Here is a 55,374-nt window from a genome sequence, read left to right as displayed (position 1 = left end):
TCGGTCAGCGCGATCGGGTCGCTGGTCACGCGTGCGGGAACAGACTGCATTTTCGGCGCGGTGCGCCCGCGGGTCTCGGCATCGATGTCGAAGACATCGTCTTCGGGGAAGAAATCCCAGCCGGGGAATGGCACGACACCGTCGACGGTCTCGAAATCGCTGATGCCGCGCCCGGGCGCCGGGGGAACCGTGTCGACGAACACGACGTGCGCGATGCGGTCGGGCCGCGCATCCGCAGCGCCCCACGCGGCATTGCCGCCGCCCGAGTGCCCGACGAGTGCAACCGGGCCTTCGAGACTGTCGACGAGGTCGGCGAGGTGCGACACCCACTCGGCCATGCCGATCGCGGACTCCGGCTCGCCGACACCCGGCATCGTCAGCGGATGCACGCGGTGACCCGCGGCCTGCAATGAAGGGATCACGTCGTCCCACGCGGAAGCGTCCAGCCAGAGACCCGGTATCAGGATGATGTCCATGCGTCGACGTTAGTGTCCATCTCGGACATTCAGTGCGAGACCCGGTCAGAACCGGGTCAGGGCAGCAGGGGGATGACCTCGGCGAGATCCTGCGGGCCCACGACGATCGCGGCCGCGGCACGCACGGCGGGCTTCGCATTGAAGGCGATGCCGAGACCGGCCGCAGCCATCATCTCCAGATCGTTCGCCCCATCGCCGATCGCGATCGTGGCCCGCGGTGCGACGCCCAGCTCCGCGGCCCATTCGCGCAGCGATGCGGCCTTCGCCGCAGCATCCACGATGGTGCCGTCGACCGTGCCGACCAATGCACCGTCGGCGACGGAGAGACGATTGGCGCGCCAGCGATCCACGCCCAGGCCGGGGGCGACGTCGTCGAGAATCTCATGGAACCCGCCCGAGACGACCCCAACGATGCCACCACGCGAATGCACGGCCGCCGTCAGTTCCTGTACGCCGGGAGTGGGCTCGATCCGCTGCAGCACGCGTGCGAACGCGCTCACCGGCACATCTCTGAGTGCGGCGACTCGCGAGCGCAGACTCTCGGCGAAGTCGACCTCCCCGCGCATGGCGGCCTCGGTCGCGGCCTGAACCTCGGCGCGTCGGCCAGCCTCGTCGGCGATCAGTTCGATCACTTCGTTGCGGATCAGTGTGGAATCGGCGTCGAGGACGACAAGGAAGCGCGCAGCAGTCACGTCTCGAGCGTATCGGTCAGCGCGGGATGTGAATTCCCTTCCCGACCACGGTGATGCCCGAATCGGTGACGGTGAAGCCGCGCTCGATATCCCGTTCACGATCGACGCCGACGGTCGCACCGTCCTCGAGCACGACGTTCTTGTCGAGTACGGCACGATGCACGCGCGCGCCGAGTCCCAACTGCACCTGATCGAGCACGACCGAGTCGGTGATGGTGGAACCACCTGACGCCACTGTTCCGACGCCGATGACGCTGCGCTCCAGGTGTGTGCCGGAGAGCACCGAGCCGACCGAGACGATCGAGTCGATGGCATTGCCGATGCGTCCCACCGCGTCGCGGACGAACTTCGCCGGGGGTGTGTTGACGCTCTGGGTGCGGATCGGCCATGCGGTGTTGTAGAGGTTGAAGATCGGCAGTGTCGAGATGAGATCCATGTGCGCATCGAAGTACGAGTCGATGGTTCCGACGTCGCGCCAGTAGGAGCGGTCGCGCGGCGATGAGCCGGGCACATCGTTCTGCTTCATGTCGTAATAGCCGGCATCGCCGCGGTCGACGAAGTAGGGGATGATGTCGCCGCCCATATCGTGGCCGGAGGTCGCCGACTCGCCGTCGACCTCGACAGCGGCGATGAGCGCATCGGTGTTGAACACGTAGTTGCCCATCGACACGAGGACTTCGTTGGGGGAGTCGGGCAGGCCTTCCGGATCGGCCGGCTTCTCGAGGAATTCGCGGATGCGACCGGAGTCGGGGTCCACATCGATCACGCCGAACTGCGAGGCGAGCGCCAGCGGCTGTCGGATGCCGGCGACGGTCACACCCGCACCGGACTCGATGTGCGCGTCCACCATCTGCTGGAAGTCCATCCGGTAGACGTGGTCGGCACCGATCACGACGACGATGTCGGGCTTCTCATCGAAGATCAGGTTGAGGCTCTGCAGGATCGCGTCCGCAGAACCCGAGAACCAGCGCTTGCCCAATCGCTGCTGCGCGGGAACCGATGTCACATACGAGTCCAGAAGTGCAGACATCCGCCAGTTCTGCGAGACGTGTCTGTCGAGGCTGTGCGACTTGTACTGGGTGAGGACGACGACCTGCCGCAACCCGGAATTGATCAGGTTCGATATCGCGAAATCGATGAGACGGTACTGGCCGCCGAAGGGCACCGCCGGTTTCGCGCGGTCTGCCGTCAGTGGCATGAGTCGCTTGCCCTCGCCGCCGGCGAGGATGATCCCGAATACCTTCTTAGGTGCCGACATGGCTCCACCATAGAGCGCGAAGCGCGTCGTGTACTACCGTGCAGTCATGCGAGTCGACATCATCACCAAGGAGTACCCGCCCGAGATCTACGGCGGTGCGGGCGTGCACGTCGCCGAGTTGGTAGCCGCACTGCGCAGCAGCATCGACGTGCAGGTCAGGGCGTTCGGCGCCGATCGCACTGAGCAGGGCGCCCACTCGTACCGAACACCGGCCGAACTCGCCAGCGCGAACGCGGCCATCCAGACGCTGGGGACCGACCTGACAATGGTGGGAGATGTCGCGGGGGCCGATCTCGTGCACAGTCACACCTGGTACGCGAACTTCGCCGGACATCTGGCCTCTCAGCTGCACGGCATCCCGCATGTGCTCAGCGCGCACAGCCTCGAACCTCTGCGACCGTGGAAGGCCGAGCAGCTGGGCGGCGGTTACGCCGTCTCCAGCGGGATCGAGAAGCTGGCCTATGAGAACGCTGCCGCAATCATCGCGGTCAGCGCAGGCATGCGACAGGACATCCTGCGCAGCTACCCGCAGGTAGATCCGGCACGGGTGCGCGTGATCCACAACGGGATCGATGTCGATCAGTGGCACCCGGTCGAGAACACGGAGTTCCTGAAGAGCATCGGCATGGACGCCGACCGGCCTTCAGTGGTCTTCGTCGGCCGCATCACCCGTCAGAAGGGGCTGCCGTATCTGCTGCGCGCAATGCAGTCGCTTCCGCCCGAAGTGCAGCTGGTGCTGTGTGCGGGCGCGCCGGACACGCCCGAGATCATGGCCGAGGTGCAAGAGCTGGTGCGCGTGCTGCAGCAGACTCGGGAGGGCGTGATCTGGATAGAGCGGATGCTGCCGCGCGACGAGCTCTCGGCGATCCTGACCGCCGCGACGACATTCGTGTGTCCGTCCATCTACGAGCCACTGGGCATCGTGAACCTGGAGGCGATGGCCTGCGGTGCGGCCGTGGTCGGCACCGCCACCGGCGGGATCCCCGAAGTCGTCGAAGACGGCGTCACCGGTCGGCTGGTGGCGATCGAGCAGGTGCAGGACGGCACGGGCACCCCCGTGGACCCTGATCGCTACGTCGCAGATCTCGCCGAGGTGCTCACCGAGGTCACCGATGACAGTGCGCAGGCGGCGAAGTACGGTGCGGCCGGCCGCGAGCGGGCACGCGATCACTTCAGCTGGGGAGCGATTGCCGACACCACGCGCGCCCTGTACGAGGAGCTGACCCGCTGAGCCGATAGGCTGGACACCATGTCGAGCGCTCTGGATTTCACCGATGTCGTCGTGCGCCGTGACGGGCGCAACATCGTCGATCACGTGACCTGGGAGGTCGCGGAAGATCAGCGATGGGTCATCCTCGGACCGAACGGTGCGGGCAAGACGACGCTGCTGCAGCTGGCCGATACGCTGATGCACCCGACCGCAGGCACGGTAACCGTGCTGGGCGAGACGCTGGGACGAACCGACGTGTTCGAACTGCGGCCGCGCATCGGGTTCGCGTCTTCCGCGATGGCACGTCGCATCCCGCGGGACGAGACCGTGCTGAATGCCGTGATGACCGCGGCGTATTCGGTGCTCGGTCGATGGAACGAGAGCTACGAGGGAATCGATGAGCGTCGTGCCCGGCGCGTGCTGGCGGACTGGCGACTCGAGCACCTCGCGGACCGCGTGTTCGGCACGCTCAGCGACGGCGAGCAGAAGCGCGTCCAGATCGCTCGCGCCGTCATGACCGATCCGGAGCTGCTGCTCCTCGATGAGCCGACCGCGAGCCTCGATCTCGGATCGCGCGAGGAGTTGCTGCAGCTGCTCAGCGGCTATGCCGCATCGCCGACGACACCGGCGATGGTGATGGTCACGCACCACGTCGAAGAGATCCCGGTGGGCTTCACGCATGTGATGCTGCTGCGCGAGGGCCGTGTCGTGGCTGCCGGTCCCATCGCCGAGAACCTGACTGCAGACGCGCTCACCGAGGCCTTCGGCATGCCGATCGTGCTCACCTCTGAGGACGGCCGCTTCGCTGCGCGCGCATCATGACCGCTCTCGTCTGATAAGATCGACCCTTGGCGCCTGTGCGCCCTTCGACTTTCCGTAGTACACCCCGTCATCCAAGGAATCAGCAATGAAGACTGACATTCACCCCGACTACCAGGCCGTTGTTTTCCGTGACCTCGGTTCGGGCGAGACCTTCCTCACCCGTTCGACCGTCACCAGCGACAAGACGATCGAGCTCGACGGCGCGGAGTATCCCGTCATCGACGTCGAGATCTCCTCTGCATCGCACCCGTTCTACACGGGCAAGCAGCGCATCATGGACTCGGCCGGCCGCGTCGAGAAGTTCAACCAGCGCTTCAAGGGCTTCGGCGGCTCCAAGTAAGCCGCACGACAGGCCCCGCTTCGGCGGGGCCTTTGTCGTCCCTTGGCGCAACCGTCTCGCGCACCCAGTCACTCGAAGCTCACGCACTCGGGAGCTCAGGCACTCGAGAGCTCAGCCCCGCAGGGGCCAGCTGCCATCCAGCGACTCATCCGGATCCAGCCTGCCCACCTTGATGAAGTACTCGGTCAGGCTCGCCGCCTGATCGCGCGCCCATCCGATCTGCTGCGTGTGCAGCTCGGCTGCGGATTCGGGCAGCAGGAACGCCTTCGCCAGAGCCAGCGCGACGCGCCCGGCGGCGACAGCATCCGCCGAGGCCTCATGCGCGGCATCCAGCGGCACCTCGTAGTGCTCGGCGACCACCGACAGGGTCCGCTTGCCGCGGCGGAAGCGATCGTAGGCCTTGTCCAGCACGAGTGGGTCGATGACCGGGTGCGGAGCTTTCAGCACGGGCTGCCCGTGCCGCACAGCCTCATGCGCGAGCAGCGAGAAGTCATACGACGCGTTGTAGGCGACGATCGGCAGGCCCTGCTGGAACAGGGTCGCGAGAGCGTGTGTGATCTCCGCGATGACCTCGCCGGGCGGTCGGCCGTGCGCTCGCGCGTACTCGGTCGTCACGCCGTGCACAGCGGCGGCGCCATCGGGAATGGGGATGCCGGGATCGGCCAGCCAATCACGTGCGGCCACCTCGCGACCCCGGATGTCGAGCACACCGACGTGCGCGGTGACGATGCGGTCATTCGCGACGTCGACCCCCGTGGTCTCAAGGTCGAACACCCCGACACGCGTGAGCCAGGAGGGAGGAGTTGCGAGCGGGTTCATGCCCCTCACGGTAGAGCAGGGCAGGGACATCACCGGCGATTCCACGCCGGGGCAGGAGCATCCCTACACTGTGCTGGTGACGTGGACGATATGGCTCTCGCTGGTCGCGGCCTGCGTCGTGATCAGCCTCACTCCCGGCGCAGGGGCGATCAACACGATGAGCAACGCTCTCAGCCAGGGATGGCGTCGCTCACTGTGGGGTGTGCTGGGTCAGCAGGCGGCCCTGATTCTGCATATCGCGATCGTGGCGGCCGGTGTCGGACTGCTCGTCTCGCGGTCGCCGATTCTTTTCGAGATCATCCGATACGCGGGAGCCGCCTACCTGGCATACCTCGGTATCCGGCTGATCTTCACCCGGCCGCAGATCGACGACGCCTCCGACCAGACGCGGATTCGTGAACCCGCGTGGTCGATCTTTCGGCGCGGCTTCTGGGTGAATCTGCTCAATCCGAAGGCTATCGTCTTCTTCCTCGCGTTCGTTCCGCAGTTCGTGCGACTCGATCGCGACCCGCTGCCGCAGTACCTGATCCTCGTCGCGACGGTGCTCGTCGTCGATGTGCTCGTGATGTGGCTCTTCTTCGCTGCAGCTGCCAAGCCGTTTCGACGCTTCACGCGTCGAGAGCGCGGTCAGCGCGTGCTCAACAGCGTCTTCGGCGCGCTCTTCATCGTCGTCGCCGGTCTGCTGCTGTTCGTGCGCTGAGAGCGGCTCCGGCATCCGCAGAAGGCGTAGCGTGGAGTCATGGAAACATTTGTGCTCGCCGGCGGCTGCTTCTGGTGCCTGGATGCCGCATATCGCCCCCTTCGCGGTGTTCAGTCGGTCGTGTCCGGCTACACCGGCGGCTCGACGTCAGATCCCACCTACGAACAGGTGTGCACCGGCCGCACCGGCCACGCCGAAGCCGTGGCGGTGACCTTCGATCCCGACGTGATCCCAGCCGATGTCATCCTCGACGCGTTCTTCACGATGCACGACCCCCGGCAGCTGAATCGCCAGGGCAACGACGTGGGCACGCAGTACCGCAGTGCGATGTTCCCCGCTGACGATGCGCAGCGGCAGACATTCGAGACCGCGCGCGCGAGAGCCGCAACGCTCTGGGACGGCGAGCCGGTGACGACGATGGAAGCACTGGGCGCCTTCTACCCGGCCGAAGACGAGCATCAGGACTTCTTTGCCAAGAACCCCACCCAAGGGTACTGCCTGGCCGTCGCCGTTCCGAAGGTGAACAAGGTTCGCGCGCACTTCGCGCAGTATCTGGCCTGATCGCTTCGCTCTGCACATGCAGGGTAGTGCGTGAGTTGTCCACGGAACGCGGAGATCGTCGCGCGGACGTCGGCGGCCAGCATGCACTCTGTAGTCATCCGGGCGATGATCCGGGCTACAGAGGAGCATGGCTATGAGCAATGACACCGTGACGATTCGCGGGAACGTTGGAACAGATCCCGTCAAGAGCAGCACGCCAGGCGGGATGCCTGTCGTCAACTTCCGTGTCGGATCTTCGACCGGCTACTGGGATCGACGCACCGACAACTGGGTGGAGACAGGAACGAACTGGTACGCCGTATCGGCGTTCCGGGTGCTCGCCGACCACGCGAAGGCGTCGCTGCGGCGCGGAGATGCGGTGATCATCACGGGCACTGTGAAGCTGCGCGAATGGGAGAGCAACGGGCGCAAGGGATTCAGCGCCGACCTCGTCGCGGACGCGATCGGGCACGATCTCAGCCGCGGCACCAGCGCCTTCGTGCGGACGCCACGGCCGAATGCTGCCGTGCAGACTCCGCAGCGACCAGCATCGGACGACGTCACTGCGGCCGACATCGCTGCGGCTGCTTCCGAGCAGCCCGACGACTGGTCTCCCGCCGGCCTCACAAACGTCGGGCAGGCAATCGATCCGGATCTCGACCACGAGCCCTCGAATGAGAACGAGGACGAGCCTTCCTACGCCTAGTGCGGCATCTCGCATCCGGGCAGCGCCCCGGCGGCGGTGACAGCTCAGAGGCGGCTCTAGACTACAGAGCGTGTCTCGAGGATCAGCTGTCATCGCCGCCCGCACGCGTCGGCGCTGGAGCGTCGGCACGAGCGCGATCGCTCTGGCGGTCCTGTTGACCTCCTGCGGACTGGTGGGCGAGTCTCCGGCATCCGATCCCCAGCCTTCCGTGCCGCATGCCTCCGCATCGCCGGATCCGTCTTCCTCACCGGATCAGACGGAGCCCGAGCTGATCCCGGACGGCAGCGCGGCGGAGAATCTGCCGCTGTTCGCATCCGTCACCGCCAAGGTCTGGGCATCCGAGAAGCGCTCATCAGGCCGTGCCTACATCGATGCGTTGACGCAGGCTGGTTTCGACCGGACGCGGATGCAGGTCACGCAGGATCAGTCCACCGTGGGGCATGCGGCAGAGAGCCTGCAGTTCTCCGTGGCCTGGGGGGAGAGCGAATGCCTGGTCGGCCAGGTGGGGCCGTCGACGGGTGACCCTGTCACCGAGGTGATGCCGCAGCTGGCGGAAGGTCGGTGTCTGGTCGGTGCGACCAGGTCCATCGATTGGTGAGCGCGAGGCGAAGGCGGCACTGGCGAGGTCTGCGTCGCCGCGGATGCCTCTGACGTCATAACCTACCTGGGTGAACGGCGCGAGCGAGGGCGGGTAGGCTGGAGAGTCGGCTCCCGCAGTGGAGCCTGTTCCGCGTGCCTGCTGACAGAAGGAGACCTGCTTCGTGGCCGAGTACATCTATTCCATGGTGCGAGCCCGCAAGGCGGTGGGTGAGAAGCTCATCCTCGATGACGTCACCATGGCGTTCCTCCCCGGTGCGAAGATCGGCATGGTCGGTCCGAACGGCGCCGGAAAGTCGACGATCTTGAAGATCATGGCGGGCCTCGACACGCCATCGAACGGCGAGGCGAAGCTGAGCCCCGGTTTCAGCGTCGGTATCCTCATGCAGGAGCCGGAGCTCGACGAGACCAAGACTGTCCTGGAGAACATTCAGGAGGGCGTGGCGATCAAGGCCAAGGTCGATCGGTTCAACGAGATCTCCGCACTGATGGCCGACCCGGACGCTGATTTCGACACCCTGCTCGCCGAGATGGGCGTGCTGCAGGAAGAGATCGACGCGGCAGACGGCTGGGACCTCGATTCGCAGCTCGAGCAGGCGATGGACGCGCTGCGCACCCCTCCGGGGGATGCCGAGATCGGCCCGCTCTCGGGCGGCGAGAAGCGCCGCGTGGCGCTGGCGAAGCTGCTGCTGCAGAAACCCGATCTGCTGCTCCTCGATGAGCCGACCAACCACCTCGATGCGGAGAGCGTGCTCTGGCTCGAGCAGCACCTGAAGGACTACAAGGGCGCTGTCATCGCGATCACGCACGACCGGTACTTCCTCGACAACGTCGCGGAGTGGATCGCCGAGGTCGACCGCGGTCGTCTCATCGGCTACGAGGGCAACTATTCGACCTACCTGGAGAAGAAGGCCGAGCGTCTCGACATCCAGGGCAAGAAGGACGCCAAGCTCGCCAAGCGGCTCAAGGACGAACTCGAGTGGGTCCGCTCCAGCGCGAAGGGGCGTCAAACCAAGTCGAAGGCGCGTCTGGCTCGCTACGAGGAGATGGCATCCGAGGCCGAGCGCACTCGCAAACTCGACTTCGAAGAGATCCAGATTCCGGCGGGTCCGCGTCTGGGCAGCGTCGTCATCGAGGCGAAGAAGCTGCAGAAGGGCTTCGGCGATCGGATGCTGATCGACGGCCTGAGCTTCAGCCTGCCGCCGAACGGCATCGTCGGCGTGATCGGCCCGAACGGCGTGGGAAAGACGACGCTCTTCAAGACCATCGTCGGACTGGAAGAGCTCGATGGCGGCGATCTGAAGATCGGCGAGACGGTCAAGATCAGCTACGTCGACCAGTCCCGTGCCAACATCGACCCCGACAAGACGCTGTGGGAGGTCGTCTCGGATGGACTCGACTTCATCACCGTCGGCAAGACCGAGATCCCGTCGCGTGCGTACGTGTCGAAATTCGGCTTCAAGGGACCGGATCAGCAGAAGCGCGCCGGCATCCTCTCCGGTGGTGAGCGCAACCGTCTGAACCTCGCTCTGACGCTCAAGGAAGGCGGCAACCTGCTGCTGCTCGACGAGCCGACGAACGACCTCGACGTCGAGACCCTCAGCTCGCTGGAGAACGCTCTGCTCGAGTTCCCCGGCTGTGCTGTGGTGATCACGCACGACCGGTGGTTCCTGGACCGCATCGCCACCCACATCCTCGCCTACGAGGGCACCGACGAGAACCCGTCACAGTGGCACTGGTTCGAGGGCAACTTCGAGGCTTACGAGGAGAACAAGATCCAGCGCCTCGGGCAGGATGCCGCCCGACCGCACCGCACTGCGCACCGCAAGCTCACGCGCGACTGATCCCATGCGCCTGCATATCCCGATCCATCTGCGCTGGGGCGATCTCGACGCGTTCAATCACGTCAACAACACCTCCATGCTCAAACTTCTCGAAGAGGCGCGCGTGCGCGCCTTCTGGAAGCCGGAACCGGGGGAGCAGGCGCCAGCGACGGCCATTCTCGATTCCGGGATCGAGCAGGGCGTCCTCACACTCATCGCGCGACAGGAGATCGAGTATCTCGCGCCGGTGCCGTATCAGCGACGCCCGCTGGAAGTGCAGATGTGGTTCGGGAAGCTCGGCGGCTCCAGCGTCGAGGTCTGCTACGAGGTGCACAACGATCCCAAGAGCGCAGAGCGGACGCTGTATGCCCGCTCCACAGCGATCATCGTGCTCGTCGATGCCATCACCGGGCGTCCCGTGCGCATCGATCCGGAGATGCGCGAGGCGTGGGAGCCGTACGTCGGCGAGCCCATCGCCTACGCACATCGCTGACCGTCAGCTGTCTGGGTGCGGCACCCGCACCATGACCTCCTGAGCGACGCTGGCCAGCAACTCGCCCTCGCGGTTGTAGATGCGACCCTTGGCGAGCCCGCGACCACCGCGGGCGTTCGGCGATTCCTGCACGTACAGCATCCACTCATCGGCACGTCCGAAACGGTGCCACCACATCGCATGGTCGAGGCTGGCGAGCTTCAGCCCTGGTGTCTGCCAGGTGAGTCCATGCTGGCGCAGGATCGACTCCTGGATCGTCATGTCGCTGAGGTAGGCGAGCGCTGCTCGGTGCAGCCGGGCGTCGTCCGGCATCCGTGCGCGCATCCGCATCCACACGGCTTGGTGCGCGACGCGCTCACCGGATGACTCGAGGAACAGCGGGCCATCGATGTGCCGCACATCCGCGGGTCGGTCGGCGAGCAGCCGGGCAGCAGACGGACCGGCCATGGCGATGAACTCGTCATCCGAGCGGACGTCCTCCGGCGCGGGGATGTTCTGCGGTGCGGGCTCGGCATGATCGACACCGGGATCGTCGTCCTGGAACGAGGCGATCATCGAGAAGATCGGCACGCCGGACTGGAACGCCTGGCAGCGCCGTGTGGAGAAGGAGCGTCCGTCGTGGATGCGGTCGACGGCGAACGTGATTCCATTCTCCGCGTCTCCGGGCCGCAGGAAATAGCCGTGCATGGAATGCACCGTGCGCTCCTCGGGCAGGGTCCGCTCCGCGGCGATGATCGACTGCGCGAGCACCTGTCCGCCGTAGACGCGTCCGGTCGGCATCGAGTGCGAGAGGCCCGTGAAGATGTCCTCAGTGGTGCGCGCACCCGATTCGGCGAGGCTGAGCACCTCCACGAGGCCGTTCACGGATCGGCGGGCGCTTTCCTCAGAGCTCATCAGGCTAGTTTAGAAGGAGTGACCAGACCTCTTGTTCTCGCCGACGCCGACACGGCGCGCGATGTGCTGACTTTCGCCGGTCGGGCGACGCAGGCCGGCGCCGATGGCGTGCGCCTGCAGGCGCACGCTGGCGTGCTCGTGCTCACGGCAGCCGCGCTCGCCCCGCAGGGCCTGTTCGATCAGACGCCGACCGTGCTCGCGATGCGCATCGTGCGGGCCGATCCGCAGCTGCGGTGCGATCTCGTGGTCGACGAACTCACCGAGAGCGAGAACGCCTCCGAACTCACCCTCCCCGACACTGCACGCGCCCCCGCCTGGGCGGGTGTGGCACCGCCGCAAGACGGCTGGCGGGAGATCGCGGCGATCGCGGCGCAGACGCTGGCCGAGCGCGCCCAGTGGGGGATCTCAGCCGTGGCTCACGGCAGCCCGACTGGAGCCGGCGAAGAGGCCGTACGCAGTCTGCGTGCCCGGATCTGGGGCGAGCCAGACGACAACCTTCTGGGCCTGCCGCGCGGGGTGGCCTTCGCCGCCCACGCGTTCGGGTTCATCTCCGGTGCCGAACAGGTGCGAGTGACCGAGTCAGGTCGATGGACTCGTCTGGCGTTCTCTCGCGGCCATGTGCTCACCAGGGGACCGGCGGTAGCCGGGCTGACAGCGGTCCGCGAGACGGGCCGCTGACCGGCGACATCCGTCACATGCCGTGCGCGGCATGCATCACCGAGCCGCTGCGCGGCCAGCCTGGCGTCCGGAGAACAGGCATCCCCCGAGGAAGGTGCCCTCCAGCGCACGGTAGCCGTGCACGCCGCCACCACCGAATCCACTCGCCTCTCCGGCGGCGAAAAGACCGGGAATGGGCTCTCCGGCAGCGTTCAGGGCGCGTCCATCGAGGTCGGTGTGGATGCCGCCCAGCGACTTGCGGGTCAGCACGTGCAGCTTCACCGCGATCATCGGTCCGGCTGATTTGTCCTGCAGCCGGTGCGGAGGCGCGGTGCGGATCAGCTTGTCACCGCGATACGAGCGCATCGATCGCAGCATCGCGATCTGCGCATCCTTGGTGAAGTCATTGTCGATCTCGCGGTCTCGTGCCACCACTTCCCGACGCACATGGTCGATATCGAGGAGCTCACCACCCGGCATCCGCTGCATCTGCGCGAGCAGTGATTCCAGATCATCCTCCACGATGAAATCCGGACCCTCATCGAGAAACGACTGCACGCGGCCGGTCGGGCCTTTTGCAAGCCGCGATTTCAGCAGCAGGCCGACGTCTTTGCCGGTGAGGTCGGGGTTCTGCTCGCTGCCAGAAAGAGCGAACTCCTTCTCGACGATCTTCAGCGACGTGATGAACCAGGAATGGTCATGACCTGTTGAGCGCAGATGCGCGAGCGTGCCGAGGGTATCGAAACCGGGATAGAGCGGCACCGGCAGGCGCGTGCCCGTCGCGTCGAGCCAGAGTGATGACGGCCCGGGGAGGATGCGGATGCCGTGCGACGGCCAGATCGGATCCCAGTTCTCGATGCCCTCGACATAGTGCCACATGCGGTCGCCGTTGATCAGTGCCGCACCCGCCGTGCTGCTGACACCGTGCATGGAGCCGTCGACATACGCCGGAACGCCGGTGAGCATGTGCGCGGGTGGTGTCCCCAGACGCTCCGGCCACGCCGCCCGGACGAGTTCATGATTGCCACCGATCCCGCCGGAGGCGACGATCGTGGCACCCGCCCGCACCTCGAAGTCGCCTGTCCGCTCACGTGTGGTCGGAAAACCCCGCGGAGCATCGGTATCGGCGAGCACATCCCCGCGAGCGCCCACGACCGCTCCTGCCTCGAGGATGAGCTCGGACACGCGGTGCCGGGGGAGTACCGTCACGCGTCCATCCGCTTCGCCCGCTTCGACTGCCGCGATGAACGGGGCGACGATGCCGGGGCCGGTTCCCCAGGTGATGTGGAAACGGGGCACCGAGTTGCCTGGTCCTATCGCGCCGCTTCCACCGCGCTCAGCCCAGCCGACGACGGGGAAGAACCCGACTCCGCGCTCCCGCAGCCAGCTGCGCTTCTCACCGGCGGCGAACTGAAGATACGCCTCGGCCCAGCGCCTGGGCCAGGCATCTTCCGGTCGATCGAACCCGGCATTTCCGAACCAATCCTGCGTGGCCAGCTCCACAGAGTCGCGGATGCCGAGTCTGCGCTGCTCTGGAGAATCGATCAGGAAGAGTCCGCCGAACGACCACCAGGCCTGCCCACCCATGTTGGTTCGCGACTCCTGGTCGATGATGGTGACGCGCTTGCCAGCGGCCAGTGCCTCCGCCGCGGCGACCAGCCCAGCCAGCCCCCATCCGATCACGAGCACGTCCGTGGCGGGGGAACTGGTTCTGGTCATCATGCGGTCTCCGTCGACTCCTGTGCGGCCGTGTGCTCAAGCCTTGTGCGACCATCAGCGCCGGGGCCGATGCCGGAAGGCTCGAATGTGTTCACCATGGCATATGCTGCGCGTTCGAGGTAGTCCCACAGCGTTGCTTCGTGCAGGGGCGACAATTTCACCTCGTCCAGAGCGGTGCGCATGTGCGAAAGCCACCGGTCGCGCGCATCGGGATCTACGTGGAATGCCGCATGCCGCATGCGCAGCCGCGGGTGTCCGCGCTTCTCGCCGTAGGTGGTGGGCCCTCCCCAGTACTGCACCAGGAACCACGTCAGCCGGTCTGCGGCTGGTCCCAGGTCCTCTTCCGGATACATCGGCTTGAGCACCGGGTCAAGCGCCACCTCGCGGTAGAAGACCTTCACGATGCGCTCGAAGGTGTCGTATCCGCCGACCTCGTCATAGAACGTCACTTCTGGTCGCCTTCCTCTTCGTCGGACTTCTTTCGCCGCCAGATGCCGCGATCGGCAACGGGCGAAACACCGGTCACCGGGTTCGGCCGGGTCATCGGCGGGTTGGCTCCGCGAACGCGGCGCGCGCCCTCGATGCCGGTGAGGTTGACTGCGGCCATGCGCGGGATGAGAACATTCTTCTCGAGCAGGGCGGTGCGCAGTCGACGGCGAAGCTCCTGCGAGACGTCGTCCTTGGCATTCGCACGGGTCTTCATCACCACGCGGACGACCAGGGCGTCGCCATCGATGGACTCCAGGCCCCAGACTTCCGGCCTTTCGATGATGCGCGTGCGCCACTTGGAGTCCTTGGCAAGGTTCTGCGCGACATCCATCATCGTGGACTCGACGAGATCGAGATCAGCATCCGGCACGACGCCGAGGTCGACGATCGCGCGGGCCCAGCCCTGCGACATGTTTCCGATGCGGGTCACCTCGCCGTTGCGCACGTACCAGAGCGTGCCGTTCACATCGCGCACCTGGGTGATCCGGACGCTGACGTACTCGACGACGCCGGACGCCAGGCCGAGATCGACGACGTCTCCGATGCCGATCTGGTCCTCGGCGACGAGGAAGAGCCCGTTGAAGACGTCTTTGACGATGTTCTGCGCGCCGAAGCCGAGCCCCGCGCCGATGGCTGCGGTGAGCAGCGTCAGCGAACCGAGAAGATCGTGGTTGAGATGGTTCACGATCAGCACGATCGCGACGACCACCAGGATCACGTTCACGATGTTCTGCAGGATCGTGCCGAGGGTGCGCGTGCGCTGCACGAGACGCATATCTGCCAGAGGCGAGCGCTCCAGCGCCTGAGTGTCTTCGACGTTCGCCTTGGTCTTGGCGCTGTCGACGATGCGCCGGACGACTCGGCGGATCACCACTCGCAGCACGAGCGCGATGAGCACGCAGCTGGCGACGATCACCGCGACGGCGACGATATTCCAGCCGACCTGGATGAGAACGGCAAGCGCTCTCTCCCACCAGGTCAGGTCAGTCGCCGCGGGTGGCGCGGTCTCGGCGGAGAAGTGGATGTTCATCGCCTTGATGCTATCGAGAAGGCCTCAGCGCTGACTGGAAGCGCTGAGGCCTTCTCGGCGTGGCGAGGGTTCAGTCCTCGGCGTCGCGCGATTGCGCGGCGAGCGCGCGCTCGACGTCGGCGAGGTTCTCGTGCACGAGGCGACGCAGCGCGGGAGCCGCATCCTGGTGCTCTGACAGCCAGGCGCGAGTCGCATCGCGCAGCTCGATGCTGGCGAGCGACCGCGGGTACAGTCCGACGATCAGGTAGTCGGCGATCTGGTAGGTGCGTCCTTCCCAGATCGGCAGGAGCATGTCGAAGTATGCCGGAATGAAGTCCTGCAGCACCTCTGCGCCCGAAGGGTGCACGAACCCGAGGGACGCAGCGCGGACGATCGTGTTCGGCAGGTCGTCATTGTCGATCAGCGACGACCACGCAGCGCGCTTCGCCTCCGCTGTCGGCAGGGCCGCGCGGGCCTGTGCGGCGAACTCTCCACCCTTGGCGGTGTTGTCGGCGGCGAGCGCGCGATCAATGGCTCCGGCATCGGTGGCACCTGCCGCTGCCAGGCCGACCAGAAGCTGCCACGAGAGGTCGGTGTCGACCTCCAGACCCGGCAGGGTCTCCTCGCCGGAGCGGAGCCGCCCGATGATGCCGGCGTGCTCGGGGGTCGTCAGCGCGTTGGCGAACGCTGTCACCAGCTGCAGCTGGCTGTCACTGCCGGATGCGGCGTGCTGCGCGAGCGCCCACAGCCCATCGGCGATCTTCTCCCGAGCAGCCGCGCGGGAATCCGGTGCGACATAGCTGTTCGCGGCCAGCTGCAGCTGCGCCAGCGTGGTGCGCACGGTGGTCGACTCGGTCTCGCGTCCGATGTTGCCGAGCACCAGGTCGATGTAGTCGGTCGCGGCGCTCTCCGCGTCGCGGGTCTGATCCCATGCCGCGCCCCATACCAGTGAGCGTGCGAGCGGATCGCTGATGTCGGCGAGGTGTTTGATCGCCGTCTCGAGGGAGCGCTCATCCAGGCGGATCTTCGCATACGCGAGATCGTTGTCGTTCAGCAGCACCATGTCGGGGCGCTGCTGGCCCTGCAGCTCAGGGATCTCCGTGCGGTCGCCGTCGATGTCGACCTCGACGTAGTGCGTGCGCACGAGCGCGCCGCCATCGAGGTTGTAGAAGCCGATGCCGAGGCGGTGCGGACGGATGGTCGGGTAGTCGGCCGGTGCGGTCTGGGTGACGGCGAAGCGCGTGATCGCACCCGACGCGTCTTCGGCGATGACCGGTGCCAGCGTGTTCACGCCGGCTGTCTCGAGCCACTTCTTCGCCCAGCTGGTCAGCTCGCGGCCGCTGGTGGCCTCCAGCTCGACCAGCAGGTCGCTGAGCTCGGTATTGCCCCAGGCGTGCTTCTGGAAGTACTGCGATACGCCAGCGAAGAACGCCTCGATGCCCACCCACGCGGCGAGCTGCTTGAGGACCGAGCCGCCCTTGGCGTAGGTGATGCCGTCGAAGTTGACGAGCACATCCTGCAGGTCGTTGATCTCGGCGACGATCGGGTGGGTGGAGGGCAGCTGATCCTGGCGGTACGCCCAGGTCTTCTCCATCGCGTTGAACGTCGTCCACGCCTCGGTCCACTCGGTGGCTTCGGCTGTGGCGATCGTGGAGGCCCACTCGGCGAACGACTCGTTCAGCCACAGGTCGTTCCACCACTTCATGGTGACGAGGTCGCCGAACCACATGTGCGCCAGCTCGTGCAGGATCGTCACGACGCGGCGCTCCTTCATCGCGTCGGTGACCTTGCTGCGGAACACATAGGACTCGGTGAAGGTGACGGCGCCCGCGTTCTCCATCGCGCCGGCGTTGAACTCCGGAACGAAAAGCTGGTCGTACTTCTCGAACGGATACGGCACGCCGAACTTCGACTCGAAATATGCGAAGCCCTCACGCGTCTTCTCGAAGATGTAGTCCGCGTCGAGGTGCTGCCAGAGGCTCTTGCGTCCGTACACGCCGAGAGGGATCACCCGGCCGGAGGAGCTGGTGAGCTCGGAGAAAGTCTCTTCGTAGGGTCCCGCGACGAGCGCCGTGATGTACGACGACATGCGCGGCGTGGGTTCGAATCCCCACGTGGCTGTCTGCTGCGTCCCGGAATCCGTCGATGCATCGTGCACGATCGGCTCAGGAGTGGGGGAGTTGGAGACGACCTTCCAGGCAGCGGGCGCGGTGACCGTGAACTGGAAGGTGGCCTTCAGATCGGGCTGCTCGAAAACGGCGAAGACGCGACGGGAGTCGGGCACCTCGAACTGCGAGTACAGGTAGACCTCTCCGTCGACGGGGTCGACGAAGCGGTGCAGCCCCTCACCGGTGTTCGTGTAGAGGCAGTCGGCGTCGACGATGAGAACGTTCTCGGCCTGCAGGGAGCCGAGGGCGATCCGCGAGTCGGCGAACGCTTCGCGCGGGTCGATCTGCTCGCCATTGAGCGTGATCTCGCGCACGTCGCGTGCGATCAGGTCGATGAACGTGAAGCTTCCAGGCGTGGCGGTGAAGCGCACGACGCTTCTTGAGCCGAACACCTCCGCACCCTTGGTGAGGTCGAGTGCGACCTCGTAGGACTGCGTGTCGATGACGGCACGGCGCTCTTGCGCTTCGATACGAGTGAGGTTTTCTCCAGGCACAGCTGATTACTCCCATTGGTGGAGGGGATGTCGTCCTGCGTCGACGCTGCTGGCGCCGACGACAACCCTGACAGCCTACGCCAGGACTCTCTCGGCGCTCGTTCATAGACGGCGGTGGAATCATGACCTGCGTGACCACTTCAGATTCGGATGCCGTTCTCCATGCTTCTGCGGCCGCGGCCGGGGGAGCCAGACACGTCGAACAGCCCGTCGCATACGACGGCGTGCTGCTGGCCGGATTCGGCGGGCCGGAAGGCCAGGACGACGTGATCCCCTTCCTGCGCAACGTGACCCGCGGACGCGGCATCCCGGATGAGCGACTCGAAGATGTGTCACACCACTACCGGCATTTCGGCGGCATCAGTCCGATCAATGCGCAGAATCGCGCACTGAAGGCAGCGCTGGAAGCCGAGCTGGCCGCGCGGTCGATCGAGCTGCCGGTGTACTGGGGCAACCGCAACTGGGCTCCGTACTTGGAAGAGGCGGTCGCCGAGGCCGCAGGAAACGACCACACCACTCTGCTGGCGTTCTCCACCAGTGCGTACAGTTCGTTCTCGAGCTGTCGTCAGTATCGCGAGGATTTCGCCCGGGTGCTCGACGGGTCCGAGTTCGACGGCGTGGTCACGATCGACAAGATCCGCCCGTTCTTCGATCACCCCGGCTTCGTGCACTCGTTCGTCGACGGTGTCCAGGATGCGGTGCAGGCTTTCATCGAGGACGGCGTCGACCCGGCCGCGATCCAGGTGCTGTTCTCGACCCACAGCATTCCGATGGCCGACGCCGAGCGCTCCGGGCCCCGCGACCTCGATCTCGGAGTGGGCGGCGCGTACGCCGCACAGCACGAAGCGGTCGCAGCCTGGGTGATGAACAGTGTTGCGCAGCTGCTGCCAGCAGCATCCGCCGTCGCCTGGGAGCTCGTCTACCAATCCCGCTCCGGGCCGCCTTCGCAGCCCTGGCTCGAGCCCGACGTCTGCGACGTGATCGCCGAACTGCCCGCGCGCGGACGGCAGGCGGTCGTCGTCGTTCCGGTCGGGTTCATGAGCGACCACATGGAGGTGCTCTGGGATCTCGACACCGAGGCCAGAGAGGCGGCTGACGACGCCGGGCTGCGCTTCACGCGCACGCCGACCCCCGGGGTCTCTGCGTCGTTCGTCGCCGGCATCGTGGATCTCATCCAGGAGCGGCTGGAGGGCCGACCGGCATCCGAACGCGCGCATGTGACCGACCTGGGTCCGTGGTACGACGTGTGCCGTCCCGGATGCTGCGAGAACATCCGCGCGGGCTTCAAGCCCGCCGCGGCAGGCATCGCACCCTAGCGATACGTCGTACCTGGCAGGATGCCGGGTACGTGTCGCCGAAATAGGATGGGTGTCATGCGCATCCATATCGCCACCGATCACGCCGGGCTCGACTTCTCGAATCGACTGCAGGAGCATCTGCGGTCAGCCGGGCACGACGTCATCGACCACGGTCCGATCGAATACGACGCGCTCGATGATTACCCGGCGTTCTGCATTCGCGCCGCGCAGGGGGTCGTCGCAGACCAGGCCACCGGCGTCGAGGCGCTGGGAGTGGTCTTCGGCGGTTCCGGCAACGGCGAGCAGATGGCAGCGAACAAGGTCGAGGGCATTCGCGCAGCTCTGGTGTGGAATCTGTCGACCGCGCAGCTCGCCCGCGAGCACAACGACGCCAACGTGATCTCCATCGGCGCACGCCAGCACACGTTCGAAGAAGTGACGAGCTTCATCGACGCTTTCATCGGCACCGCCTTCACCGGCGAAGAGCGCCACGTGCGCCGGATCGGCCAGATCGCCGCGTTCGAGAAGGACGGGTCGCTGCTGCCTGACCCGCGCGCCTGACATGCCTGAAGGGCATTCCGTTCATCGCATTGCGCGCCAGTTCACGAGGAACTTCGCTGGGCACCAGGTGCAGGCAAGCAGCCCGCAGGGGCGCTTCGCTGAAGGCGCCGCGGTGCTCGACGGGCGAGAGCTGCAGCAGGCGATGGCGATCGGCAAGCAGATGTTCGTCGAGTTCGAGGACGCAGTGTGGCTGCGTGTGCACCTCGGGCTCTACGGCGCATGGGACTTCGCCGGTGAGATCTTCGCCGATGCGACGATCGCCTCGGCGAATGGCCGGATGGGGCAGACGAATCAACGCGGCACGGACCCCGCGCTCTCAGACGATGTGGTCTTCGACGACGCGGGCGAGAACTCGCTGACGTCGATCGGCGCACCTCGCACGTCGCGGGTGCACGTGCGCATGTCCGAGCAGACGAAGGGCCTGGCCGACGACGGCGAGGAGTGGCCGCCTCCCGTTGTCGGGCAGGTGCGGCTGCGGCTGCTCACCGACCCCACGCCCTCTCCGCCCGCCGCATTCGCGTCGGTCGGAGCTTCGGGGCGCGTGGGCCCGACCTGCGCGGACCTGCGCGGTCCAACCGCCTGTGTGCTGCAGACGACGGATGAGATGCTCGCGACGGCGGCCAGACTCGGACCCGACCCTCTGGTGGGCGATCCCGCCGAGGGCGAAGAGCGTTTCGTGCGCACCGTCAGCCGCAAGCCGACGCCGATCGCGCTGCTGCTCATGGATCAGGCCGTCGTCAGCGGCATCGGCAACGTCTACCGTGCCGAGATGCTGTTCCGTGCGCGCCTGGAACCGCATACACCTGGTCGCGATGTGCCAGAAGAGCTGATCCGCGAGCTCTGGCGGGATTGGGTGCGGCTGCTGTCCATCGGCGTCGAGACCGGACAGATGATGACGATGGACGGCCTCTCGGCGGATGAATACCGCGCGGCCATGGCCAGTCGCGATGACCGGCACTGGGTCTACCACCGGGCCGGCCTGCCGTGCAGGGTCTGCGCCACCGAGATCGCTCTGGAGGAGATCGGCGCGCGCAAGCTGTACTGGTGCCCGTCCTGCCAGCGCTGAATCAGGCGGGCAGGGGGGCGCTGGAGGCATCCGGTCGGTCATAGGCTGAGAGGGTGCGCCAGAACCCCAGTTTCGCCATGACCGACCTCACCGAGTTGCGGCGGGTGATCGAACAGCATCCGTGGGCGACGCTGGTCAGCAATGCTGAAGACGGACTCGTGTCCTCCCAGTACATCGTGCTGCTGGATGAGGAGCGCGATGACCTCACCGTCGTCGGACACGTCGGGCGTCCGGATGACCTCATCCACGGTCTCGGCGAACGTGAGCTGCTGATCGTGATGCAGGGACCGCACGGATACATCTCGCCCGGCTGGTACGGCGACGTCGCTGCGGTGCCGACCTGGAACTACGTGGCCGTGCACCTCTCGGGCGTTCCGGAGATCCTGTCCGCGGAGGAGAACCTGCGGGTCCTCGAGCGGATGGTCGATGTCTTCGAAGGACGGATGCCGAACCCGCGCGGCATGTGGACGCTGCCCAACGACGAGACGTTCGTGAGGCGCCTTGCCGCCGGTACGACAGGCTTCCGCCTGACGCCGACGAAGGTGGTCGCCAAGCGGAAACTGAGCCAGAACAAGCCGATAGCGACGGTGGAGAACATCCTGGAACAGCTGGAGGGCACCGGTCCGTACGCGAACGCCGAGTTGGCGGCAGAGATGCGCCGGGCGCACGAAGTGCGCAAGGAACGACTGCCGTGACGTCACGCGGAGCACAGATCGCTCTGATCCGGGCGGTGCGCCCGCTCGGCGCCATCAGCGTGCCATTCGGCGGTGAGCCCGTCGACCTGGTCGTCGCCGACGGCCGCATCGCCGACGTCGCCCCGACCGGTGTGCTGCGTCCGGCTGGCCAAGTGCTCGAAGGCGACGGATGCCGTGTGGTGCCCGGTCTGTGGGATCACCACGTGCACACGGTGCAGTGGGCGCTGAACACCGAGCGGACGGCGCTGGATGCCGCGGAGAGCGCGTCGGAGGCCGCGCGCATCATGGGGGCGGCCGAGCCACTGGCCGATGGTCGCCGCATAGGCGCCGGCATGCGCGATGCGTTCTGGCCGGACCTGCCGTCGCTGCGCGTGCTGGATGCCGCAACGGGCGAGTGCCCGACTTACCTGATCAACGCCGACGTGCACAGCGTGTGGCTGAATTCCGCTGCGTTCCGTCGTGAAGGCTTCGCGCCCACGGCCGATGGGATGCTGCGTGAAGAAGAGGCATTCGAGATCTCCCGTCGGCTCAACACCTCCGATGATGCTTCTGCGGATAGGGCGGTGATCCGGGCTGCGGCGCGCGCTGCCGCCCGTGGTATCACCGGTCTGGTGGACTTCGACATGGCCTGGAATGCGAGCGCCTGGCAGCGCCGGGTCGCATCCGGCTTCGACGCGCACCGTGTCGAGTTCGCTTTCTACGCGGCGAATTTCGCCCGGGCGATCGAGGCCGGGCTCCGCACGGGGGAGGAGCTTCCCGGAACCGGGGGCCTTGCGCATGTCGGCCCGCTGAAGCTCATCACCGACGGCTCGCTCGGCACCCGCACCGCCGCCTGCACACACGCGTACGACGATGATTCGTCGAATGTCGGAGTGCTGAACATCCAACCCGACGAGCTGCGCGAGCTGCTGACTGTGGCCACGGGGTCTGGCATCGAAGTGGCCGTGCACGCGATCGGCGACCTCGCTGTGGCATCCGCTCTCGACGCCTTCACCTACACCCAGGCGCGCGGCACGATCGAGCACGCGCAACTCGTGCGGCATGCCGACATCGCCCGATTCGCCCATCTCGGCGTGATCGCCAGCGTGCAGCCGGGGCATGCGCTCGATGATCGCGACCTGGCGGCCAACCTGTGGCGCGGCCAGCAGGCCATCGGCTATCCGCTCGCATCGCTGTTCGCCGCAGGTGTGCCGGTGCGATTCGGCTCCGATGCGCCGGTGGCTCCACTGGACCCATGGATGACTGTGGCTGCCGCCGTGCACCGCACGGAGGACGCGCGCGAGGCATGGCATCCGGAGGAGCGGGTGACGGTCGAGACGGCGCTGCGCGCGAGCAGCCATCACGGTGACGCCGAAATCGAGATCGGCGGGGTCGCCGATCTCGTGCTCTGCGGCACGGATCCGCTCAGCGCTGACGCTGAGCAGCTGCGTCAGATGTCGGTCGGCGCCACGCTGCTGGGTGGGCGGATCACGTACCGGGCATGACGAAGGCTCAGGGGCCGGAGCCCCTGAGCCTGTCGAAGCGTGGTTGCTGAGCGCAGGTCAGGCAGCGATGTGCGAGACGAGGAACCAGCGGTCCTTCTCGAGGCCGCGCTGAATCTCGATGACCACGTCCTGGCTGGTCAGGTCTACCTCGTCGAGGCCCTCAACTGCGGCCTTGATGTCGACCAGCGCGGCATCGATATCGGCGACGACCGCTCGAACGAGGTCATCGGAGGCGGTGAAGCCCGCCGGTACCTGAGTAGGGGCGGCCTTGGCGGCGACAGTGCTGACGCGGGCGTCGATCGGAAGGCCAAGGGCGACGATGCGCTCCGCGGCGGTGTCGGCGTAATCCAGGGCGTGAGCAACCACCGTGTCGAGGAACTCATGCACCCCGATGAAGTTCGCGCCGCGCACGTGCCAATGGGCCTGCTTGCCGTTGACCACGAGCGCCTGCATGCTGTGCACGATCGGCGAGAGGAACTGGGCCGCTGCCGCAGCGACGGTGGGATCGATGGCGGTGGTGGAAACGGTCTGTGCCTTGGTCATGATTAACCTCCGGATGAGTTCTTCTGGCCTTACTGACCTCAACGCTACTCAGCCTGAAGCATTCCGCAAGCAAGCACAGGCAACGCTTACCATCCGGTTTCGCCGCGGAAAATCAACGTTCTGAGGGTAGTCTCACCTATATGAGCATCGCCGCTGCAGCATCCGTCATCACGCTTCCGGTCGGAACCCCCGACATCCCCGCCGACGCCTTCGTGGCGGACGGCGCGCGCATCATCGGGGACGTCGTTCTGGGGGAGCGTTCCAGCGTCTGGTACAACGCGGTGCTCCGCGCCGATTCAGCGGCGATCAGGCTGGGCGCCGGCAGCAATGTGCAGGACAACGTGTCGGTCCACGTCGACAGCGGCCATCCCGCCATCATCGGTGAGAGCGTCTCGATCGGCCACAACGCCGTCGTGCACGGCTGCACCATCGGCGACGGTTCGCTGATCGGGATGGGCGCGGTCGTGCTCAGCGGCGCGATCATCGGCCGTGGTTGCCTCGTGGCGGGCGGTGCCGTGGTGCTCGGCGGCACCGAGGTGCCGGACGGATCGCTGGTCGCTGGCGTTCCGGCGAAGGTGCGTCGTGCGCTCACGGAGGAGGAGCGGGCCGGACTGATCGAGAACGCCGAGATCTATCTCGCCCACACGCGCACGCACGCGGCGGCGATCGCGCAGTAGCTCGATCATGCACCGCTAGGCTATTCGTACGGGGCGGTGGCCAAGCTGGTCAAGGCAGTGGGCTCATAACCCAACGATCGCGGGTTCAAGTCCCGCCCGCCCCACCATCTTCTTCTTGAGTGCTGCGCCGATCTCAGCTCGTGGACCGCGTGCAGTACTCGTTGCCGCGGCCACTCAGACTCAAGCCGTGCCCTGCGCGCGACGGATCCGGCAGGAGACACCCGTCGACCAGCTCAGGGACACCGTCGAAGAGCAGCGATTCGATCAAGACGTGATCGTGGAAGTACTCCACGTGCACCGAGGGCTCGACCGCCGACGCGAGCGTGGCGTGCAGCGCGGGCGCGCAGTGCGCACTCAGCGGCACGCCCCATGCGGTGCACTGCTCAGCGGCATTGACAAAGCCGGTGACGCCCCCGCAGCGGGTTGCGTCGGCCTGCAGCGTGTCGACGGCCCCGGCCGCGAGCAGAAGATGGAAGTCGGCGGGGGTGTAGCCGTATTCGCCAGCGGCGATCTGCATGCCGCAGCACCCGCTGCTGTGAGCGCCGAGACCATCCGTTCGAATCGCCCGTGTTCGATGTTGTGAACCAGACGGTCGATGCCGTAGATGGCCTCAGCGGCGGGACGCGGGACGACCGCTCGTCGTGGCGAGTGTCGCGACTGATCGCGCTGCCGTCGGACGGGTGTGCGTCCGGCTGAAAGTGGGCGTGCGCTCAGAAAACGGTTCGAGCTGGACATGTCGCCAGTGTGCGCGCTCGGCGGGCAGCGGCCAAAGGGGTTGCGCGATTGACCCGACGTGGCCAGACGCCCCAATCATCCGGGCGATGCGACATCCTTGACTAATGACGACTCACACCGGACAGCGGCGCAAGGCGGGGACACTGATCATCCGCCGAGTCGCGCGGGGCTACTTCCGCACCTATGCGCTCGATGCGGCAGCGGGCATGACCTTTTACACGCTCCTGGCGATGTTCCCGGCGGTGATCGCCGCGTTTTCGGTGATCGGGCTCTTCGGCAAGAAAAGCGACGCAGCGAATGCTGTTCTCGACGTGCTGAAGGGAGTGGTCGACCCGGATGTGGTGGAAGTCTTGCGCGGTCCTCTCGAGCAACTCGGGTCGGCCGGTGGAACAGGCTGGGTTCTCGTGAGCGCGCTCCTGGTGGCCCTGTGGTCGGTGGCGCGCTATGTGACGGCGCTGTCGCGAGCGATGAATCGCATCTACGGCGTTCCCGAGGGACGGATGTTCTGGAAAGTGAAGCCAGTACATCTCTTGGTCACGCTTGCGGTATTCGTGCTCGTCACGCTTGCGGGAGCGCTGGCGGCGGTCAGCTGGCCGCTCGCCCAGTCGCTCGGAGATGCGATCGGCGCGAGCGATGTCACGCTGACGGTGTGGCGGATCGTGCGCTGGCCGGCTGTGGTGATCGTCGTCGGCGTGGTCGTGGCGATCCTGTACTACTTAGCGCCCAACGTCGAGCATCCGAAATTCCGCATCATCAGCGTCGGAGCGGCCATCGCCATCGCGGTGTTTGCGGTGGCGTCTGTGGGCTTCGGGTTCTACGTCAGCCACTTCGCCGACTACGACCGCCTCTACGGGTCTTTCGCCGGCGTCATCGTCTTCCTGCTCTGGCTGTGGATCGGCAACAACGCGCTGCTGATCGGCGCGCTGTTCGACGCTGAACTCGAGCGCGTCAGAGAACTGCGCGCGGGGGAGCCTGCCGAACGCCAGCTGCAGGTTCCGCTGCGCGGCGCCGAGCGTCTCGCGAAGACCGCGGAGAACGACAAGACCGATGAGGACAGGGCGCGAAAGCTGCGGGGCTCCGGTCGCTGAGCTCGTTGTGACGCTCAGCGCGCGGCACGACCGGCGGCGAGGTCGAACAGCCGCGACAGCACAGGGCCAGAGCGCAGGCCGTTGTGCTCATGCTCGCTGGTGACCCAGGTACGCACGCCTGGCAGCAGCTGGGCGGTCTCCATCGAGTACTCGAACGGCACATACACATCATTGAGATAGACGGCAGCTGCGCCCGTCGCACCGGATGCGGCGATCGCGGCCGCGTCGTAGATCTTCGGCCACTCGTGCTCGGCGAGCGCCAGGGCCACATCACGCCAGGGCTGGAACGCCGGCACGGTCTCGGTCCACTCGCGACGGATGTGCTCGCCGGTGAACAGGGTCGGATCGGCGGCGAACTCCGCCGGCTCCATCCGCTGGGCGGACCAGCGGGTGGCGTGACCCGAGGCATAGCTGGACTCGTGGAAGACGAAGTAGAGCGGGTTGCGACCGCCGAACGGCATCGCCGCCTGGAGGTCGTACCGGAATGCATTCGTCTCGGGTTCGTGCTCGAGCAGCGCCCACAGGGTCTGCCAGCCGTCGTTCGTGCCCAGCATCGAGCCCGCTGAGCGCAGGCGAGAGACGGAGAGCACCTCGCCGCTGGGCAGCGCGATGCGACCGGCGGCTGCCAGGTCGGTGAGCCGCCGCATCCGGTCGCGGTGCTCGGGAAAACGCCAGTAGTAGCGCTCGGAGGCGTCGCGCATCTTGTCATAGCAGAGCCGGTACACCTCGTCGGGGTGGCGGTCGATGGTGCTCAGCCCGCCGGTGATGAACACCTGCTCGAGTGAATCCGCATCCGTCGACAGGTAGGCGAGGGTTGTGAACCCACCGAACGACTGGCCGAGCAGGCTCCAGCGGTCGACGCCGAGGTGCGCGCGCAGTGCTTCCGCGTCACGCACGATCGAGTCCGCGCGCAGGTGAGTGAGGTGCTCGGCGACAGCTTCCGCGCCACGGGAGAGGATGCCATCGCCCACCGGCGTCGACCGACCGGTGCCGCGCTGATCCAGCATTACGACGCGATGGTGCTCGAGCGCAGCATCCAGCCACGACGGCGACGTCGGAGTGTGGAACGCGCGAGGCGCCTCGGAACCCGGGCCGCCCTGCAGGAACACCAGGTAGGGCAGATGCTCGCCCCCGGGGCGCGCCACGATCGAGGCGAAGATCTCGATGGTGCGCTGATCGGCGGCATCCGACCAGACGAGAGGCACCGTGAGACGGTGCTCGGTGATCGACAGATCTTGAGTACGGCGGTGCACAGCGTTCATCACATCACGTTCCCGATATAGGAGTACTTCACGAACACCTCGGCGGCGATGCCGGACTCCTCCAGCACGCCCTGCAGGGCATTCATCATGTAGTTCGAATCCCACCCCATGTAGAGGAAGTTCGCGTCATCCAGAGCATCCCAGTGCCCGTTCCACGCCATCTCGTCGTAGACCGGGCCCCCGCGGCGGGCGCTGTAGGCGATCGCCGCGGCGCGATCGTCTGTCCACGCTCGGCGGAAGATGCGATTGAAGAGCGCCTTGACGTCCTTGATCTCCCAGTGCTCGCCGCGGTACTCGACGTAGTCGAACTCGCGATCCCAGCCCGCCGGCCAGCCGCGGCGACGCACCGCGTCGAGGATCGGGGTGAGGCCGTCGTCATCGATCTCGGGCAGCGCGGGGCGAGCCCAGATCCGGACGAACTCACGACTCAGCTGCGCCGTTCGCGCACTGATGGCCGAGGTGCCCCAGGCCGGCGATTCCGTCAGCTCTCGCGTGGCGGCCACGGCGCTGCGCGCGTACGCCTCATCGCGCTTGACGGGGAAAGCCGCGCCGAAGACGCGCTCGGCCAGCGGCTGCTCCAGCAGCGTGAGGTTGCCGAGCGTCGGCGCGAGCGCGCGATGGCTGTTCTGCTCGTCATCGCTGTACTCGCTCCACATCCGCGCGCCGTCGCCCGACCAGCTATCGGCGGGGACAGCCGGCACGATGCTCTCGATGTCGAAGGCGCCGGGGTCGTCGACGCCTTCGATGCGCCCGAGCACGTACGCGGGGTGGGGGAGCTCACCGTACTTCAGCACGGCACTCACCCGCTCGTCGGACGGCGTGATGCGCGCGATCGCGCGAAGAAGCGGGTCCCGCCCCTTCTGATAGGCGCGGCACAGGCGTGCGATGAGCCTGTCGGTGGGCAGTCCCACGACCGCGCGCCGCAGGAACATCGCCTGCACGCATTCCAGCACCTCGATGAGCGCGTCGCGGGTGATCGTGCCGCGACGGTGATCGCCGTAGGCGCTCATCACCAGCGGGTACGTCGCCCGGCCGAAGGTGCTCACGAACTGCAGCTGATGACGGATGCCGGCGTCCTCTTCGCCGTGCGGATCGAGCAGGGTGCCGTAGATCTGTGCGTACTCGCGCCACACGCCCGCATCCTCGCGCAGGCGGCGCACATCGATCCGGGGGAACGAGTGGCGAAACGCCGCGTACACGCCGTGCTCGCCGGAGGCATCGATCTCGCGACCCGTCTTCATCGTCAGGTAGTGCCGCCAGAAGGCGCCGATGGTCTCACCGGTGTGCTGCTCGATGGGCAGCCAGAACTCTTCTTCGATGCGCAGCTGCTCGGCGTGCGAGAGCCCCATCAGGATGTAGTTGTGGATCAGCTCGTGGTCACGCAGCGGCTGACCGGTCGAGTTGAGGCTCTCGAAGATCTGCTGAGCACTTGCATTCGCGCCGAGCGTGATCGACACATGCTCGAGCTTCTGCAGGCCGCGCCAGATCGTGGCCGCCTCGTCGGCATGAACCTGGCTGCGGAAGAACGCGTAGTTGTCATCGAAGCGCGATTCACGGTCGGCATCGCCCCGGCGATCGAGCACGACCGACTCGTAGAGCCCGGCCCAGGCATCATGCGGACGGAGTTTGGTGCGCGTCGGGTCGTCCGCCCGCACCAGCACGCGCTGAAGAGCGGATGCCATGGCCGGGTCGCTCTCGCGGACGGCATGGTGCAGAGCGGCGATCAGCAGCATCACGGTGGTCACACGCTGCTGACCGTCGATGAGAATCAGGTCGCCGTCCTGGCTGTCCTGCGCAGACAGGATGGATCCGATGAAGTGGCGGTGGCCGTCGTCCTCCGCGGCGACTGCGCGAACATCCGACAGCAGCTTCTCGCACGCGCCGATGTCCCAGCGGTACTGACGCTGATAGACGGGAACGACGATGTTCGTCGCCGGGGACGAGAGCCAATCGATCGTTCCGGTTGCGGTCGCTTCGACATTTGTGGCCGTTGCCATGACTGCGTGATTCCTCCGTTTGGCGGAAAGAAGTGTGCCGCCGGATCGAGTCTATCGCTGGCGTATTTTGTCCGGCTCGAGCCCTGGGGAGTGTCCAGCATGCGGATGTAGGCTTGCCTAAGTAGGGCCTGTTAAAACGTGCTGGCCCATTACGAAAGGACATGACTCAGATCATGGGATACATCAAGTCCGCAGCCCTCGAAGACAAGGGCTTCGTCGTTCTCGACAGCTACAACCAGGCGCTCGACCCCAAGGAGTGGCTGGATATCGAGTACAACGACTGGAAGTCTTCGGGCGACACCCGCTTCGCCCCTCTGGCCAGCGCCAAGGGCGAGATCGAGTGCAACGGCTTCTGGAACCACAAGCCGCCGCGCACAGACAAGGACGGCGTCTGGATCGATTCGCAGGTGGCGAAGGCTCCGAACCTGGCGCGCCGCGCCCAGGAGCCTGGAGCCAACGTCGGTCGTTGCCGGGTGATCGAGCTGCAGCCCACTCCGTACGGCGAATGCCTCTACAACCTCCACCAGGACGACAACAACCGTCTGAACCCGGACGGCACCGGCTGGGTCGTGCGCGGGTTCTTCAACCTCACCGATGACAAGGACAGTTTCTTCGTGCTGCGCGAGAACCGCACGGACCCCCAGGGAGAGGTGCGCATCGCTCTTCCGGCCGGCGCGCAGCTGATCATCGACACCCAGCGCCTGTGGCACGCCACCACGCACAACGGCACCGAGCCGCGCTACAACCTCATCACCTCGTGGACGTCGGGTCCCGAGCTCGACGCCTACATCGAGAAGTACAACGGCACCGATCAGCACACGCAGTTCGAGGTCGCACAGGACGTTCTCGAGCACGGCTACGCCGAGCAGGCGCGGAAGGATGCTGCGCGCGCGGCGTACTACGCGGCCAAGGGACAGCAGGCGAAGCTCGCCATGAGCGAGGCCTGACCCGCACCGCCCTCTGGGCTTGACCGAGATCCGGACGAATCACACGCTTGTGATTCGTCCGGATCTGGGTGATAATCACCGTATAACCGCATAGTTCGCCGCATCTTCGGATCAGGTCGTAGGGGAAGACGTACCTGATGAAACGGAGAGATCATGGCGACGGGATACGCACGCGGAGTGGTGTTCATCCACTCCGCACCACGCGCGCTCTGCCCGCACCTCGAATGGGCGGTAGGACGCGCTATCGGTCGTGCCGTCAACTTCGACTGGTCCGATCAGCCTGTGCAGCAGGGCACGCGTCGCGCGGAGTTCTACTGGGACGGCCCGGTCGGCACCGGAGCGGCGTTGGCGACAGCGATCCGCGGCTGGGAGCACCTCCGTTTCGAAGTGTCTGAAGATCCCACCGCCGGCAACGACGGTGGCCGCTGGCTGCACACGCCCGATCTCGGCATCCATTTTGCCCAGACCGACGTATCTGGCAACATCGTCATCGGCGAGGATCGCATCCGCTATGCGATGGAGATCTCCGCAGGCAGCGCCGTGGAGCTGCAGCGCGAGTTGGACGTCGCTCTCGGCTCGGCCTGGGATGAAGAACTCGAGCCATTCCGTCACGCGGGCGATGACGCCCGCGTCGTGTGGCTGCACAAGGTGGGCTGACCGGACGACCAGTTCGCAGCGCAAAAGACCCGGGGTGGCGGGAGGCGCGAGTATCGGAAGCCGGTGAGGAAGACCCGGACGCTGAGAAAACGAATCCCCACCCCGAACGACGAAGGCCTCGCCCTGGTGACAGAGTCGAGGCCTTCGTCATGCACGCGAGCAGCGCGTGGCCGGCGAGTCGCGCTCAGGCGCTGCGGAACGCCACGACAGCGTTATGGCCGCCGAATCCGAAGGAGTTGCTGATCGCGAGCAGGTCGCCATCGCCGAGCGGCTGAGCATCTCCGGAGAGCTTGAACGGCACCGCCGGGTCTGGTTCGGTCATGTTGATGGTCGGCGGAGCGATCCGGTCCCGAAGTGCGAGGATCGTGTACACGGCTTCCAGCGCACCGGTGCCACCGAGAAGATGCCCGGTGGACGCCTTGGTCGCTGACACCGGGATGGCGTCGATGCGGTCGCCGAACACGCGCTTGAGCGCGACGTACTCGTTCGGGTCGCCGACAGGCGTCGAGGTGGCGTGCGCATTGATGTGCGAGACATCGTCTGCCGTGGCGCCCGCCTGCGCGAGCGCCTGCTCGACGGCGCGCGCTGCGCCGAGGCCCTCGGGGTCGTTGCCGGTGATGTGATGCGAGTCGGCGGTGACACCGCCACCCACCAGGTAGGCGTAGATCTTGGCGCCTCGGGCCTGCGCGTGCTCCTCCGTCTCCAGAACCAGGGCCGCACCGCCTTCGCCCATGACGAAGCCGTCGCGGTCGATCGCACCGGGGCGAGATGCTGTTGCGGGGTCGTCATTGCGGCGGGAGAGTGCCTGCGCAGACGAGAAGGATGCCATCGTGATCGGGTGGATCGCAGACTCAGCGCCACCGGCGATGACGACATCTGCAAGGCCGTCCTGCAGATGCTCGTAGGCGTTCACGATGGATTCGGTGCTCGACGCGCAGGCGCTGACGACCGTGCGCGCGAAGGCTTTGGCGTTGAACTGGAGTGAGAGGTTGCCCGCGCCGGCATTGGGCATGAGCATCGGGACCGTCAGCGGCATGACCCGACGAGGGCCCTTCTCACGCAGAGTGTCCCAGGCATCGAGCAGCGTCCAGACGCCGCCGATGCCGGTGGCCCAGTCGATGCCCAGCCGCTCCGGAGCGACGTCGGGGGAACCGGCGTCTTCCCAGGCCTCACGGGCGGCGATGAGCGCGAACTGTGTGGAGGGGTCGAGGCGTTTCGCCTCGTGGCGAGGCAGAACCTCCTCGGGGCGCACCGTGGCTTCCGCGGCGAAGTGCACGGGGATCTGATACTTCTCGATCCACTCGTGTGGAAGCGTCCGCGTTCCGGACATTCCGGCGAGCAGGTTCGTCCAGTTCTCCGGGGCAGTGCCGCCGAGTGCGGACGTGGCGCCGATGCCGGTGACGACGATGCGCTTGGTCATGAGGGGTGGTCCTTCGTGAAGGGGAGACGATCAGGGAAGGAGGATGCCACGCCCCGCAGTCTGCGGGGGTGGCATCCGCGGGGGCTTACTCCTGGCCGGCGACGATGAAGTTGACGGCGTCCGCGACGGTCTTCAGGTTCTTGACCTCGTCGTCGGGGATCGTGACGCCGAACTTCTCCTCGGCGTTGACGACGATCGTCATCATCGAGATGGAGTCGATGTCGAGGTCATCGGTGAACGACTTCTCCATCGCGACCTCGGATGCGTCGATGCCGGTCTCGTCGGTGACCAGTTCAGCAAGGCCAGCGAGGACCTCGTCGTTGGTGAGAGCCATGGTGTTTCCTCTTTCTCGGGGTGTTTACGGAACCGGTGAACAGTCTAGGGAAAATGCGGCCCGGATCAGGGCAGCACGACCACCTGCGCGCCGAAGACGAGTCCGGCGCCGAAGCCGATCTGCAGCGCCAGACCACCGCTGAGTTCGGGATGCTCTTCGAGCAGACGGTGCGTGGCGAGCGGAATGGAGGCCGCGGACGTGTTGCCCGTCGTCTCGATGTCGCGGGCGATGACGGTGGTCTCCGGCAGCTTCAGCTGCTTGGCGAACTGCTCGACGATCCGCAGGTTCGCCTGGTGCGGGATGAATGCGGCAAGATCCGATGCCTCGATGCCGGCCTCGTCGAGCGCCTGCCGAGCGACCTTCGCCATCTCCCAGACGGCCCAGCGGTACACGCTCGGGCCTTCCTGGCGCAGCGTCGGCCACGGGACGAGACCGTCGCGGAAATCGGTGAGCGTGTTGTTCATGCCGACCAGGTCTGCCTTCGACCCGTCGGAGCCCCACACGGTGGGCGAGATGCCCGGGGTCTCGCTGGGACCGATGACCACCGCGCCAGCACCATCACCCAGCAGGAAGGAGATGCTGCGGTCAGCGGGATCCACGACATCGGAGAGCTTCTCGGCTCCGATGACGACGGCGTAGTGGGCGCCTCCGGTGCGGATCAGCGCGTCGGCCTGCGCGATCGCGTAGGCGTACCCCGCGCAGGCGGCGTTCATGTCGTACGCGGCAGCGGGGTTCGCACCGATTCGGTCGGCGACGATCGCGGCGACCGACGGCGTCTGCTTCGGATTGCTGATCGTGGCGACGATGACGAGGTCGATGTCTGCCGGGTCGACGCCTGAGCGCTCGACGGCTTCTGCGGCGGCATCTGCCGACAGATCGATCGCATTCGTGCCCGGCAGCGCGCGCATGCGCGTGATGATGCCCGTGCGCTGGCGGATCCACTCGTCGCTGGAGTCGATCGGCCCCACCAGATCGTCATTGGGGACCGCGTTCTCGCCGCGGGCGGCGCCGACGGAGTAGATGCGGGTGAAGGCGGGTCCGGTCGACTGCTTGAGCGTGATCATGCGGCTGCTCCGTTCAGCAGCGCGGCGGCCGCATCGAGATCTTCGGGGGACTTGACGGCCACGTTCGGGATGCCGTCCAGCCCGCGCTTGGCGAGTCCGACGAGCGCACCGGCAGGCGCGACTTCGATGAAACCGGTGATGCCCGCGGCGGTGAATGCGTCCATGCAGAGATCCCAGCGGACGGGAGAGGACACCTGGCTGACGATCCGGTCGAGCGCGTCCTGGCCGTCCGTGACGACTGCCCCATCGCGGTTCGACCAGAGGGTGATGCTCGGGTCGGCCGCCGCGACGCCATCGACAGCGGTGCGCAGCGTGCCCACCGCGGATGCCATGTACGAGGTGTGGAAGGCGCCGGCAACCTGCAGGGGCATCACTCGAACTCCTCGCGGCGCGCGCTCGGCGAGCTGCGTCAGCCCGTCAAGAGCGCCTGCGGCGACGATCTGTCCGGCGACGTTGTAGTTCGCCGGTGTCAGGTCGAGTTCGGCCAGCAGCGCCAGCACCTCATCGGCGTCACCGCGGAGCACCGCGCTCATGCCGGTAGGCGTCTGGTTTGCGGCATCCGCCATGGCGCGGCCGCGGATGCCGACCAGGCGCATCGCGTCGACGGCAGTCAGCACGCCGGCTTCGGCCAGTGCGGCGAGTTCCCCGACCGAATGTCCGGCCACGCCGTCGGCGCAACGATCCGCCCGAGCGGTGAGCGCCTGCGCGGCAATGAGGGATGCGGCGACGATCAGCGGCTGCGCGATGCGCGTATCGCGGATCGTGTCGGCATCCGACGTGGTGCCATGCGCGACGAGATCGACCTGCGCGGCGTCGGAGTATGCGGCGAGCTGTTCGGGAACACCCTCCAGCTCGAGCCACGGGGCGAGGAAGCCGGGGGTCTGGGAGCCCTGTCCAGGGCAGGCGACGACAATCACCTCCCCAGTCTGCCAACGATTCCCGTCAACTGGTGGATGATCCATCACAAGAATCGCGATTCTGCTTGTGCGTGGCGTACAGACTTCGCCCGGGGAAGGCGTCAGCGACGGCGAGCGGTCGGGCGCCGACGCGCGGCTTCGGTCGAACCGATCGACCCCAGAATGAGGGCAGTCTGCAGAATGAGCGCTTCGCGAGGGCCAGTGGCGTCCCAGCCGATGACTTCACTGACGCGCTTGAGGCGATAACGGACCGTGTTGGGGTGCACGAAGAGCTCACGCGCCGTCGCCTCCAGCGATCGGCCGTTGTCGAGGTAGCTCCACAGTGTCGTCACCAGGTCGGGAGAATGCGCCTGCAGCGGACGGAAGATCCGCTCGATCAGCGTCTGCTTGGCGAGCACATCACCGGCGAGTGCGCGCTCAGGCAGAAGATCATCGGCTTCGACAGGACGAGGTGCACTGCGCCACGCGCGAGCCACCGCGAACCCCGCGAGGGCTGCGCGAGCGCTCTGTCCGGCATCCACGAGTGCGGCGACCGGTGGGCCGATGACGACGTAGCCCGGTCCGAAGGACGGCTCCAGGCGTTCGGCGATCTCGCCGAACGACAGTTCGTCTTCCTCTGCCTCCTTGCCGGCGATGCGCGCCCGACCGACGACGAGCACCAGGCGGGAGCCCTGCACGCCGATCAGCACATCCACCGACAGGCGCCGCGCTGTGCGCCGCACCAGATCCACGTCGAACTGCGGGGGAGTCGTACCGACCACGACGCTGACCTCGCCGTGGCCGTGCCAGCCGAGCGCGGCGATTCGACTGGGGAGCTCCTCGTCGGCCTCTCCGGTGAGGATGGAGTCGACCACGAGTGCTTCGAGCCTGGCATCCCACAGCCCTCGGGCCTCGGCAGCCCGCGCGTACACATCCGCGGATGCGAACGCGACATCGCGGGAATACAGCAGGATCGCTTCGCGGAGGTCAGTGTCGCGCCCGGCGACGCGTTCCTCGGTGACTTCGACCGTCACCCGGATCAGCTGCAGGGTCTGCTGCAGACTGACGCTGCGCAGCAGCTCGCGGGGCGCGGCGGCGAAGATATCCGCCGCGATCCACGGCGTCGATGTCGGATCCTCGTACCACTGGATGAACGAGGTGATGCCCGCCTGCGCCACCAGCCCGACGGCAGAGCGTCGAGCCGGTGGCATATCGGCGTACCACGGCAGGGTGTCTTCCAGCCGCTTGATCGTCACCGTGGCGATATCACCGGAGATCCGGCGCAGCCAGGTGAGAGTCGCGGCCTTGTCGGTGGCCTGCGGGGAGGATCCGGTCACAGGCTCAGCTCTCGCCGCCTGCGTTTCCGCTGGTGCCGGCGTTGACATCGAACAGGCTGTACTTCTGGATCGCCTGTCCGACGAGCGCACGGTCCACCTTCCCCTCTTCGGCGAGCGCCTGCAGCGCGCGGACGACGATGGACGGGCCGTCGATCTTGAAGAACCGACGAGCAGCGGCGCGGGTGTCGGAGAAGCCGAAGTCGTCGGCGCCGAGCGTGTAGAACCGCTGCGGCACCCACGGACGGATCTGATCCTGCACGGCGTGCATGAAGTCGCTGACGGCGACAACCGGTCCGTCGGCCCCCTGCAGCTTCTGCGTCAGGTACGCAGTGCGGGGCTCTTCCTCGGGGTGCAGGAAGTTGTGCTCGTCGACGGCCAGGCCGTCGCGGCGCAGCTCGTTCCACGACGTCACCGACCAGACGTCGGCGACAACGCCCCAGTCCTGCTTGAGAAGCTGCTGGGCTTCGAGAACCCACGGCACTCCGACGCCCGAGCCGAACAGCTGGGTGCGCGGGCCTTCGCCATCGCCGACCGCGATGCGGTGGATGCCGCGGATGATGCCGTCGACGTCGACATCATCGGGTTCGGCCGGGTGGACCATCGGCTCGTTGTAGACAGTGATGTAGTACATCACGTTCGGGTCGGGGTGATTGCCGCCGTACATGCGGTCGAGGCCCGAGCGCACGATGTGCGCGATCTCGTAGCCGTAGGCCGGGTCGTACGACACGGTGGCGGGGTTGGTGGAGGCCAGCAGCGGCGAGTGGCCGTCGGCGTGCTGCAGTCCTTCACCGGTGAGCGTGGTGCGGCCCGCGGTGGCGCCGATGATGAATCCGCGCGCCATCTGGTCGCCGGCGGCCCACTGACCGTCACCGGTGCGCTGGAAGCCGAACATCGAGTAGAAGATGTAGATCGGGATCAGTGGCTCGCCGTGCGTGGAGTACGACGTTCCCGCCGCAGTGAACGCAGCGACGGCACCGGCCTCGTTGATGCCGACGTGCATGATCTGCCCCTGCGGGCTCTCCTTGTACGCCAGAAGCAGCTCACGGTCGACCGACGTGTAGTGCTGCCCGTTCGGGTTGTAGATCTTCGCCGTCGGGAAGTACGCGTCGATGCCGAAGGTGCGTGCCTCATCGGGGATGATCGGCACGATGCGGTTGCCGAAGTCCTTGGCGCGCAGCAGATCCTTCAGCAGCCGGACGAACGCCATGGTCGTGGCGATCTCCTGCGTGCCGGACCCCTTCTTGGGCAGCGCGTAGGTCTTGTCATCCGGCAGTGTGATCGGCACATGCGTGACGCGTCGCTCGGGCAGGAATCCGCCCAGGTTCTTGCGGCGCTCGAGCATGTACTGGATCGTCTCGTCCTGCGGACCGGGGTTGTAATACGGCGGCAGGTACGGGTTCTCTTCGAGCTGCGCATCCGTGATCGGGATGTGCATCGTGTCGCGGAAGGTCTTCAGGTTCTCCAGCGTCATCTTCTTCATCTGGTGGGTCGCGTTGCGGCCCTCGAAGTGCGGACCGAGGCCGTAGCCCTTGACGGTCTTCGCGAGGATGACAGTGGGCTGGCCCTTGTGCTCGAGTGCGGCCTTGTACGCGGCGTACACCTTGCGGTAGTCGTGGCCACCGCGGCGCAGCTGCCAGACCTCGTCGTCCGAGAGATCCTTGACCAGCGCTGCGGCACGTTCGTCCTTGCCGAAGAAGTGCTCGCGCACGTAGGCACCCGACTCGGCCTTGTAGGTCTGGTAGTCGCCGTCCGGCGTGGAGTTCATGATGTTCAGCAGCGCGCCCTCGGTGTCGCGGGCGAGCAGGTCATCCCATTCGCGGCCCCAGACGACCTTGATGACGTTCCAGCCGGCGCCGCGGAAGAACGACTCCAGCTCCTGGATGATCTTGCCGTTGCCTCGCACCGGACCGTCAAGACGCTGCAGGTTGCAGTTGATGACGAAGGTGAGGTTGTCGAGGCCCTCGTTCGCTGCCACCTGCAGCTGTCCGCGGCTCTCGATCTCGTCCATCTCGCCATCACCCAGGAAAGCCCAGACGTGAGACGCGGAGGTGTCCTTGATGCCGCGGTTCTCGAGGTACCGGTTCGACATGGCCTGGTAGATCGCGTTGATCGGGCCGAGGCCCATCGACACGGTGGGGAACTGCCAGTACTCCGGCATCAGGTGCGGGTGCGGGTACGACGGAATGGCGTGCGGCGCCCGAGACTTCTCCTGGCGGAACCCGTTCAGGTCGTCCTCGCTGAGGCGACCTTCGAGGAAGGAGCGAGCGTAGATGCCGGGGGAGGCGTGGCCCTGGATGAAGATCTGGTCGGCCCCGCCGGGGTTGTCATGCCCGCGGAAGAAGTGGTTGAAGCCGACTTCGTACAGCGATGCGGATGACGCGTAGGTCGAGATGTGTCCGCCGACGCCGATGCCGGGACGCTGTGCGCGGTGCACGGTGATCGCGGCGTTCCAGCGGATCCAGGAGCGGTAGCGGCGCTCGACGTCTTCTTCGCCGGGGAAGTCAGGCTCATTCTCCGAGGCGATCGTGTTGATGTAGTCGGTCGTCGGCACCATCGGCACACCGAGGTGCAGCTCTTTGGAGCGCTTGAGCAGACTGAGCATGATCTCACGCCCGCGGCCGTGGCCCTTGGCATCGACAAGCTCATCGAGCGACTGCTGCCACTCGCCGGTCTCTTCCGGATCACTGTCAAGGGGACCCTGAGAGTATGGATCCTGATCGTGGACGGTCACGTGGAGCCTTTCGTCAAGCTGGCAGATCGTGCCAATGAAACGGGGTGGTGCGCGTCTCGGCCTTGTCGGCTCAGTACAACGCGTACTGTGTTCAGCCTATATCCGTTCCGGTGTCGGATGCCGCAATCCGTGCCCCCTTAGAATGAGTTGGTCAGGGCCTTTAGCTCAGCTGGTAGAGCGCCACGTTTACACCGTGGATGTCGTCGGTTCGATCCCGGCAGGGCCCACCGTAGGATCGCTGTCAAACCAACGCGATCACCTCGATGTGGCATCGTGGTCGGCAGTTCCCATCGCGCAGCCGATGAGAAGATCTGCCGACGTGCTCATCTCAGAGGGAAGAGGTCCCATGCAGAAGGTTTCTCTGACGGCGCTGATGCGCCACCAGTTGCAGATCGCGAAAGACGCATCGAGCGGGCGCAGCGGCCGCACCGTTTACGGTGGCCATGAGCACGCGCTGCGGCAGACGATGATCGCGCTGCGCGCTGGCTCTGAACTCCAGGAACATGAGAATCCGGGCGAAGCGACTGTTCAGGTGCTCGTCGGACGGGTGACTCTCGTCAGCGGCGACGTGAACTGGAATGGTTCGCCGGGAGATCTCCTGTTCATCCCCGATTCCCCTCACGCGCTCGAAGCAGTCGAGGACTCGGTCGTGCTGCTGACGGTTGCGAAGCGACTCTGAGTCGTTCTGCACTGCCCTGCGTTTGATCAATACGGCAGCGTCTACGAGAACACCGCCGGGTCGCACCTGGACAACATCGTGGTCTACGCGAGCCTCGCCGACAGCGACGACTAGCGACGTCAGGGCGTTGCCGCGGGACCCAGGGCAGCGGGATCTCCACCGGGCGCCGGTTCTTTGAGCTCGACGAAGATGACGTGCGTGTCGGTCGCACCCGTGTTGTGTCCGCTGTGGGTCTGCGCTTCGAGCCAGCGAGCCTGGCCCGCCTGCAGCTCGACGTCTGCCTGACGGTCTCCGGCGGTCAGTCGGCGACGGAAGTTGCTCAGCGTGATCATCACGCTGTCGGGGTGGGCATGCGGGACGGACTGCGTTCCGGGCTCATCCCGGTACTCGAGCACCCGGACCCGATCGTTTTCGAAGAGGACCTGGTAGAGGTCGGGGTTTGTCGTGACCGGATCGTTGTTCATGCGGTCGAAGCTACGCCCGCCAGACTCGCGGCACAACGGGTAACCACGCACCGTGGAGATGTCCGCGACCGCCCAGCAATTAGCATAGGAGCGGCAGCCAATCGAGTGGAGAGAACGTCGTGCCGGATTCATCTCATGGCCGACTGAGACGGGCGTCGGTGAAGCTGAGGGCCGCGCGCTCTGGACGACCGTGGTACCTCGTGCGGTGGCGACGTCGTCCACGCGCACAGCTGCCGATGAACAGCGACATCGAGGTGGCGCGCACGATCACCGGCGTGCCCGTGATCGTGCGTGTGCGGCCCCGCTATCTCGTGGTCGCCGCACTCGGCGGCGCGCTGGGGGCAGGCGCACGCTTCATGATCGCCCAGGCCACGCCCATCTGGGAGACGCTCTCCTTCGGCACCGTCATCGTAAACATTCTCGGCCCGTTTCTGCTCGGCGCGTTCCTGCAGGCGCTGGCCGAACGCCCGGAGACGAGGCGCACGCGCTTCGCTCGACTGCTTGTGGCCGTCGGATTCCTGGGCGCGCTCACCAGTTATGCCCAACTCGCCGTGGACGTGGTCACCGTGGCGGAGAACCATCATGTGCTGCTGGGCGTGGGCTACGCGGTGGGGACTCTCATCGCCGGGGCCGGGGCCGTCTGGCTGGGGATCATGAGCGTGAAGTCCTGGCACCGCATCCTGCGGCGGCGTGGACGGGCGGAGCGATGATACTCGGCACGCTCCTGGTCGCGCTGGCCGGTGGGGTCGGCGCCGCGCTGCGTCTCGCAGTGAACGGGTTCGTGCATCGCCGCATTCGCACGAACTACCCGGTGGCGATGTTCGTCATCAACGTCATCGGCGCCTTCCTGCTCGGGCTCATCACCGGGCTGACCGCGGGGCACATCCTGCCAGAGCAGCTCGGACTCTACGCCGGAGTGGGAATGGTCGGTGGATTCACGGCGTTCAGCACGACCAGCTTCCAGACGCTGCGACTTCTGCAGGAACGACGCATCTGGCTGGCCATTGCGAACTCGTTCGGGATGCTCGCCGTCGCCGTCATCGTCGCGGGCCTCGGCCTGTGGCTCGGCCGGCTGATCTGAGCAGAGTTCGGGGAGGGATCACATCTCCTCATGCGTCGCCGGATCGGCACCGAACAGACGCCCATCCGGCTTTCCCAGACCAGTGATGGCCTCGACCTCGGCGGCGTCCAGCACAACGGACGCCGCTTCCAGGTTCGCGCGCTGATGTTCCACCGAGGAGGCCTTCGGGATCGATACCGTGCCGCGCGCCACATGCCAGGCGATCACTGCCTGAGCGGGGCTGATCTGGTGTGCTTCGGCGACCTCGACGATCACCGGCTCCCGCAGCAGCTCCTTCGCGCGACCGAGCGGGCTCCAGGCGACCGTGAGGATGCCGCGCTCCGCATGCAGCGCGATCGCTTCGCTCTGCGGGAAATACGGATGCACTTCGATCTGGTTCACGACCGGACGCTGGCCGGTCTCGCGCTCGATGCGCTCGAGGTGCTCGGGCAGAAAATTCGACACGCCGATCTGGCGCACCGTGCCGCGCGCCTGAGCGTCGATGAGAGCCTGCCAGGCCTCGACGTACAGATCCACGCTCGGATTGGGCCAGTGGATCAGATGCAGATCCGTGGCATCGGCGCCGAGCCGGAAACGGCTCTCCTCGATGCTGACGCGGGCCTTATCAGCGGCATGATGACGACCGGGCAGCTTGGTGGCAACGATGATCTCCGACTGGTCCACTCCCGATGCGGTGACACCCGCGCCGACGGCGCCCTCGTTCTCGTAGTTGAATGCCGAATCGACGAGACGATAGCCGAGGTCGATCCCAGCAGAGACAGCGCGCGCGCCGGCATCGCCGTTGAGTCGATAGGTGCCGAGGCCGACCGCGGGCAGGCGAAAGTCATTGTGGGCGGTGAAGAGCGGGGTGGCAGTCATGGTTCTCCTCCGTATCGGGCGTGCTGCCAGCCTAGGTGCCAGGCTCCGGGGTGTCGCCGGACCACCGCAGCCTGCGACGATGGGCAGATGCCGAAACCCCATTCGCCTTCTGCCGATCAGCGCTGTCCCTGCACGAGCGGCGACGTGTTCGGCTCCTGCTGTGCGCCGGTGATCGCGACCGGCATCGCACCGACGGCCGTGCGGCTGATGCGCTCGCGCTTCACGGCGTTCGCGATCAGCGACGCAGGTCATCTGCTGCGCACATGGCATTCGTCGACTCGTCCCGGCCATCTCGACCTCGACGACGATGTGCGCTGGCTGCGCCTGGACATCCTTGGGCAGGTGCAGGGCGGCCCGTTCGACGTCGATGGAATCGTCGAATTCGAAGCGTTCTTCCGGCAGAGCGGCGAGCGCGGATCGATGCGGGAGCGCAGCCGGTTCGTCAGAGAAGAGCGGGTGTGGTTCTACGTCGACGCCGAAGGATGACCGAACCACCCTGGGCAGACTAGATTTGAGACGTGAAAGCCACCGCGGAGAACCAGCGCACACTTCTCGACATCGCCGATCTGGATCGCCGGATTCAGCAGGCTGAACGAGCCCGCACCCAGCCGCCGCAGGGCGCTCGCATCAATGAGCTCGCCGGCATCCGTCAGCAGCAGCTCGGCGAACTGACCGCGCTCACGGGCGTACTCGATGATGCGCGCGCTGAGCTGTCTCGCCTCGAAGGCGATGTGTCCCTTGCCGCTCAGCGCCGCGACCGGGATGGTGACCGGCTTGCAACGACGACAGATTCGAAGCAGGCGCAGGCTCTCGAGAACGAGATCGACAGTCTGAGCCGCCGCATCAGCATGCTCGAAGACACCCAGCTCGAGGTGATGGGCCGCGTCGAAGACGCCGAGGCCGCGGTGAACGCGCAGCAGGCGCTGATCGACCAGACCCAGGCCGAAGGCGCGCAGCTCACCACGGCAGCGAAAGCGGATGTCGCCGCGGCGACGACCGAGGGAGGACAGCTCTCGCGTGACCGGGCTGCGCTGGCAGCATCCGTCTCGGCCGACCTTCTCGCCGAATACGAGCGTCGGGCATCGCGCAGCGGGATCGGCGTCGGACTGCTGCGCCGCGGAGTGTGCGAGGGGTGCCGCATGATGCTCTCCGGCACCGATTTGAATGCAGTGCGCCGGGCAGCTGCAGACTCCGTGTTCTCGTGCCCCGAGTGCGGTGCCATCCTCGTGCGCACCGAGGAATCGGGGCTGTCGGAGAGCCCCGCCCGTCCCTGACGCCCGCTCGAGGTGACGTCGAATGCACGAGCGGATGCTGTGAGCCGGCTCACACCCCCACCGCATGCGGTCGTCGCCCGCGCTGCCGACGGCGGCGCCTGGCTGATCGCCGTGTCCGCTGCGGCATCCGCTGGCGATGCTGTACCCGAGCTCTCCCTGCCTGAGCGCGTCTCAGACGATCGCTTCCTCGCGCGCATCCGCGAGCTCGAAGAGCAGCTCTCGCCGCGATGGACGGTTCGCACGCTGCGAAGCTTCTACCCTCCGCTGCTCACCGCCGGTGTGCGGCTGCGCCGCGCGCACGACCTCGTGCTGTGCCACGGGATCCTTCGTGACACCGCTGCTCTGAGGGCGCCGCTGGCGCCGTGTCCGATCTGGACCCGCACCGACGTCTTCGACGAAGTGACCCCGCCACCAGGACTGTTCGACGTCGACACCGTGTCGGCCATTGCGGGCAACGACTTCGACGAGGTGGTCGGCCAATGGCGAGCGCAGCTGGCCGCCCTCGCGACAGCGCCCGACTCGCGGCTCGCACTGCTGTGCGCGGCGGAATCAACAGGTGCTTTGGTCGCCGAGGAGATGACCGCTGCCGGGTTGCCGTGGAGCCGCGGGGCACACGAGCACATTCTCGAACAGCAGCTGGGCCCCCGACCGCTCCGCGGCGCACGACCCGCGCGAATGGTAGAGCTGGCAGCGCAGATAGCCGAGCACCTCGACGACGCGAGCGTGAACCCCGACAGCCCGCCTCGGCTGCTGCGCGCTCTGCACCGCGCGGGGATCTTCGTGGAGTCGACGTCGCGCTGGCAGCTCTCGCAGGTGGATCACCCCGTCGTCGAACCACTCCTGCAATACAAGAAGCTGGCCCGGCTGTTCGCCGCCAACGGGTGGTCCTGGCTCGATGACTGGGTGCAGGAGGGCAGATTCCGGCCGATCTATCTCACTGGCGCGGTCGTCACCGGCCGGTGGGCATCATCTGGCGGGGGAGCGCTGCAGATTCCGCGGCAGCTGCGCGAGGCCGTGCGAGCAGACCCGGGTTGGACCCTCGTGAGCGCCGATGTCGCTCAGCTGGAGCCTCGGGTGCTGGCGGCGATGTCCGAAGACACTGCGATGGCGGATGCCGCCAGAGGCGCCGATCTGTACGAGGGGGTGGTGCGCTCGGGGGCGGTCGGCTCGCGTGAAGAGGCGAAGTACGTGGTGCTCGGCGCGATGTACGGTGCAACGACCGGCGAGAGCGGACGACTCGTGCCGCGTCTGCGGTCGGTCTACCCGCGGGCGATGCGCCTGGTCGATGATGCTGCTCGCGTTGGCGAGCAGGGCGGGGTGGTCAGCACGCTGCTGGGACGTACCTCGCCGCGATCCGATGAGAACTCGGAGCAGTCCCCGCCTCAGGGGAGTGGTCCGGATGCTGCCGACGCGCAGGAGTCACGCGCACGAAGCCGCGCGCGAGAGCGGGGTCGCTTCACCCGCAACTTCGTCGTGCAGGGCACCGCCGCCGAGTGGGCGCTGCTGTGGCTGGCAGAGATCCGGCATCGACTGATCTCACTGCCACCGGCATCCGCTCCGGCACCGACCTCGGGCCCGGTCTTCCGCGACCGCGCCCATCTGGCTCTCTTCCTGCACGACGAGGTGATCGTGCACTGCCCGATCGAGCAGGCGGATGCCGCGGCCGAAGCGATCCGCCAGGCGGCCGCTGCGGCGACCGCCCGTCTCTTCCCCGCCTTCACCATCGATGTGCCGCTGGATCTGCACATCAGCGAGCACGCCGGCAAGTGATGGTTCCCGGTGTGACCGTAGACTGAAGACGCGAGTGGGTCGGCCGGACGGCCGCGTGGCGGGAGACCGCACCGAGGAACGTCCGGGCTCCACAGGGCAGGGCGGTGGGTAACACCCACCCGGAGTAATCCGCGAGACAGTGCCACAGAGAGAAGACCGCCGGGCTCGTCCCGGTAAGGGTGAAAGGGTGGTGTAAGAGACCACCGGGGGACATGGTGACATGTCCCGCCAGGTAAACCTCGCCCGGAGCAAGACCAGACAGAGGATGTTGACGCGGCCCGCCGAGTCCTCGGGTAGGTTGCTGGAGCGGCACGGCAACGTGTCGCCGAGAGAGATGGCCGTCAAGGGAGCGAAGAACTCCTGAACAGAACCCGGCGTACAGGCCGGCCCACTCGCCCCACTGCACAGAAGACCCGGTCATCGCGACCGGGTCTTCGTGTCTGTGGTGCCGTCTGGTGCGTCAGTCCGCCGAGAGCGCCGCGGCGCCGATGATGCCCGACGCATTGCGGTGAATCGCCGGAATGATCGGTGTGTCCAGCTCCAGCAGGGGGATGAACTTCTCCGGGTTCTTCGAGACCCCACCGCCGACCACGAACAGATCGGGGCTGAACAGGAACTCGACCTGCTGATAGAAAACCTGCAGGCGCTCGGCCCATTCCTCCCAGGACAACTCCTCGCGCTCCATCGCCGAGGAAGCAGCCCATCGCTCGATGGAGGTGCCGTTGCGATCGAGGTGTCCGAGTTCGGTATTCGGGATCAGCACGCCGTTGTGCAGAAAGGCCGAGCCGATCCCGGTGCCGAGAGTCGTCAGGATCGTGAGGCCCTGGACATCGCGGGCCGCGCCGTGACGCGCCTCGGCGACGCCGGCGGCATCCGCATCGTTCACGAACGTGATGTGCCTGCCCAGGCCGTCCTCGAAGAATTTCTCGGCCTCGAAGTCGAACCACTCCTGCGAGATGTTCGCGGCCGACATCGTCTTGCCGCGCCGGACGATGGCGGGGAAGGCGACGCCGAGCGGCAACGACGACTCCGCGACGTCGAGTTTGTGCAGGAGCGCCTGCACGGTCTCCATGACGTCGGCGGGGTGGGCTCCTTCCGGAGTCGGGATGCGCACCCGGTCCGACGCGAGGATCCCGCTCTCGAGATCGACGATTCCTGCTTTGATGCCCGTGCCGCCGATATCGACGCCGATTGCCTGTGCCATGGCGAATAGCCTAGCCATCACACGCGGTGCGATTAGGATCGTGACGAGATCTCGAAGAACTCGACGAAGGAGTGGACATGCCCGACGGCGACAAGAAGTACTGGTACAACATCAGCACCGGACAGGTCGAGTTCGGAATGCAGTCTCCCGCGGTTGACAGGGCCGGACCCTTCGACACCGCCGAAGAGGCCGCACAGGCCCCGGCGATCATCCGGGCGCGATCCAACGCCTGGGCAGAGGAAGAGGTCGCCGAAGGCGGCTGGGACGTCCCCGGCTCGACACCGGCCTCGTGACGATGGACAAGCAGCGCGATTTCGTGCTGCGCACCATCGAGGAGCGCGGCGTCAAATTCATCCGGTTGTGGTTCACGGATGTCATCGGCACGCTGAAATCGGTGGCGATCGCTCCGGCCGAGGTCGAGGGTGCGTTCGCCGAGGGGATCGGCTTCGACGGCTCGGCGATTGAGGGGCTGACCCGCTCATTCGAATCCGATCTGCTCGCACAGCCGGATCCATCGACCTTCCAGATCCTGCCGTGGCGGGGGGAGATCGACCCCACTGCCCGCATGTTCTGCGACCTGACCACCCCCGATGGGCGCCCGGCTGTGTCCGACCCGCGGCACGTGCTCCGACGCGCGCTGGCGAAGGCGGCCGACGCGGGATTCACGTTCTACACGCACCCGGAGATCGAGTTCTATCTGCTGAAGTCGGCGCAGTTCGGCCCGGAGGGCCCGGTGCCGGTCGACAACGCCGGCTATTTCGACAACGTGCCCGGTGGCACGGCGCACGATTTCCGACGCCGGTCGGTGCGGATGCTGGAAGACCTCGGCATCTCCGTCGAATACAGCCACCATGAGGGCGGGCCCGGCCAGAACGAGATCGATCTGCGCTACGCCGATGCCCTCACCACAGCCGACAACATCATGACCTTCCGCACCGTGGTGAAAGAGGTGGCGATCGAGCAGGGCGTCTATGCGACGTTCATGCCGAAGCCGCTCAGCGACCAGCCCGGCAGCGGCATGCACACGCACCTGTCTCTCTTCGAAGGCGATACGAACGCGTTCTACCAGGCCGGGGCCGAGTATCAGCTCTCGATCACCGGCCGTCGGTTCATAGCCGGTCTGCTTCGCCACGCCAACGAGATCGCCGCCGTCACGAATCAGTTCGTGAACTCCTACAAACGGCTGTGGGGCGGCGACGAGGCGCCCAGCTTCGTCACCTGGGGGCACAACAACCGCTCTGCGCTGGTGCGCGTGCCGATGTACAAGCCGAACAAGGGGCAGTCCACGCGGGTCGAGTACCGTGCGATCGACTCGGCGACCAACCCCTACCTCGCCTACGCGCTCATGCTCGCCGCCGGGCTCAAGGGCATCGAGGAAGAGTACGAGCTGCCCAGAGAAGCCGAAGACAATGTCTGGTCGCTGACCGGCTCGGAACGCCGTGCACTCGGCTACACCTCGCTGCCGGCGAGTCTCGACCACGCGCTCGAACTGATGGAGGATTCCGAACTCGTCGCCGAGACGCTCGGCGAACAGGTCTTCAACTACGTGCTGCTCAACAAGCGCAAGGAATGGGAGGCCTACCGCGGCCAGGTGACCCCGTTCGAGCTCAAGAGCAATCTCGGGCTGCTCTGAGGCGCGGTCATGGCGCGCCCTGATGCGTCCGCGTCGCTCTCGGCTCTGGCGAGGCTCGGCTTCGTCGAGCTGACAGCGGCATCCGCCGACCTCACCGAGCTCGCCGAGATCACGGGCCTTGACCGGGTGGAACTCGTCGAGGGCATGACAGCGGCGGATCCGGATGCAGCGGTGCGGGGAATGCTGCACGTCGCACGACGCGACGCTGACAGGGCGACGGCGGTGCTGAGTGCGCCGAACGCCCGCGAAGCCGTGTGGCGACTGTTCGGCATCTCATCGGGGATCGCCGGCTTCTTCGAGCGGCGTCCCGAGCAGTTCGACATCGATGCGCTGCTGCGTACAGATCTGCCGGGAGCGGCGGAGCTCACCGCCCGGATGCTGGATGCCGTCGGCGCGGAGGATGGCTTCGCACATGCCGAGCATGCCGAGATGGCGCTGCGGATCGAGTACCGACGCTGTCTCACTGAGATCGTCGCGGCAGATCTGGCATCCGCCAACCCGACCGCCGCGATCGAAGGCGTCTCGGCGGCGCTCGCGGACGCCGCGGCGGCAGCGCTGGAGGCCGCTCTCGCGATCGCGCGCACAGCAGTGGCTGATTCCGATGGCAGGGACGGACACGCGGAGGTCGCAGCGACCACGCTGGCGATCATCGGGATGGGCAAGGCCGGCGCGCGGGAGCTGAACTACCTCAGTGACGTGGATGTGATCTTCGTCGGCGGCACAGCAGACGAAGATGTCATCGATGAGGCGCACGCGATCGATGTGGCGACGCGGTTGGCGCGGGAGACGATGCGCGCGCTGTCGGGCATCGACGCCGAACCCGCGCTCTGGGAGGTGGATGCTGCGCTGCGCCCAGAGGGCAAGCAGGGCGCCCTGGTGCGCTCCCTTGCTTCTCACCTGGCGTACTACGACCGGTGGGCGAAGAGCTGGGAGTTCCAAGCGCTGCTGAAGGCACGTGCGATGGCGGGCGACCCCGAACTCGGAGCCGGCTACATCGAGGCCGTGCAGCCGAAGGTCTGGGCGAGCGCGGCCCGCGAGGACTTCGTCGAGAGCGTGCAGACGATGCGGGAGCGGGTGACCGCGAACATCCCGGCGGAAGACGTGCCCTACCAGCTCAAACTCGGGCCAGGGGGGCTGCGCGACATCGAGTTCACCGTGCAGCTTCTGCAGCTCGTGCACGGGTTGAGCGACGAGAACCTGCGCACTCGCGGCACTCTGGAATCTCTCGATGCGCTCGTCGAAGGCGGATACATCGGACGAGCCGAGGCGGGGGCGTTCGCCGAGCAGTACCGGATGCTGCGCCTGATCGAGCACCGTCTGCAACTGCACGAGCTCACCCGCACGCATCTGCTGCCACGCGACGACGAAGGCATGCGGCGTCTCGCGCGCGCGACCGGCCTGGCCGACAGCGCCTCGGAGCTGCGCGGCGTGTGGGAGGCACTGCGGCGGGACGTGCGCGAGCAGCACACGCGTCTGTTCTACCGGCCACTGCTGGCAGCGGTCGCGTCGCTGCCGGCCGAGGAGCGGATGCTGTCGACGGCGCAAGCCGGATCCCGGCTGGCCGCGATCGGCTTCCGCGACCCCGCCGGCGCGTTGCGCCACATTGCAGCTCTCACGACCGGGATCAGCCGCAAATCGACGATTCAGCGCCACCTCATGCCAGTCATGCTGCGGTGGTTCGCCGACGGGACCGATCCGGACTATGGGCTCATCGCGTTCCGGCGGATCAGCGAGCGGCTCGGCGACACGCATTGGTTCCTGCGCATGCTGCGCGACTCTTCCGGGGCTGCGGAACGGCTGACGCGTGTCTTGTCCAGCTCCCGGTACATCGGCGAGCTTATGGAGTGGATTCCCGAGTCGGTCGCATGGCTGGACAGCCCGGCAGCGCTCCGCCCACGGGGAGCCGCGGCGCTGGACGAAGAAGCGCGCGCGATCCAGACCAGGCATGCGACGACCAAGGACGCGCTGAAATCGGTACGCGCGCTGCGCCGTCGCGAGCTGCTGCGCACGGCGCTCGGCCTTGTGCTGGAGCGGATCACCATCGACGAGTCCGCACAGGCGCTCACCGAGATCACCGAAGTCACCATCCAGGCGGCGCTGCGAGCGGTGCGGCGTGAAGTCGTGCCTGCCGAAGACGACGCGCTCGACTTCTCGATCATTGCAATGGGACGCTTCGGCGGAGCGGAGCTGGGTCTCGGCTCGGACGCCGATGTCTTGTTCGTCTACGACGCCAATGGCATCGATCCGCAGCGTGCACAGCAGCACTCAGCGAAGATCGTCTCGGGCCTGCGGACCCACCTCGCAGACGGCAAGGTGCCGCTCGATCTCGATGCCGATCTTCGCCCGGAGGGGCGCAACGGTGCGATCGTCCGCTCAATCGAGGCGTACACGCAGTACTACCGGCGCTGGTCGCTGTCGTGGGAGGCGCAGGCGCTGCTGCGTGCGCGCGGAATCGCCGGCAGTGCGAAACTCATCGCGAAGTTCACGCGGCTCGCCGACAGCATCCGCTACCCGCAGCAGGTGGAAGCGCAGGCCGTGCGCGAGATCAAGAGGATCAAGGCGCGGATCGAGGGGGAGCGGCTCCCGCAGGGCGCGGATCCGCGCCGGCACTTGAAACTCGGTCCCGGGACGCTCAGCGATGTGGAGTGGATGGTGCAGGTGCTGCAGCTGCAGCACGGGCACGCCATTCCAGCACTGCGCACGACGTCCACGCTGCACGCACTGGACGCAGCGGTTCGGGCGAAGCTGCTGCCGGCCGCGGGCGCGGCCAAACTGCGCGCCGCCTGGATCCTCGCCAGCCGTCTGCGCACGGCGATGACCCTCCTCACCGCAAAAACCCGGGATGTTCTGCCCACGGAATTCCGCGATCTCGATGGCGTGGGCCGGCTGCTCGGGTACCCGGATCGCTCTGCGACCGTCCTCGAAGAGGACTTCCTGAGAGTGACGCGCAGGGCCAGAAGAGTATTCGAGAAGCAGTTCTACGGGTGAGAGCGCCCGCACATCAACGCAAGGGGAACATGATGCCGAACCGTGTGGGAATCGTCTGGAATCCGACCAAGGTGAACGAGAAGCGGCTGCGCGCGGCGGTGGAGTCCGCGCTCGGAGAAGCCTCGGAGGTGCTGTGGTGGGAGACGACCGCCGATGATCCCGGGCGCGCCATGGCGGAGGCAGGGGTGGCTGCGGGATGTGAGGTGCTGATCGCGGTCGGAGGCGACGGCACTGTGCGCACCGTCGCGGAGGTGATCTCCGCCGCACCCGATGCGCCGGCACTGGGGATCATCCCGCAGGGCACCGGGAACCTGCTCGCCCGCAATCTCGGCATCCCGCTGGGCAGCATCCCGAGAGCTCTCCAGGTGATCTCCGCAGGCTCGCACCGCGAGATCGATATGGGCTGGGTTCGCGCCGATGAGCAGAACGACGAGACCGGCTTCCTCGTGATGATCGGCTTCGGCCTCGACGCGCACATGCTCGCCGAGACGGACGACGACCTGAAGGACAAAGCGGGCTGGCTGGCCTACGTCGAGGCGATGGGACGAGCTTTCGCCGCCGCGGAGAGCGTCACCTTCGAACTGGCCATCGATGACGGCGAGCAGCAGCAGCTGAGCGGGCACACACTGCTGATCGGCAACTGCGGCGCCATTCAGGGCGGCGTCACACTGCTGCCGGACGCGGTGCCCGACGACGGACGTCTGGATGTTCTGCTCATCAGTGCCGACAATGCCGCGCAATGGATGGAGACGCTGCGCACCGTGGTGTGGGACAACGGCATCCGCCGCGTTCTGGGCGGCACCGAGGCGACCGTCAGCACCGACTCCGCACGGCATCTCTCCGGTGCAGCGATGCAGGTGTCGATCGACACTCCGGTCGCGTTCGAGATCGACGGAGAGGAAGCGGGCGAAGTCTCTCAGTTGCACGTGCGCGTGCAGCCCGCCGCCCTCCGCGTCTTCTGCTGAGCGTCAGCAGCCGTAGTACAGCTCGAACTCGTAAGGGTGCGGGCGCTGCGCCATCGGCAGGATCTCCTCTTCGTACTTGTACGAGATCCAGGTGTCGATGAGCTCCTTGGTGAACACGCCGCCTTCGAGCAGGAAGTCGTGGTCGTCGCGCAGAGCGTTCAGCGAGTCCAGCAGAGAGTTCGGCACCTGCGGGATGTTCGCGGCCTCCTCCGGGGGCAGCTCGTACAGGTCCTTGTCGATGGGCTCCATCGGCTCGATGCGGTTCTTGATGCCGTCGAGACCTGCCATCATCTGCGCGGCGAAGGCGAGATACGGGTTGCTGGAGGCATCCGGCACCCGGAACTCGATGCGCTTGGCCTTCGGGTTCGAGCCCGTCAGCGGGATCCGGATCGCCGCGGAGCGGTTGCCGGCCGAGTATGCGAGGTTCACCGGCGCCTCGTAGTGCTTCACCAGACGGTGGTAGCTGTTCAGCGTCGGGTTCGTGAATGCGAGCACAGCGTTGGCGTGCTTGAGCAGGCCGCCGATGTACCAGCGCGCGATGTCGCTCAACTGGCCGTAGCCCGCCTCGTCGAAGAACAGCGGCGTGCCATCGAGCCACAGCGACTGGTGGGTGTGCATGCCCGAGCCGTTGTCGCCGTACAGCGGCTTCGGCATGAAGGTGACCGTCTTGCCCCACTCCTCGGCGGTGTTCTTGATGATGTACTTGAACTTCAGGATGTCGTCGGCCGAGCGGACCATGGTGTCGAAACGGTAGTTGATCTCCTGCTGACCCGCCGTGCCGACCTCGTGATGCGACCGCTCCAGGTGGAATCCTGCGTCGATCAGGCGCAGGGTCATGTCATCGCGCAGGTCCGCGGTCTTGTCGACCGGGGCGACCGGGAAGTACCCGCCCTTGAACGGCGTCTTGTTGGCGAGGTTCCCGCCCTCCTCCTCGCGGCCCGAGTTCCAGGCGGCCTCTTCGGAGTCGATCTTGTAGAAGCTCTCGCCGCCGGTGACCGAGTAGCGCACGTCATCGAAGATGTAGAACTCCGCTTCAGGAGCGAAGAACGCCGTGTCGGCGATGCCGGTGGATACGAGGTACTTCTCGGCCTTCTTGGCGACCTGACGGGGGTCCTTGCTGTAGATCTCGCCGGTGCGCGGGTTGTAGATGTCGAAGATCATCACCAGCGTGCTCGCCGCGCGGAACGGGTCGACGTAGGCGGTGGTGACGTCGGGGATCAGCTGCATGTCGGATTCGTGGATGCTGGCGAATCCGCGGATCGACGAACCGTCGAAGAGCTGTCCGTCACGGAAGAAATCCTCGTCCACCGTGGACGCCGGGATGTTGAAGTGCTGCTGCACCCCCGGAAGGTCGGTGAATCGGATGTCGAGGAACTTGACGTCGTTCTCCTCGATATAGCGGAGGACCTCTGCGGGATCTGTGAACATGTACGACTCCTGATCGGGTATCGGTTCAATCAACCTTACGCAGATTATGCTGGCGGCGTTTCCCCGCGGTGTCGCTCGTGTTTCGGGCATGTTACGCGTGATCGGTAGGCTGGACGGGTGAATGAGTACCCTGGCGAACGTCTTGGCCTGCCCGCGACCGGACCTCGCAGCGTCGCTCGACCCGGCCGCCGGATCGGTGCTCTGCTGATCGACTATGTCGCCGCGACCATCATCGCCGTCGGGTTCCTCGGCTACGACCAGTTCGCGCTGCCGGGCGAGGCGGGGTGGCGTCAGTTCGCGCCGATGATGGTTTTCGCCGTGCTGCAGATCGTCTTCATCCCGACCGCAGGGGGCAGCCCGGGCCATCGCATGCTGGGCATGCGTCTCGTCCGGCTCGGTGGTGGCTGGGTCGGACTGTGGCGTCCGATCGTGCGCACTCTGCTGCTGCTGGTCGTCATTCCTGCGGTGATCTGGGATGCCGATCAGCGCGGTCTGCATGACAAAGCCGCTGGCACCGTGCTCATCCGAGCCTGACAGAACCGGCTTCGCTAGGCCTTGCCGCGGTTGCGGCGGCGGGCCTCACGGGGCGCGCGCCCGCCGAGGAACGACCTGGCCGGGTCGACGATGAACCCGCGCCGCAGTGCCTCGCGGCCGATCAGCATCCGAAAGCCCATCTCGTCACGATTGGTGAGGGAGATCTCGGCATCGACCTCTTCGCCGACCAGTCTGAGGAGCATCTTGACGACGAGGCGATCCTCCGCGTGGCCGGAGGAGCTGCGCACCGCGCGCCGATCGAATACCGGGCACTCGTGAATGACCTCGTCTTCCTGCGTGTCCTGCCAGGGATGCACAGCGAAGCGCACCCAATCGGCGCCATCGCGGGTGAACTCCTGCACGTCGAAGGCATGCAGAGACGATGTGCGCGCGCCGGTGTCGATCTTCGCCTTGATCCAGTCCACGCCCAGATCGGGCAGCGCAACCCACTCCCGCCACCCTGTCGACGTGTTTGAATGAGAGGACCGATTCACCCCTACATCCTGGCAGGAAAATTCTGTGAAGATCGCCGTCCTCTCGCGGGCACCGCAGTCGTACTCCACGCAGCGTCTTCGCGCTGCCGCACAGCAGCGTGGGCACAACGTCAAGGTGCTCAACACGCTCCGCTTCGCCATCGACCTCACCGCCGAGGCACCGGATCTGTTCTTCCGTGGCAAACAGCTCAGCGAGTACGACGCGATCCTGCCCCGGATCGGCAACTCGATCACGTACTTCGGCACCGCCGTCGTGCGTCAGTTCGAGCAGATGGACGTGTACACGCCGAACACGGCTGCCGGCATCTCCAGCGCGCGTGACAAGCTGCGCGCGAACCAGATCCTCTCCCGACACAACATCGCCATGCCGCCGACCGCCTTCGTGCGCAACCGCGCCGATGTGCGTCCGGCGATCGAGCGCGTCGGTGGAGCACCCGTCGTCATCAAGCTCCTCGAGGGCACCCAGGGCATCGGCGTCATCCTTGCTCCGCAGGTCAAGGTCGCCGAGGCGATCATCGAGACGCTGCACTCGACGAACCAGAACGTGCTGATTCAGAAATTCATCGCTGAGAGTCGTGGCCGTGACATCCGCGCGCTCGTCGTCGGCGATCGTGTCGTCGCGGCGATGCGGCGGGTGGCGGAAGGCGATGAGTTCCGCTCGAACGTGCACCGCGGCGGACGCGTCGAGCCCGTCGCGCTCGACCCGGTCTACGAGCAGACAGCGGTGCGGTCGGCCCAGATCATGGGACTGCGCGTCGCCGGTGTCGACATGCTCGAAAGCGATGACGGCCCGCTCGTCATGGAGGTGAATTCGTCACCGGGACTGCAGGGCATCGAAGCGGCGACGAACCTCGACGTCGCCGGCGCGATCGTCGACTACATCGCGAATCAGGTCGCTTTCCCCGATATCGATGTTCGTCAGCGACTCAGCGTATCCACCGGATATGGGGTCGCCGAGCTGGGTTTCCCCTCGGGTTCTGAGCAGGTGGGCATGAAACTCGGGGATCTCGGTCTGTGGGATCGCGATATCACCGTGCTCACCCTGCACCGAGGCGTGAGTGTCATCCCCAACCCGCGAAAGCATGTCGTGCTCGAGGCAGAGGACCGGCTGCTCTGCTTCGGCAAGCTCGAGGAGATGCGCACGATGATCCCGGAGAAGCGGCGACGGCGTCCTCGCGTGCGTCGACTGCCGAAGGTGCCCCTGGGCGACCAGTGAACTTCAACGACTGACGCAGAACGGCCCCTCTCGATGAGAGGGGCCGTTCTGTTGAGCGGATACTGCGCCGCGCTCAGCGCGGGCGCTG

56 protein-coding genes, 2 tRNA genes and 1 other RNA gene (2 of these 59 running past the window's edge) are annotated in these 55,374 nt (G+C 66.4%); 34 read left to right on the top strand and 25 right to left on the bottom strand.

What is annotated here, in order from left to right:
• The 3 genes in view from FM104_RS04435 to glgC are tightly spaced (at most 56 nt apart) and all read right to left on the bottom strand, a layout consistent with a single transcriptional unit that may run on beyond the window.
• Nucleotides 1–476: the 5' portion of an alpha/beta fold hydrolase gene (locus FM104_RS04435; RefSeq protein ID WP_087130236.1), read on the bottom strand. It extends 211 nt beyond the left edge of the window; 476 of the gene's 687 nt are visible here — the first part of the coding sequence; the start codon lies at nt 474–476; its stop codon lies off the left edge, out of view.
• Between the two features lie 56 nt (nt 477–532).
• Nucleotides 533–1,168, bottom strand: a complete 636-nt coding sequence (gene serB / locus FM104_RS04430; protein WP_087130235.1) for a phosphoserine phosphatase SerB — start codon at nt 1,166–1,168, stop codon at nt 533–535.
• A 16-nt stretch (nt 1,169–1,184) separates the two neighbouring features.
• Nucleotides 1,185–2,426: a glucose-1-phosphate adenylyltransferase gene (gene glgC, locus FM104_RS04425; RefSeq protein ID WP_087130234.1), complete on the bottom strand. Its 1,242-nt coding sequence runs from the start codon at nt 2,424–2,426 to the stop codon at nt 1,185–1,187.
• Nucleotides 2,427–2,472: 46 nt separating this feature from the next.
• Here glgC and glgA point away from each other — a divergent pair, with 46 nt between their 5' ends.
• The 3 genes from glgA to FM104_RS04410 all read left to right on the top strand — a co-directional run bounded on the left by glgA (nt 2,473) and on the right by FM104_RS04410 (nt 4,798).
• Nucleotides 2,473–3,657: a glycogen synthase gene (gene glgA / locus FM104_RS04420; protein ID WP_087130279.1), complete on the top strand. Its 1,185-nt coding sequence runs from the start codon at nt 2,473–2,475 to the stop codon at nt 3,655–3,657.
• Between the two features lie 18 nt (nt 3,658–3,675).
• Entirely contained in the window at nt 3,676–4,458 is a 783-nt protein-coding gene (locus tag FM104_RS04415; RefSeq protein ID WP_087130233.1) for an ABC transporter ATP-binding protein, read from the top strand.
• Nucleotides 4,459–4,543: 85 nt separating this feature from the next.
• A complete protein-coding gene (locus FM104_RS04410; protein WP_087130232.1) occupies nt 4,544–4,798 on the top strand; it encodes a type B 50S ribosomal protein L31 in 255 nt (84 codons plus the stop codon).
• 111 nt (nt 4,799–4,909) lie between these two features.
• Here the strand turns inward: FM104_RS04410 and FM104_RS04405 are convergent, their stop codons facing one another.
• Nucleotides 4,910–5,647 (bottom strand): 3'-5' exonuclease, encoded by a 738-nt coding sequence (locus FM104_RS04405; RefSeq protein WP_087130231.1) that lies wholly within the window; start codon nt 5,645–5,647, stop codon nt 4,910–4,912.
• A gap of 46 nt (nt 5,648–5,693) precedes the next feature.
• Here FM104_RS04405 and FM104_RS04400 point away from each other — a divergent pair, with 46 nt between their 5' ends.
• The 6 genes from FM104_RS04400 (at nt 5,694) to FM104_RS04375 (ending at nt 10,476) form a co-directional block, all read left to right on the top strand.
• On the top strand, nt 5,694–6,317 hold the full coding sequence (locus tag FM104_RS04400; RefSeq protein ID WP_087130278.1) for a LysE family translocator: 624 nt from the start codon (nt 5,694–5,696) through the stop codon (nt 6,315–6,317).
• A 39-nt stretch (nt 6,318–6,356) separates the two neighbouring features.
• The gene (gene msrA, locus FM104_RS04395; RefSeq protein ID WP_087130230.1) at nt 6,357–6,878 is read left to right on the top strand and encodes a peptide-methionine (S)-S-oxide reductase MsrA; all 522 of its coding nucleotides are present in this window, start codon (nt 6,357–6,359) and stop codon (nt 6,876–6,878) included.
• A 133-nt stretch (nt 6,879–7,011) separates the two neighbouring features.
• Nucleotides 7,012–7,563, top strand: coding sequence for a single-stranded DNA-binding protein (locus FM104_RS04390; protein ID WP_179206666.1), 552 nt, complete (start codon nt 7,012–7,014; stop codon nt 7,561–7,563).
• 70 nt (nt 7,564–7,633) lie between these two features.
• The gene (locus FM104_RS16725) at nt 7,634–8,161 is read left to right on the top strand and encodes a DUF6993 domain-containing protein (RefSeq protein WP_256971517.1); all 528 of its coding nucleotides are present in this window, start codon (nt 7,634–7,636) and stop codon (nt 8,159–8,161) included.
• 163 nt (nt 8,162–8,324) lie between these two features.
• Nucleotides 8,325–10,004, top strand: a complete 1,680-nt coding sequence (gene ettA / locus FM104_RS04380) for an energy-dependent translational throttle protein EttA (protein ID WP_087130228.1) — start codon at nt 8,325–8,327, stop codon at nt 10,002–10,004.
• A 4-nt stretch (nt 10,005–10,008) separates the two neighbouring features.
• A complete protein-coding gene (locus FM104_RS04375; protein WP_087130276.1) occupies nt 10,009–10,476 on the top strand; it encodes an acyl-CoA thioesterase in 468 nt (155 codons plus the stop codon).
• Between the two features lie 3 nt (nt 10,477–10,479).
• Here FM104_RS04375 and FM104_RS04370 read toward each other — a convergent pair whose 3' ends face one another.
• Entirely contained in the window at nt 10,480–11,370 is an 891-nt protein-coding gene (locus tag FM104_RS04370; protein ID WP_087130227.1) for an acyl-CoA thioesterase, read from the bottom strand.
• An 18-nt stretch (nt 11,371–11,388) separates the two neighbouring features.
• Here FM104_RS04370 and FM104_RS04365 point away from each other — a divergent pair, with 18 nt between their 5' ends.
• Nucleotides 11,389–12,048 carry a hypothetical protein gene (locus tag FM104_RS04365; protein ID WP_087130226.1) on the top strand — a complete coding sequence of 220 codons (660 nt, stop codon included), beginning with the start codon at nt 11,389–11,391 and terminating at the stop codon, nt 12,046–12,048.
• Between the two features lie 36 nt (nt 12,049–12,084).
• Here the strand turns inward: FM104_RS04365 and FM104_RS04360 are convergent, their stop codons facing one another.
• From FM104_RS04360 to pepN, 4 genes are all read right to left on the bottom strand, one after another.
• A complete protein-coding gene (locus FM104_RS04360) occupies nt 12,085–13,746 on the bottom strand; it encodes an FAD-binding dehydrogenase (protein WP_087130275.1) in 1,662 nt (553 codons plus the stop codon).
• On the bottom strand, nt 13,746–14,195 hold the full coding sequence (locus FM104_RS04355) for a globin (protein WP_087130225.1): 450 nt from the start codon (nt 14,193–14,195) through the stop codon (nt 13,746–13,748). Before FM104_RS04355 ends, FM104_RS04360 begins: the two co-directional genes overlap by 1 nt.
• Nucleotides 14,192–15,265 (bottom strand): mechanosensitive ion channel family protein, encoded by a 1,074-nt coding sequence (locus tag FM104_RS04350; RefSeq protein WP_087130224.1) that lies wholly within the window; start codon nt 15,263–15,265, stop codon nt 14,192–14,194. Before FM104_RS04350 ends, FM104_RS04355 begins: the two co-directional genes overlap by 4 nt.
• Nucleotides 15,266–15,335: 70 nt before the next feature.
• Nucleotides 15,336–17,906, bottom strand: coding sequence for an aminopeptidase N (gene pepN, locus FM104_RS04345; RefSeq protein WP_087130223.1), 2,571 nt, complete (start codon nt 17,904–17,906; stop codon nt 15,336–15,338).
• A 122-nt stretch (nt 17,907–18,028) separates the two neighbouring features.
• Here pepN and FM104_RS04340 point away from each other — a divergent pair, with 122 nt between their 5' ends.
• Genes FM104_RS04340 through FM104_RS04320 form a run of 5 tightly spaced genes read left to right on the top strand, consistent with a single transcriptional unit; the run spans nt 18,029 to nt 23,010 of the window.
• Nucleotides 18,029–19,222, top strand: coding sequence for a ferrochelatase (locus tag FM104_RS04340; protein ID WP_087130222.1), 1,194 nt, complete (start codon nt 18,029–18,031; stop codon nt 19,220–19,222).
• Between the two features lie 57 nt (nt 19,223–19,279).
• Nucleotides 19,280–19,765, top strand: a complete 486-nt coding sequence (locus FM104_RS04335; RefSeq protein WP_087130274.1) for a ribose-5-phosphate isomerase — start codon at nt 19,280–19,282, stop codon at nt 19,763–19,765.
• 1 nt (nt 19,766) lies between these two features.
• Complete coding sequence (locus FM104_RS04330; RefSeq protein WP_087130221.1) at nt 19,767–20,831, top strand: Fpg/Nei family DNA glycosylase; 1,065 nt, start codon at nt 19,767–19,769, stop codon at nt 20,829–20,831.
• Between the two features lie 53 nt (nt 20,832–20,884).
• Complete coding sequence (locus FM104_RS04325) at nt 20,885–21,526, top strand: FMN-binding negative transcriptional regulator (protein WP_179206665.1); 642 nt, start codon at nt 20,885–20,887, stop codon at nt 21,524–21,526.
• On the top strand, nt 21,523–23,010 hold the full coding sequence (locus tag FM104_RS04320; RefSeq protein WP_087130220.1) for an amidohydrolase: 1,488 nt from the start codon (nt 21,523–21,525) through the stop codon (nt 23,008–23,010). The genes FM104_RS04325 and FM104_RS04320 overlap by 4 nt, the downstream gene beginning before the upstream one ends.
• Nucleotides 23,011–23,067: 57 nt before the next feature.
• Here FM104_RS04320 and FM104_RS04315 read toward each other — a convergent pair whose 3' ends face one another.
• Nucleotides 23,068–23,553, bottom strand: a complete 486-nt coding sequence (locus FM104_RS04315; RefSeq protein WP_087130219.1) for a Dps family protein — start codon at nt 23,551–23,553, stop codon at nt 23,068–23,070.
• 140 nt (nt 23,554–23,693) lie between these two features.
• On the opposite strand from FM104_RS04315, the gene FM104_RS04310 reads away from it, so the two are divergent.
• On the top strand, nt 23,694–24,230 hold the full coding sequence (locus FM104_RS04310; protein WP_087130218.1) for a gamma carbonic anhydrase family protein: 537 nt from the start codon (nt 23,694–23,696) through the stop codon (nt 24,228–24,230).
• Nucleotides 24,231–24,260: 30 nt separating this feature from the next.
• A tRNA-Ile gene (locus FM104_RS04305) sits at nt 24,261–24,337 on the top strand.
• Nucleotides 24,338–24,363: 26 nt separating this feature from the next.
• On the opposite strand, the gene FM104_RS04300 is transcribed toward FM104_RS04305, so the two are convergent.
• Entirely contained in the window at nt 24,364–24,747 is a 384-nt protein-coding gene (locus tag FM104_RS04300; RefSeq protein WP_087130217.1) for an enolase C-terminal domain-like protein, read from the bottom strand.
• Nucleotides 24,748–25,069: 322 nt separating this feature from the next.
• On the opposite strand from FM104_RS04300, the gene FM104_RS04295 reads away from it, so the two are divergent.
• A complete protein-coding gene (locus tag FM104_RS04295; protein WP_087130216.1) occupies nt 25,070–26,053 on the top strand; it encodes a YihY/virulence factor BrkB family protein in 984 nt (327 codons plus the stop codon).
• Between the two features lie 14 nt (nt 26,054–26,067).
• Here the strand turns inward: FM104_RS04295 and FM104_RS04290 are convergent, their stop codons facing one another.
• On the bottom strand, nt 26,068–27,315 hold the full coding sequence (locus FM104_RS04290) for an alpha/beta fold hydrolase (RefSeq protein ID WP_087130215.1): 1,248 nt from the start codon (nt 27,313–27,315) through the stop codon (nt 26,068–26,070).
• Nucleotides 27,315–29,312, bottom strand: a complete 1,998-nt coding sequence (locus tag FM104_RS04285) for a DUF262 domain-containing protein (protein ID WP_087130214.1) — start codon at nt 29,310–29,312, stop codon at nt 27,315–27,317. Before FM104_RS04285 ends, FM104_RS04290 begins: the two co-directional genes overlap by 1 nt.
• Nucleotides 29,313–29,485: 173 nt before the next feature.
• Between FM104_RS04285 and FM104_RS04280 the strand changes: the two genes are divergently transcribed.
• A complete protein-coding gene (locus FM104_RS04280) occupies nt 29,486–30,259 on the top strand; it encodes a hypothetical protein (RefSeq protein ID WP_087130272.1) in 774 nt (257 codons plus the stop codon).
• 153 nt (nt 30,260–30,412) lie between these two features.
• Complete coding sequence (locus FM104_RS04275) at nt 30,413–30,916, top strand: DUF3145 domain-containing protein (RefSeq protein WP_087130213.1); 504 nt, start codon at nt 30,413–30,415, stop codon at nt 30,914–30,916.
• A gap of 184 nt (nt 30,917–31,100) precedes the next feature.
• On the opposite strand, the gene FM104_RS04270 is transcribed toward FM104_RS04275, so the two are convergent.
• The 6 genes from FM104_RS04270 to aceE all read right to left on the bottom strand — a co-directional run bounded on the left by FM104_RS04270 (nt 31,101) and on the right by aceE (nt 38,698).
• The gene (locus FM104_RS04270; RefSeq protein ID WP_087130212.1) at nt 31,101–32,336 is read right to left on the bottom strand and encodes a beta-ketoacyl-[acyl-carrier-protein] synthase family protein; all 1,236 of its coding nucleotides are present in this window, start codon (nt 32,334–32,336) and stop codon (nt 31,101–31,103) included.
• Nucleotides 32,337–32,421: 85 nt separating this feature from the next.
• Nucleotides 32,422–32,670 carry an acyl carrier protein gene (locus tag FM104_RS04265; protein ID WP_087130211.1) on the bottom strand — a complete coding sequence of 83 codons (249 nt, stop codon included), beginning with the start codon at nt 32,668–32,670 and terminating at the stop codon, nt 32,422–32,424.
• Between the two features lie 65 nt (nt 32,671–32,735).
• Nucleotides 32,736–33,734, bottom strand: coding sequence for a beta-ketoacyl-ACP synthase III (locus FM104_RS04260; protein WP_087130210.1), 999 nt, complete (start codon nt 33,732–33,734; stop codon nt 32,736–32,738).
• Complete coding sequence (locus FM104_RS04255; RefSeq protein WP_087130209.1) at nt 33,731–34,651, bottom strand: ACP S-malonyltransferase; 921 nt, start codon at nt 34,649–34,651, stop codon at nt 33,731–33,733. The genes FM104_RS04260 and FM104_RS04255 overlap by 4 nt, the downstream gene beginning before the upstream one ends.
• A gap of 101 nt (nt 34,652–34,752) precedes the next feature.
• The gene (locus FM104_RS04250) at nt 34,753–35,967 is read right to left on the bottom strand and encodes a PucR family transcriptional regulator (protein ID WP_087130208.1); all 1,215 of its coding nucleotides are present in this window, start codon (nt 35,965–35,967) and stop codon (nt 34,753–34,755) included.
• Nucleotides 35,968–35,971: 4 nt separating this feature from the next.
• The gene (gene aceE, locus FM104_RS04245; protein ID WP_087130207.1) at nt 35,972–38,698 is read right to left on the bottom strand and encodes a pyruvate dehydrogenase (acetyl-transferring), homodimeric type; all 2,727 of its coding nucleotides are present in this window, start codon (nt 38,696–38,698) and stop codon (nt 35,972–35,974) included.
• A gap of 154 nt (nt 38,699–38,852) precedes the next feature.
• Here aceE and FM104_RS04240 point away from each other — a divergent pair.
• Nucleotides 38,853–38,925, top strand: a tRNA-Val gene (locus FM104_RS04240).
• 119 nt (nt 38,926–39,044) lie between these two features.
• The gene (locus FM104_RS04235) at nt 39,045–39,377 is read left to right on the top strand and encodes a cupin domain-containing protein (protein WP_143738245.1); all 333 of its coding nucleotides are present in this window, start codon (nt 39,045–39,047) and stop codon (nt 39,375–39,377) included.
• A 119-nt stretch (nt 39,378–39,496) separates the two neighbouring features.
• On the opposite strand, the gene FM104_RS04230 is transcribed toward FM104_RS04235, so the two are convergent.
• Nucleotides 39,497–39,841 (bottom strand): cupin domain-containing protein, encoded by a 345-nt coding sequence (locus FM104_RS04230; RefSeq protein ID WP_087130205.1) that lies wholly within the window; start codon nt 39,839–39,841, stop codon nt 39,497–39,499.
• A 236-nt stretch (nt 39,842–40,077) separates the two neighbouring features.
• Here FM104_RS04230 and FM104_RS04225 point away from each other — a divergent pair, with 236 nt between their 5' ends.
• Complete coding sequence (locus FM104_RS04225; protein ID WP_087130204.1) at nt 40,078–40,551, top strand: fluoride efflux transporter FluC; 474 nt, start codon at nt 40,078–40,080, stop codon at nt 40,549–40,551.
• Nucleotides 40,548–40,922 (top strand): fluoride efflux transporter FluC, encoded by a 375-nt coding sequence (locus tag FM104_RS04220; protein ID WP_256971515.1) that lies wholly within the window; start codon nt 40,548–40,550, stop codon nt 40,920–40,922. Before FM104_RS04225 ends, FM104_RS04220 begins: the two co-directional genes overlap by 4 nt.
• An 18-nt stretch (nt 40,923–40,940) precedes the next feature.
• On the opposite strand, the gene FM104_RS04215 is transcribed toward FM104_RS04220, so the two are convergent.
• Entirely contained in the window at nt 40,941–41,780 is an 840-nt protein-coding gene (locus FM104_RS04215) for an aldo/keto reductase (protein ID WP_087130203.1), read from the bottom strand.
• Nucleotides 41,781–41,867: 87 nt separating this feature from the next.
• Between FM104_RS04215 and FM104_RS04210 the strand changes: the two genes are divergently transcribed.
• The 4 genes from FM104_RS04210 (at nt 41,868) to rnpB (ending at nt 45,219) form a co-directional block, all read left to right on the top strand.
• Entirely contained in the window at nt 41,868–42,266 is a 399-nt protein-coding gene (locus tag FM104_RS04210) for a YchJ family protein (RefSeq protein WP_087130202.1), read from the top strand.
• A 32-nt stretch (nt 42,267–42,298) separates the two neighbouring features.
• Complete coding sequence (locus tag FM104_RS04205; RefSeq protein ID WP_087130201.1) at nt 42,299–43,054, top strand: zinc ribbon domain-containing protein; 756 nt, start codon at nt 42,299–42,301, stop codon at nt 43,052–43,054.
• A 39-nt stretch (nt 43,055–43,093) separates the two neighbouring features.
• Nucleotides 43,094–44,824: a bifunctional 3'-5' exonuclease/DNA polymerase gene (locus FM104_RS04200; RefSeq protein WP_087130270.1), complete on the top strand. Its 1,731-nt coding sequence runs from the start codon at nt 43,094–43,096 to the stop codon at nt 44,822–44,824.
• Nucleotides 44,825–44,859: 35 nt separating this feature from the next.
• Nucleotides 44,860–45,219, top strand: an RNA gene (gene rnpB, locus FM104_RS04195) — RNase P RNA component class A.
• Nucleotides 45,220–45,284: 65 nt separating this feature from the next.
• On the opposite strand, the gene ppgK is transcribed toward rnpB, so the two are convergent.
• The gene (gene ppgK / locus FM104_RS04190) at nt 45,285–46,028 is read right to left on the bottom strand and encodes a polyphosphate--glucose phosphotransferase (RefSeq protein ID WP_087130200.1); all 744 of its coding nucleotides are present in this window, start codon (nt 46,026–46,028) and stop codon (nt 45,285–45,287) included.
• A 77-nt stretch (nt 46,029–46,105) separates the two neighbouring features.
• On the opposite strand from ppgK, the gene FM104_RS04185 reads away from it, so the two are divergent.
• From FM104_RS04185 to FM104_RS04170, 4 genes are read left to right on the top strand one after another with little or no spacing between them, the layout of a single operon-like run.
• On the top strand, nt 46,106–46,321 hold the full coding sequence (locus FM104_RS04185; protein ID WP_087130199.1) for a hypothetical protein: 216 nt from the start codon (nt 46,106–46,108) through the stop codon (nt 46,319–46,321).
• A gap of 2 nt (nt 46,322–46,323) precedes the next feature.
• Entirely contained in the window at nt 46,324–47,661 is a 1,338-nt protein-coding gene (locus FM104_RS04180) for a glutamine synthetase family protein (protein ID WP_087130198.1), read from the top strand.
• Nucleotides 47,662–47,670: 9 nt separating this feature from the next.
• Nucleotides 47,671–50,649 (top strand): bifunctional [glutamine synthetase] adenylyltransferase/[glutamine synthetase]-adenylyl-L-tyrosine phosphorylase, encoded by a 2,979-nt coding sequence (locus FM104_RS04175; RefSeq protein WP_087130197.1) that lies wholly within the window; start codon nt 47,671–47,673, stop codon nt 50,647–50,649.
• 32 nt (nt 50,650–50,681) lie between these two features.
• Nucleotides 50,682–51,614 (top strand): diacylglycerol/lipid kinase family protein, encoded by a 933-nt coding sequence (locus tag FM104_RS04170; RefSeq protein ID WP_306298504.1) that lies wholly within the window; start codon nt 50,682–50,684, stop codon nt 51,612–51,614.
• Nucleotides 51,615–51,617: 3 nt separating this feature from the next.
• On the opposite strand, the gene glnA is transcribed toward FM104_RS04170, so the two are convergent.
• The gene (gene glnA, locus FM104_RS04165) at nt 51,618–53,042 is read right to left on the bottom strand and encodes a type I glutamate--ammonia ligase (protein WP_087130195.1); all 1,425 of its coding nucleotides are present in this window, start codon (nt 53,040–53,042) and stop codon (nt 51,618–51,620) included.
• 117 nt (nt 53,043–53,159) lie between these two features.
• On the opposite strand from glnA, the gene FM104_RS04160 reads away from it, so the two are divergent.
• A complete protein-coding gene (locus FM104_RS04160) occupies nt 53,160–53,576 on the top strand; it encodes an RDD family protein (RefSeq protein ID WP_087130194.1) in 417 nt (138 codons plus the stop codon).
• A 14-nt stretch (nt 53,577–53,590) separates the two neighbouring features.
• Here the strand turns inward: FM104_RS04160 and FM104_RS04155 are convergent, their stop codons facing one another.
• Complete coding sequence (locus FM104_RS04155; protein ID WP_087130193.1) at nt 53,591–54,070, bottom strand: ATP-dependent zinc protease family protein; 480 nt, start codon at nt 54,068–54,070, stop codon at nt 53,591–53,593.
• Between the two features lie 25 nt (nt 54,071–54,095).
• On the opposite strand from FM104_RS04155, the gene FM104_RS04150 reads away from it, so the two are divergent.
• Complete coding sequence (locus tag FM104_RS04150; protein WP_087130192.1) at nt 54,096–55,286, top strand: RimK family alpha-L-glutamate ligase; 1,191 nt, start codon at nt 54,096–54,098, stop codon at nt 55,284–55,286.
• Nucleotides 55,287–55,359: 73 nt separating this feature from the next.
• On the opposite strand, the gene FM104_RS04145 is transcribed toward FM104_RS04150, so the two are convergent.
• Nucleotides 55,360–55,374, bottom strand: the 3' end of a protein-coding gene (locus tag FM104_RS04145; protein WP_087130191.1) for a DUF4191 domain-containing protein. Its footprint extends 699 nt past the window's final position; the window shows 15 of its 714 coding nt (coding positions 700–714); the start codon falls outside the window, past its right edge; the stop codon is at nt 55,360–55,362.

The sequence above is a fragment of the Microbacterium esteraromaticum genome (genome assembly GCF_900163815.1).
Classification (GTDB): domain Bacteria; phylum Actinomycetota; class Actinomycetes; order Actinomycetales; family Microbacteriaceae; genus Microbacterium; species Microbacterium esteraromaticum_B.
Note: the sequence above shows the minus strand (reverse complement) of the source record. Positions and strands in the feature narration are given on the sequence as shown.

Excerpts from the sequence above, each read along its gene's own strand:
- glgC (WP_087130234.1), bottom strand. The coding sequence starts at position 2,426 with ATGTCGGCACCTAAGAAGGTATTCGGGATCATCCTCGCCGGCGGCGAG.
- glgA (WP_087130279.1), top strand. The coding sequence starts at position 2,473 with ATGCGAGTCGACATCATCACCAAGGAGTACCCGCCCGAGATCTACGGC.
- FM104_RS04415 (WP_087130233.1), top strand. The coding sequence starts at position 3,676 with ATGTCGAGCGCTCTGGATTTCACCGATGTCGTCGTGCGCCGTGACGGG.
- FM104_RS04410 (WP_087130232.1), top strand. The coding sequence starts at position 4,544 with ATGAAGACTGACATTCACCCCGACTACCAGGCCGTTGTTTTCCGTGAC.
- FM104_RS04405 (WP_087130231.1), bottom strand. The coding sequence starts at position 5,647 with ATGTCCCTGCCCTGCTCTACCGTGAGGGGCATGAACCCGCTCGCAACT.
- msrA (WP_087130230.1), top strand. The coding sequence starts at position 6,357 with ATGGAAACATTTGTGCTCGCCGGCGGCTGCTTCTGGTGCCTGGATGCC.
- FM104_RS04390 (WP_179206666.1), top strand. The coding sequence starts at position 7,012 with ATGAGCAATGACACCGTGACGATTCGCGGGAACGTTGGAACAGATCCC.
- FM104_RS04375 (WP_087130276.1), top strand. The coding sequence starts at position 10,009 with ATGCGCCTGCATATCCCGATCCATCTGCGCTGGGGCGATCTCGACGCG.
- FM104_RS04370 (WP_087130227.1), bottom strand. The coding sequence starts at position 11,370 with ATGAGCTCTGAGGAAAGCGCCCGCCGATCCGTGAACGGCCTCGTGGAG.
- FM104_RS04360 (WP_087130275.1), bottom strand. The coding sequence starts at position 13,746 with ATGACCAGAACCAGTTCCCCCGCCACGGACGTGCTCGTGATCGGATGG.
- FM104_RS04350 (WP_087130224.1), bottom strand. The coding sequence starts at position 15,265 with ATGAACATCCACTTCTCCGCCGAGACCGCGCCACCCGCGGCGACTGAC.
- FM104_RS04340 (WP_087130222.1), top strand. The coding sequence starts at position 18,029 with ATGACCTGCGTGACCACTTCAGATTCGGATGCCGTTCTCCATGCTTCT.
- FM104_RS04335 (WP_087130274.1), top strand. The coding sequence starts at position 19,280 with ATGCGCATCCATATCGCCACCGATCACGCCGGGCTCGACTTCTCGAAT.
- FM104_RS04330 (WP_087130221.1), top strand. The coding sequence starts at position 19,767 with ATGCCTGAAGGGCATTCCGTTCATCGCATTGCGCGCCAGTTCACGAGG.
- FM104_RS04315 (WP_087130219.1), bottom strand. The coding sequence starts at position 23,553 with ATGACCAAGGCACAGACCGTTTCCACCACCGCCATCGATCCCACCGTC.
- FM104_RS04310 (WP_087130218.1), top strand. The coding sequence starts at position 23,694 with ATGAGCATCGCCGCTGCAGCATCCGTCATCACGCTTCCGGTCGGAACC.
- FM104_RS04300 (WP_087130217.1), bottom strand. The coding sequence starts at position 24,747 with ATGCAGATCGCCGCTGGCGAATACGGCTACACCCCCGCCGACTTCCAT.
- FM104_RS04295 (WP_087130216.1), top strand. The coding sequence starts at position 25,070 with ATGACGACTCACACCGGACAGCGGCGCAAGGCGGGGACACTGATCATC.
- FM104_RS04290 (WP_087130215.1), bottom strand. The coding sequence starts at position 27,315 with ATGAACGCTGTGCACCGCCGTACTCAAGATCTGTCGATCACCGAGCAC.
- FM104_RS04285 (WP_087130214.1), bottom strand. The coding sequence starts at position 29,312 with ATGGCAACGGCCACAAATGTCGAAGCGACCGCAACCGGAACGATCGAT.
- FM104_RS04280 (WP_087130272.1), top strand. The coding sequence starts at position 29,486 with ATGGGATACATCAAGTCCGCAGCCCTCGAAGACAAGGGCTTCGTCGTT.
- FM104_RS04275 (WP_087130213.1), top strand. The coding sequence starts at position 30,413 with ATGGCGACGGGATACGCACGCGGAGTGGTGTTCATCCACTCCGCACCA.
- FM104_RS04270 (WP_087130212.1), bottom strand. The coding sequence starts at position 32,336 with ATGACCAAGCGCATCGTCGTCACCGGCATCGGCGCCACGTCCGCACTC.
- FM104_RS04265 (WP_087130211.1), bottom strand. The coding sequence starts at position 32,670 with ATGGCTCTCACCAACGACGAGGTCCTCGCTGGCCTTGCTGAACTGGTC.
- FM104_RS04260 (WP_087130210.1), bottom strand. The coding sequence starts at position 33,734 with ATGATCACGCTCAAGCAGTCGACCGGACCCGCCTTCACCCGCATCTAC.
- FM104_RS04235 (WP_143738245.1), top strand. The coding sequence starts at position 39,045 with ATGCAGAAGGTTTCTCTGACGGCGCTGATGCGCCACCAGTTGCAGATC.
- FM104_RS04230 (WP_087130205.1), bottom strand. The coding sequence starts at position 39,841 with ATGAACAACGATCCGGTCACGACAAACCCCGACCTCTACCAGGTCCTC.
- FM104_RS04225 (WP_087130204.1), top strand. The coding sequence starts at position 40,078 with ATGAACAGCGACATCGAGGTGGCGCGCACGATCACCGGCGTGCCCGTG.
- FM104_RS04220 (WP_256971515.1), top strand. The coding sequence starts at position 40,548 with ATGATACTCGGCACGCTCCTGGTCGCGCTGGCCGGTGGGGTCGGCGCC.
- FM104_RS04215 (WP_087130203.1), bottom strand. The coding sequence starts at position 41,780 with ATGACTGCCACCCCGCTCTTCACCGCCCACAATGACTTTCGCCTGCCC.
- FM104_RS04210 (WP_087130202.1), top strand. The coding sequence starts at position 41,868 with ATGCCGAAACCCCATTCGCCTTCTGCCGATCAGCGCTGTCCCTGCACG.
- ppgK (WP_087130200.1), bottom strand. The coding sequence starts at position 46,028 with ATGGCACAGGCAATCGGCGTCGATATCGGCGGCACGGGCATCAAAGCA.
- FM104_RS04185 (WP_087130199.1), top strand. The coding sequence starts at position 46,106 with ATGCCCGACGGCGACAAGAAGTACTGGTACAACATCAGCACCGGACAG.
- FM104_RS04180 (WP_087130198.1), top strand. The coding sequence starts at position 46,324 with ATGGACAAGCAGCGCGATTTCGTGCTGCGCACCATCGAGGAGCGCGGC.
- FM104_RS04175 (WP_087130197.1), top strand. The coding sequence starts at position 47,671 with ATGGCGCGCCCTGATGCGTCCGCGTCGCTCTCGGCTCTGGCGAGGCTC.
- FM104_RS04170 (WP_306298504.1), top strand. The coding sequence starts at position 50,682 with ATGCCGAACCGTGTGGGAATCGTCTGGAATCCGACCAAGGTGAACGAG.
- glnA (WP_087130195.1), bottom strand. The coding sequence starts at position 53,042 with ATGTTCACAGATCCCGCAGAGGTCCTCCGCTATATCGAGGAGAACGAC.